The organism is Rectinema subterraneum (assembly GCA_009768935.1).
Classification (GTDB): Bacteria; Spirochaetota; Spirochaetia; order Treponematales; family Rectinemataceae; genus Rectinema; species Rectinema subterraneum.
The window spans coordinates 1-47,082 of the sequence record WESA01000019.1; the positions used below are offsets into that span (position 1 = coordinate 1).

Annotated in this window: 46 protein-coding genes and 2 tRNA genes; 38 read left to right on the forward strand and 10 right to left on the reverse strand. The window is 53.2% G+C overall.

The window, feature by feature from the left end; genetic code table 11:
• Positions 1–83: 83 nt before the first annotated feature.
• Complete coding sequence (locus GAP13_RS06345; RefSeq protein ID WP_158907326.1) at positions 84–1,544, reverse strand: TrkH family potassium uptake protein; 1,461 nt, start codon at positions 1,542–1,544, stop codon at positions 84–86.
• A 1-nt stretch (position 1,545) separates the two neighbouring features.
• Positions 1,546–2,946, reverse strand: coding sequence for a Trk system potassium transporter TrkA (gene trkA / locus GAP13_RS06350; RefSeq protein ID WP_158907328.1), 1,401 nt, complete (start codon positions 2,944–2,946; stop codon positions 1,546–1,548).
• A gap of 89 nt (positions 2,947–3,035) precedes the next feature.
• Between trkA and GAP13_RS06355 the strand changes: the two genes are divergently transcribed.
• From GAP13_RS06355 to GAP13_RS06365, 3 genes are all read left to right on the forward strand, one after another.
• The gene (locus GAP13_RS06355; protein WP_158907330.1) at positions 3,036–4,361 is read left to right on the forward strand and encodes a TrkH family potassium uptake protein; all 1,326 of its coding nucleotides are present in this window, start codon (positions 3,036–3,038) and stop codon (positions 4,359–4,361) included.
• Between the two features lie 31 nt (positions 4,362–4,392).
• Entirely contained in the window at positions 4,393–5,160 is a 768-nt protein-coding gene (locus GAP13_RS06360) for a potassium channel family protein (protein WP_158907332.1), read from the forward strand.
• Between the two features lie 155 nt (positions 5,161–5,315).
• The gene (locus GAP13_RS06365; RefSeq protein ID WP_158907334.1) at positions 5,316–6,494 is read left to right on the forward strand and encodes an aminotransferase class I/II-fold pyridoxal phosphate-dependent enzyme; all 1,179 of its coding nucleotides are present in this window, start codon (positions 5,316–5,318) and stop codon (positions 6,492–6,494) included.
• A 58-nt stretch (positions 6,495–6,552) separates the two neighbouring features.
• Here GAP13_RS06365 and radC read toward each other — a convergent pair whose 3' ends face one another.
• Positions 6,553–7,254 carry a RadC family protein gene (gene radC, locus GAP13_RS06370; protein ID WP_158907336.1) on the reverse strand — a complete coding sequence of 234 codons (702 nt, stop codon included), beginning with the start codon at positions 7,252–7,254 and terminating at the stop codon, positions 6,553–6,555.
• A 149-nt stretch (positions 7,255–7,403) separates the two neighbouring features.
• On the opposite strand from radC, the gene rbr reads away from it, so the two are divergent.
• The 4 genes from rbr to GAP13_RS06390 all read left to right on the forward strand — a co-directional run bounded on the left by rbr (position 7,404) and on the right by GAP13_RS06390 (position 9,034).
• A complete protein-coding gene (gene rbr, locus GAP13_RS06375) occupies positions 7,404–7,979 on the forward strand; it encodes a rubrerythrin (RefSeq protein ID WP_158907338.1) in 576 nt (191 codons plus the stop codon).
• Between the two features lie 49 nt (positions 7,980–8,028).
• A complete protein-coding gene (locus GAP13_RS06380; protein WP_158907340.1) occupies positions 8,029–8,403 on the forward strand; it encodes a desulfoferrodoxin in 375 nt (124 codons plus the stop codon).
• A gap of 29 nt (positions 8,404–8,432) precedes the next feature.
• Positions 8,433–8,594 carry a rubredoxin gene (rd, locus tag GAP13_RS06385; protein ID WP_158907342.1) on the forward strand — a complete coding sequence of 54 codons (162 nt, stop codon included), beginning with the start codon at positions 8,433–8,435 and terminating at the stop codon, positions 8,592–8,594.
• Between the two features lie 149 nt (positions 8,595–8,743).
• Positions 8,744–9,034: a hypothetical protein gene (locus GAP13_RS06390; protein WP_158907344.1), complete on the forward strand. Its 291-nt coding sequence runs from the start codon at positions 8,744–8,746 to the stop codon at positions 9,032–9,034.
• A 7-nt stretch (positions 9,035–9,041) separates the two neighbouring features.
• On the opposite strand, the gene GAP13_RS06395 is transcribed toward GAP13_RS06390, so the two are convergent.
• Positions 9,042–10,286 carry a class I SAM-dependent rRNA methyltransferase gene (locus GAP13_RS06395; protein WP_158907346.1) on the reverse strand — a complete coding sequence of 415 codons (1,245 nt, stop codon included), beginning with the start codon at positions 10,284–10,286 and terminating at the stop codon, positions 9,042–9,044.
• A 194-nt stretch (positions 10,287–10,480) separates the two neighbouring features.
• Between GAP13_RS06395 and GAP13_RS06400 the strand changes: the two genes are divergently transcribed.
• The 9 genes from GAP13_RS06400 to GAP13_RS06440 all read left to right on the forward strand — a co-directional run bounded on the left by GAP13_RS06400 (position 10,481) and on the right by GAP13_RS06440 (position 19,027).
• On the forward strand, positions 10,481–10,873 hold the full coding sequence (locus GAP13_RS06400) for a DUF134 domain-containing protein (protein ID WP_222126165.1): 393 nt from the start codon (positions 10,481–10,483) through the stop codon (positions 10,871–10,873).
• Positions 10,874–11,050: 177 nt separating this feature from the next.
• The gene (locus tag GAP13_RS06405) at positions 11,051–11,347 is read left to right on the forward strand and encodes a DUF362 domain-containing protein (protein ID WP_158907350.1); all 297 of its coding nucleotides are present in this window, start codon (positions 11,051–11,053) and stop codon (positions 11,345–11,347) included.
• Between the two features lie 3 nt (positions 11,348–11,350).
• Complete coding sequence (locus GAP13_RS06410; RefSeq protein WP_158907352.1) at positions 11,351–12,289, forward strand: radical SAM protein; 939 nt, start codon at positions 11,351–11,353, stop codon at positions 12,287–12,289.
• 22 nt (positions 12,290–12,311) lie between these two features.
• Positions 12,312–13,190, forward strand: a complete 879-nt coding sequence (locus GAP13_RS06415; RefSeq protein WP_158907354.1) for a nucleotide-binding protein — start codon at positions 12,312–12,314, stop codon at positions 13,188–13,190.
• Positions 13,187–14,074 carry an ATP-binding protein gene (locus GAP13_RS06420; RefSeq protein WP_158907356.1) on the forward strand — a complete coding sequence of 296 codons (888 nt, stop codon included), beginning with the start codon at positions 13,187–13,189 and terminating at the stop codon, positions 14,072–14,074. Before GAP13_RS06415 ends, GAP13_RS06420 begins: the two co-directional genes overlap by 4 nt.
• Positions 14,075–14,082: 8 nt before the next feature.
• Positions 14,083–14,451: a NifB/NifX family molybdenum-iron cluster-binding protein gene (locus GAP13_RS06425; protein ID WP_158907358.1), complete on the forward strand. Its 369-nt coding sequence runs from the start codon at positions 14,083–14,085 to the stop codon at positions 14,449–14,451.
• Positions 14,452–14,511: 60 nt separating this feature from the next.
• Complete coding sequence (gene radA / locus GAP13_RS06430) at positions 14,512–15,918, forward strand: DNA repair protein RadA (protein ID WP_158907360.1); 1,407 nt, start codon at positions 14,512–14,514, stop codon at positions 15,916–15,918.
• Positions 15,915–18,080 carry a 4-alpha-glucanotransferase gene (locus GAP13_RS06435; protein ID WP_158907362.1) on the forward strand — a complete coding sequence of 722 codons (2,166 nt, stop codon included), beginning with the start codon at positions 15,915–15,917 and terminating at the stop codon, positions 18,078–18,080. The genes radA and GAP13_RS06435 overlap by 4 nt, the downstream gene beginning before the upstream one ends.
• Entirely contained in the window at positions 18,077–19,027 is a 951-nt protein-coding gene (locus GAP13_RS06440) for a nucleoside recognition domain-containing protein (protein ID WP_158907364.1), read from the forward strand. Before GAP13_RS06435 ends, GAP13_RS06440 begins: the two co-directional genes overlap by 4 nt.
• Before the next feature lie 65 nt (positions 19,028–19,092).
• On the opposite strand, the gene GAP13_RS06445 is transcribed toward GAP13_RS06440, so the two are convergent.
• The 4 genes from GAP13_RS06445 to GAP13_RS06460 all read right to left on the reverse strand — a co-directional run bounded on the left by GAP13_RS06445 (position 19,093) and on the right by GAP13_RS06460 (position 21,432).
• Positions 19,093–19,488: a type II toxin-antitoxin system VapC family toxin gene (locus GAP13_RS06445; RefSeq protein WP_158907366.1), complete on the reverse strand. Its 396-nt coding sequence runs from the start codon at positions 19,486–19,488 to the stop codon at positions 19,093–19,095.
• Complete coding sequence (locus tag GAP13_RS06450; protein WP_158907368.1) at positions 19,485–19,724, reverse strand: type II toxin-antitoxin system Phd/YefM family antitoxin; 240 nt, start codon at positions 19,722–19,724, stop codon at positions 19,485–19,487. The genes GAP13_RS06445 and GAP13_RS06450 overlap by 4 nt, the downstream gene beginning before the upstream one ends.
• A gap of 95 nt (positions 19,725–19,819) precedes the next feature.
• A complete protein-coding gene (locus GAP13_RS06455; protein ID WP_158907370.1) occupies positions 19,820–20,842 on the reverse strand; it encodes a cytochrome c biogenesis protein CcdA in 1,023 nt (340 codons plus the stop codon).
• On the reverse strand, positions 20,839–21,432 hold the full coding sequence (locus tag GAP13_RS06460) for a TlpA family protein disulfide reductase (protein WP_158907372.1): 594 nt from the start codon (positions 21,430–21,432) through the stop codon (positions 20,839–20,841). Before GAP13_RS06460 ends, GAP13_RS06455 begins: the two co-directional genes overlap by 4 nt.
• A gap of 306 nt (positions 21,433–21,738) precedes the next feature.
• Here GAP13_RS06460 and GAP13_RS06465 point away from each other — a divergent pair, with 306 nt between their 5' ends.
• From GAP13_RS06465 to GAP13_RS06490, 6 genes are all read left to right on the forward strand, one after another.
• Positions 21,739–22,329: an ATP-dependent Clp protease proteolytic subunit gene (locus GAP13_RS06465; RefSeq protein ID WP_158907374.1), complete on the forward strand. Its 591-nt coding sequence runs from the start codon at positions 21,739–21,741 to the stop codon at positions 22,327–22,329.
• An 85-nt stretch (positions 22,330–22,414) separates the two neighbouring features.
• Positions 22,415–23,539, forward strand: a complete 1,125-nt coding sequence (locus GAP13_RS06470) for an endonuclease/exonuclease/phosphatase family protein (RefSeq protein WP_158907376.1) — start codon at positions 22,415–22,417, stop codon at positions 23,537–23,539.
• A 97-nt stretch (positions 23,540–23,636) separates the two neighbouring features.
• Positions 23,637–24,971 carry a GntP family permease gene (locus GAP13_RS06475; RefSeq protein WP_158907378.1) on the forward strand — a complete coding sequence of 445 codons (1,335 nt, stop codon included), beginning with the start codon at positions 23,637–23,639 and terminating at the stop codon, positions 24,969–24,971.
• Positions 24,972–24,988: 17 nt separating this feature from the next.
• Entirely contained in the window at positions 24,989–25,672 is a 684-nt protein-coding gene (locus tag GAP13_RS06480; protein ID WP_158907380.1) for a tetratricopeptide repeat protein, read from the forward strand.
• Complete coding sequence (locus tag GAP13_RS06485) at positions 25,669–27,102, forward strand: glycerate kinase type-2 family protein (RefSeq protein WP_222126166.1); 1,434 nt, start codon at positions 25,669–25,671, stop codon at positions 27,100–27,102. The genes GAP13_RS06480 and GAP13_RS06485 overlap by 4 nt, the downstream gene beginning before the upstream one ends.
• 19 nt (positions 27,103–27,121) lie before the next feature.
• The gene (locus tag GAP13_RS06490; RefSeq protein WP_158907382.1) at positions 27,122–27,907 is read left to right on the forward strand and encodes an NYN domain-containing protein; all 786 of its coding nucleotides are present in this window, start codon (positions 27,122–27,124) and stop codon (positions 27,905–27,907) included.
• On the opposite strand, the gene GAP13_RS06495 is transcribed toward GAP13_RS06490, so the two are convergent.
• The gene (locus tag GAP13_RS06495; protein WP_158907384.1) at positions 27,904–28,722 is read right to left on the reverse strand and encodes a hypothetical protein; all 819 of its coding nucleotides are present in this window, start codon (positions 28,720–28,722) and stop codon (positions 27,904–27,906) included. The genes GAP13_RS06490 and GAP13_RS06495 overlap by 4 nt on opposite strands.
• Before the next feature lie 89 nt (positions 28,723–28,811).
• Between GAP13_RS06495 and GAP13_RS06500 the strand changes: the two genes are divergently transcribed.
• Entirely contained in the window at positions 28,812–29,621 is an 810-nt protein-coding gene (locus tag GAP13_RS06500) for a M15 family metallopeptidase (protein ID WP_241864303.1), read from the forward strand.
• 9 nt (positions 29,622–29,630) lie between these two features.
• Here GAP13_RS06500 and GAP13_RS06505 read toward each other — a convergent pair whose 3' ends face one another.
• Positions 29,631–30,473, reverse strand: coding sequence for a Cof-type HAD-IIB family hydrolase (locus tag GAP13_RS06505; protein WP_158907386.1), 843 nt, complete (start codon positions 30,471–30,473; stop codon positions 29,631–29,633).
• Between the two features lie 220 nt (positions 30,474–30,693).
• Between GAP13_RS06505 and murJ the strand changes: the two genes are divergently transcribed.
• The 15 genes from murJ to GAP13_RS06580 all read left to right on the forward strand — a co-directional run.
• Positions 30,694–32,364, forward strand: coding sequence for a murein biosynthesis integral membrane protein MurJ (gene murJ, locus GAP13_RS06510; RefSeq protein WP_158907388.1), 1,671 nt, complete (start codon positions 30,694–30,696; stop codon positions 32,362–32,364).
• Between the two features lie 52 nt (positions 32,365–32,416).
• A tRNA-Thr gene (locus GAP13_RS06515) sits at positions 32,417–32,489 on the forward strand.
• Positions 32,490–32,552: 63 nt separating this feature from the next.
• On the forward strand, positions 32,553–32,729 hold the full coding sequence (rpmG, locus tag GAP13_RS06520; RefSeq protein ID WP_158907390.1) for a 50S ribosomal protein L33: 177 nt from the start codon (positions 32,553–32,555) through the stop codon (positions 32,727–32,729).
• 7 nt (positions 32,730–32,736) lie between these two features.
• Positions 32,737–32,809, forward strand: a tRNA-Trp gene (locus GAP13_RS06525).
• 70 nt (positions 32,810–32,879) lie between these two features.
• Complete coding sequence (secE, locus tag GAP13_RS06530; protein WP_158907392.1) at positions 32,880–33,062, forward strand: preprotein translocase subunit SecE; 183 nt, start codon at positions 32,880–32,882, stop codon at positions 33,060–33,062.
• A 12-nt stretch (positions 33,063–33,074) separates the two neighbouring features.
• On the forward strand, positions 33,075–33,632 hold the full coding sequence (nusG, locus tag GAP13_RS06535; protein WP_158907394.1) for a transcription termination/antitermination protein NusG: 558 nt from the start codon (positions 33,075–33,077) through the stop codon (positions 33,630–33,632).
• A 170-nt stretch (positions 33,633–33,802) separates the two neighbouring features.
• Positions 33,803–34,234, forward strand: coding sequence for a 50S ribosomal protein L11 (gene rplK, locus GAP13_RS06540; protein ID WP_158907396.1), 432 nt, complete (start codon positions 33,803–33,805; stop codon positions 34,232–34,234).
• A 1-nt stretch (position 34,235) separates the two neighbouring features.
• On the forward strand, positions 34,236–34,922 hold the full coding sequence (gene rplA, locus GAP13_RS06545) for a 50S ribosomal protein L1 (protein WP_158907398.1): 687 nt from the start codon (positions 34,236–34,238) through the stop codon (positions 34,920–34,922).
• Between the two features lie 4 nt (positions 34,923–34,926).
• Positions 34,927–35,475 (forward strand): 50S ribosomal protein L10, encoded by a 549-nt coding sequence (gene rplJ / locus GAP13_RS06550; RefSeq protein WP_158907400.1) that lies wholly within the window; start codon positions 34,927–34,929, stop codon positions 35,473–35,475.
• Positions 35,476–35,639: 164 nt separating this feature from the next.
• The gene (rplL, locus tag GAP13_RS06555; protein WP_222126167.1) at positions 35,640–36,029 is read left to right on the forward strand and encodes a 50S ribosomal protein L7/L12; all 390 of its coding nucleotides are present in this window, start codon (positions 35,640–35,642) and stop codon (positions 36,027–36,029) included.
• Positions 36,030–36,228: 199 nt separating this feature from the next.
• Complete coding sequence (gene rpoB / locus GAP13_RS06560) at positions 36,229–39,723, forward strand: DNA-directed RNA polymerase subunit beta (protein ID WP_158907402.1); 3,495 nt, start codon at positions 36,229–36,231, stop codon at positions 39,721–39,723.
• Between the two features lie 87 nt (positions 39,724–39,810).
• Positions 39,811–44,160: a DNA-directed RNA polymerase subunit beta' gene (rpoC, locus tag GAP13_RS06565; RefSeq protein WP_158907404.1), complete on the forward strand. Its 4,350-nt coding sequence runs from the start codon at positions 39,811–39,813 to the stop codon at positions 44,158–44,160.
• 194 nt (positions 44,161–44,354) lie between these two features.
• Entirely contained in the window at positions 44,355–44,729 is a 375-nt protein-coding gene (gene rpsL / locus GAP13_RS06570) for a 30S ribosomal protein S12 (protein WP_158907406.1), read from the forward strand.
• A gap of 12 nt (positions 44,730–44,741) precedes the next feature.
• Positions 44,742–45,212 carry a 30S ribosomal protein S7 gene (gene rpsG, locus GAP13_RS06575; protein WP_158907408.1) on the forward strand — a complete coding sequence of 157 codons (471 nt, stop codon included), beginning with the start codon at positions 44,742–44,744 and terminating at the stop codon, positions 45,210–45,212.
• Positions 45,213–45,384: 172 nt separating this feature from the next.
• Positions 45,385–47,082: GTP-binding protein (locus tag GAP13_RS06580; protein ID WP_158907410.1), on the forward strand; the 1,698-nt coding region annotated here is incomplete at its 3' end.

The window sequence follows — 47,082 nt, forward strand, 5'->3', positions numbered from 1 at the left end:
CAATCAGCTTCGCGCCAGTCAGCAATCAGCCCCGCGCAGGGCTTCAGTGCACTGGCTCGTCGCGCTGGTGTTCGCGCGCCATCTCAAAACGATCGCCAGAACTTCCTCGAGAACAGAATGAGCACCGTGTACACTTCAAGCCTTCCCACCAGCATCGCGAACGCAAGCCACAACTTTGCCCACCACGGAAAGAACGCATAGTTGAACGCAGGTCCAACTTTGCCCAGCCCAGGCCCAATGTTTCCCAGATTTGCGATGACCGCGGTCACGCTTGTCAAAATATCCACACCTGAAAAACTGATCACAATAACAGAAATAAAAAAGAACGCAAAATACAGAAACACCAGCGCTGCAATATCATAAATCACATTTTTGCGAAGCGCCTTGTTCCCCAAAAATATCGCATACACTCCCCGCGGATTCGCGACATAGCGCATTTCGGTTACTGCCATCTTGAACAGCACGACAATACGGATCACTTTGATACCGCCGCCAGTTGATCCCGCGCACCCGCCTATGAACATCAAAAAGAAAAGAATGGTCTGAGAAACTTCCGGCCATTGTCCAAAGTTCGCAGTCGCGAATCCCGTCGTTGTGAGAATCGATGAAACCTGAAATGAAGAAAATCGCAGAGATTCTCCGAAATTCCGGTACATTCCGGATACAAGCAGATCCACACCAATAATAACCGATGAAATAGCAAAAATCGCAAAATATACTCTGAATTCAGTATCTTTCAGAATACTCCTTAAATTCCCGCTAAGCAGACGATAATGCAATGTGAAGTTCATTCCGGCCAGAAACATGAAAATCGTGATCACTGCATGCACAAAGCCCGAATTGTAATAGGCCACACTTGCGTTTTTCGGACTGAAACCGCCTGTGGCCATCGTCGCAAAGGCATGGCATATCGCATCAAAGAGTGTCATTCCGCCGATAACCAGCAAGAGCACTTCCAGCCCGGTCAGCCCGAGATAAATCAGCCAGAGCACTTTTGCTGTGCTTGAGATATGCGGCGCGATACGATCGATAGACGGCCCTGGCGCTTCCGCTTCAATTACCCGAATCGCGCTGAAGCCGAGCGTGGGCAGAATGGCGACAAGCAGTACGACAATGCCCATTCCTCCCAGCCAATGCGTGGTGGCACGCCAGAGCAGGAGCGCGCGCGGAAGGACCTCGATGTTGGTCAGAATGCTCGCTCCCGTCGTGGTAAATCCCGACATTGTTTCAAAAAATGCGTCGATGTAGGAAGGAATGTACCCGGACAGTACAAAAGGCAGGGCGCCGATTGCCGACGCGAATACCCAGCTCAGGGTGACAAATAAAAACCCGTCGCGCTTTGTAAGAAAAGGTTTAGAATCCTTGCGGCAAATGAAGAGCATGAAAAGAAAAAAAGCCAGCCCCACCCCGGCAGGAATAAAGAACGAGACGATCACACGCACCTGATTCTTTTCTGTGATGGAAAAAAAACCGCATGCCAATATGAAAAGCGAAACAATCATGAGAATAGCGGAAAGCATCCGGAGAATTGATTTGAGGTGCATATTACGCTCCGAAAATACTTTCGAGCCTGCCAATCTGCTCTTTTTTGACAATAAGCCCTACCAGGTCATTTTCCTGGATGCGGGTATCTCCTGTCGGCACAATCGTTTTGCTTTCATGAATAATAAACGTCACGAGGAATCCCTTTGGCAGATTCAAGTTGCGTATTTCGAAGCCAAGACGCTCAAACGATTTTGAAATTTGAATTTCGATGAGCTCATATTCATTGCGGGGGAAGCTGTATAGTCTGCGTATTTTCGCCTTTCGGACTCTGTCCAGAATTGTGCCTGATACTACGGTTTTTTCGTTGATCACGATATTGATATTGAGCGGGTCGAGAATATTGCTGTAGAGATCATTCGTGACAAGGGCAAGCGTGCGGCGGGCTCCTGCCTCCTGGGCAAGGAGAGCGGTCAGAATGTTGATGCTTTGATGCGAGGTGAGGCAGAGCACAATGTCTGCGCTGCCGATATTTTCTTCATCTATAAGACGCTCTTCGCTCATCTGGTGATTTATGGGCTCGATATCGGGGAAGGTTGTGGAAAGCGCTTTCAATGCTTCGCGATTGCCGTCGATTACCTTGATCCTCGGATTCCCCAGCAATGAAAGCGCGCCCCTATCCCTTGAACGCCGCGTATGAGCAACAATCTGCTCAATACCGAGCTCCTGAAGAAGAAGCGATGTCAGCGCTTCCGCTCCAAAAATCACCAAGGAACTGAATTTTCTCAATGTGCTCTTGCAGGGGCCAAAAAGCCGGTCGAGCCAGCTGGGCTCACCCAGAATATATGCGGAATCATCTTCTTCAAACACAAAGTCGCCTGCAGGGACAATGAGCTCCCCTTTTCTCATGACAGCAGGCACCATAAATTCAGGGCCAATAAGCGACCGCACGTCTGAAAGCGGTTTGCCGATGATTCGGGCCTGCGAGCTGCAATGGATTCGCCTCAACTGAATGCCCGCTTCCTTTACGTCGATGATTTCAGGCGACATGCCGCGGAAAATAATACGCGCAATGGCTTCCGCGGTTTCCGCCTCCGGGTTGATGATGTAGTCGACGCCCAAAATTCGCTTTCCGGTATTTTTGAAGGACGCGAAATAGGGATTGCGCGTTCTGGCTATTGTTTTGACATTCTTGAAGGCTTCAGCGACGATGCCGCAGGAAACAATATTGGTTTCATCGCTGCCAGTGCAGGCAATGAACCAATCGGCATCGGCTACGCCTGCTGACATGAGCGTATCGAGACGTTCCCCATCGCCTTCTTCGACAATGCAATCGAGGTCGTTCGATATGGCTTTTGCGACATTCGGATTCTTTTCAATGATGACGACATCGCGGTTCTCGGTGATCAACTCGTGGGCTATCAATGAACCAAGCAGGCCTGCGCCAAGAATTGCTATTTTCATCGCTAGAAGTATAGGAGAGGAACCGCATACTGGCAATGGCCGATTGAGCAGCGCAGGTATTTTGTCTACTATAGTACCAGGAGACCAGCGTGAGTATTCGCATCCAGATCGGGAAAGAAAAATCGCTCCTCATTCTTTATTTTACTGGACTTATTGCTGCTGGCACCATTCTGTTCTCCATGCCCTTCGCGACGAAGACCGGGAGCATGCGTTTTGTTGATGCTCTTTTTACCGCGACGAGCGCCGTGTGCGTGACTGGTTTGACCACAGTCGATACACTTTCCTTGACGCGCGTTGGGCAGTTTGTGCTGATTTTGCTGATTCAGCTGGGCGGGCTGGGGATTATCGCGTTCTCCACCCTGTACCTGTTCTCTCCGCGCAAAAGAATTTCCGTTATTACGCGGGGTTTTACGGGCGATTATACTGTACCTTCGGTCGAATTCCGCACGAGAAAGATCATTACGCAAATTATAGGCTGGACAGCAGGATTCGAGCTGCTGGGAACGCTGATTATATGGCCTGTACTCTCCAGGAGCGGCTATACGCTGTTCGATTCGCTGTTTCACGCGATATCGGCTTTTTGTAATGCCGGTTTTTCGACCCTGAGATCCGGAATGGAGAATTTCCGCGATGAAGCTTTGATGAATGTAGTAACAATGATTTTGATCATCTGCGGCGGATTGGGTTTCATTGTTCTGCAAGATATCGCGAGGCTGATACAGAAAAAAAAGCTGCATCTGACGTATCATTCTTCGATTGTGCTCCGCACGAGTGTGGGCCTTATCATTATAGGAGCGATCCTGTTCTTCATTCTCGAGAACAATCACGCGTTCAAGGGAATGAGCGGCGCATCGAAGATAATGGCTTCTTTCTTTCAGTCTGTTACATCGAGAACAGCAGGCTTCGATACAGTGCCGCAGGCCAAATTGACGAGCGCGGCCCAGTTCGTCACCATCATACTCATGTTCATCGGCGCTTCTCCGGGATCGACTGGCGGCGGCATCAAGACAACAACATTTTATCTCATGCTGCTTGTTGCCCTCAGATTTCGCGAAGGAGGGGGCGTTCTTGTGGATCGAAATAGAGCTGTAATGCCGTATTCGATTTTCAAAGCAGCAGCGGTTGTTGTAAGGGCGGTAATTATTGTGCTGGCAGTGACTGTAGTGTTGTTGATTGCCGAGCAAGTGCACGGGAATCCGCTCGGGATCGAAACAGCTATATTCGAGAGTGTTTCCGCCTTTGGTACAGTCGGACTTTCAATTGGCATTACGCCGCATCTGTCGGCTGTTTCGAAGCTTGCTCTGGTAAGCGCAATGTTCATGGGCAGGGTTGGCCTCTTCGCGATGGCAATTCCGAGCTCGAAATATTCAACAGAACGGTATGCCAGGTCTCCGCGGGCGGATATTTTATTATAGAGTATTCTAATATTGGGAAGGATGGTGCGTTATGCGGCAATTTGCATTTGTCGGACTTGGGTCTTTCGCAATGTCAATGCTGGAGCGCATTGCTGAAATTACTGATCAGATAATTGCGGTGGACGATGACCAGGCAAGGATCGAACACGTCAAGGAGATGGTTTCGACTGCATATACAATGAATTTGCTCGATGGGGAAGCTTTCGAACGAGTGTTTCATGACCCTGTCGATGTGGCCATTGTCGATGTCGAATCCAATGGCGCCGCGGTTTTGCTTGTGACGTTCCGTTTGAAAAAGCTCGGTGTGCCTGAAATTATCGTTAAATCCAATTCCGAGGAATATGAAGAGCTTTTGCGCCTCGTGGGAGCTACGCGGGTTGTGAATTCCGACAGAGAAGCCGCCACCAGGATTACTCCGCTGGTGCTTTCTTCGTCCCTGACCAATTTCATGCCGATAAGCGGTGACCTCGTGCTTGCGGAAGTGATCGCGCCGGATTTTGTTCTTGGCAAGACCGTAATAGAGACAGACTTGCGGCGCAAGCACCATGTCAATGTTGTGGCGGTCAAGCATTCTTTGCAGAGAAATGTCAACGAAGAAGCTGAAGGCGTTTTCAACGATCTCGATATCGCATATCGCTTTCAGGCAGGGGATGTGCTTCTTGTGACTGGGAAGGAAAGTGATGTCTTCGTCTTTTCCGGCGTCCAGAAAACAGCAGAGCACGAGAAGAAAAAGGTCAACTTCAGCGTATTGCTAAAGAGCATGTTCAGCCGCAAAAAACAAGACGACACAAAAAAATAGCGCTTTCCCCTGACAAGTTGATTCCTTTTTGTCAAACCATTACAATCAAAGTAGCGGCACAGGTCTTGATATACAGCCTGTGCGCTCCGGCGGCGCTTATGCTTCCGGCGAACCGCGTTGCAGACTGAATCTGCGCGCAACAGGGAGGTCCACCTATGGACATTTTTCAAAAATGTTTCGATTTCGACCTGGACAAACAGGCCATGGAAAAGGGGCTTTACCCCTATTTCCAGCCGCTCGACGGGCTTGAAGGAACCGAGGCTGTTTTCCATGGCCGCCGCCTTATCATGATCGGCTCCAACAACTATCTTGGCCTTACGATGCATCCCAAGGTCAGGGAAGCTGCGCGTAAGGCTCTTGAAGAATTCGGCCCATCGTGCACGGGCAGTCGCTTTCTGAACGGCACGCTCAAGCTGCATGAGGAGCTTGAAGCGAGGCTCGCAGCCTTTGTCGGCAAGGATGCGGCGCTAGTATTCTCTACTGGCATGCAGACGAACCTAGGAGCGATATCCGCCCTTATCGGACGCAATGATGTGGTTATTACCGATAAGGATGACCATGCATCGATCGTCGATGGCTGCAGACTTGGCATAGGGGAGATGAAGCGCTATGTTCACGGCGACCTCGACCAGCTCGAGCGCATTCTCCAGAAAATTCCGCCGGAATCCGGCGCAATGGTCGTTGTCGATGGTGTGTTCTCCATGGGCGGCGATATCGTGGACCTGCCGAAACTTGTCGATGTTTGCCATCGCTACGGTGCGCGGCTCTATGTCGATGATGCGCATTCGCTTGGGGTGCTCGGTGGTGGACGCGGAACCGCATGGCATTTTGGGCTTACTGACAAGGTTGATCTTATAATGGGAACGTTCTCGAAGAGCTTTGCTTCGCTCGGTGGCTTTGTTGCAGGAGACAAGGATGTCATCAACTACATCAAGCATACCGCGCGTTCCTTCATTTTCTCGGCATCGTTGCCGGCGCCGAATGCGATGGCTGCCTTTGCTGCGCTCGAAGTCATGGAGACCGAGCCTGAGCATGTCCAGCGGCTCTGGGAGAACGCGCACTTCATGATGAAAGGCTTTCGCGAGCTTGGTTTCAATATCGGCAACACGCAGACGCCGATTATCCCCGTCATCATCGGCGAGGACGAGACCTGCTTCCGCTTCTGGAAAGAGCTCTTCGACGGCGGCGTCTACACCAACCCTGTCATAAGCCCAGCGGTGCCGGAAGGCATGGCGCTTTTGCGCACGTCGTACATGGCGACGCATACCAAGGAACAACTTCAGCGCGCGCTCGATATCTTCGAAAAAGCCGGGAAGAAGTTCGGCATTATTTGAGCCTTGTCGCGGTATTGTTATTAAGCGGCGCGCTGTCGCAATCCGGCAGTGCGCCTTTTTATTTTGTCGGCGCAATCAGTCCATGTTCCACAAAGCTGAAATATCCTGTTTCCGAGAACACAAGATGATCCAGCACCGGAATGCCCAAAATGTCTCCCGATTGCCGCAGGCGCTTGGTGATGTCCAAATCCTCCTCTGAAGGTTCGAGATTCCCGCTGGGATGATTATGCGCAACAATGACCGCGCAGGCCCTGTCGGTTATAGGATCAGCGAAGACCTCGCGTGGGTGGACAACTGTCTTGTTGATCAATCCCTTGGTAATTTCCCGCACCGCATTGACTTCGTGGCCGCCATTTAACGATATGACAATAAAATGCTCTTGCCGCAGATCTGCGAAATGGATGAGGAGCGGATATGCGTCCTTGGGCATGGTAATCCGCGTGCCGCGTGTCGAGAAGATGCGACGGCCCAGTTCGATTGCTGCCGCAACGGCACAGCTTTTTGCTTCTCCCATGCCGGCAATCACCATCAATTTATTGATATCGAAGGAATGCGTACTCTGAGTGATCTGATCGAGCACTTCCCTCGCAAGCCTTCGGACCGGTTTGCCAGGTATTCCTGTACCAAGAATCGCGACCACAAGATCAAGATTCGATATGGAACCACTGCCGAAGCGCACCATTCGCTCGCGGATATCCAACGGCGAGGTGCTGCTTTCGATGCTCAGCGCTGCTTTTTCATAAGCCTGCCATTCTTCCATACTGCTGTCTCCTACAGTAAAGACGCGCGCGCAAGATTTTCTGATTCAATCCTTGGCGGTGTATTTGCGTTCGGGCATCGAGTGGCATATAATACAACAAGACAGCTTGGTGTATTAGAATTTTATCAGACGAACCACAGGAGGAAACTATGAAAAGTCTGAAGGGCACAAAAACTGAAGTGAATCTTCTTACTGCATTTGCCGGCGAATCGCAGGCGCGCAACCGCTATACGTATTTTGCATCAAAAGCAAAGGAAGAAGGATTCATCCAGATCCAACTGATCTTCGAGGAAACCGCGAATCAGGAAAAGGAACATGCCAAGCGCCTTTTCAAGTTCCTGGAAGGCGGAACCGCAAAGGTCACCGCTGAATTTCCTGCAGGAGTCATCGGTACCACGCGCGAAAACCTGGCCGAAGCGGCTAGCGGCGAGAACTACGAATGGAAGGAAATGTATCCCGGCTTTGCAAAAGTAGCGCGCGAAGAAGGGTTCGATGCTATCGCGGCTGTTTTCGAAGCAATTGCGGTAGCCGAAAAACAGCATGCAAAGCGGTACGAAGCCCTCATGGCCAATATCGATGCCGGCAGAGTTTTCAAGCGCGACAAGAAAGTAGTGTGGCGCTGCCTCAACTGCGGGTATCTCTTTGAAGGGACAGAGCCGCCCAAGGTATGCCCGGCTTGCGCGCATCCACAAGCGTATTTCGAGCTTTTGGGCGAGAATTGGTAAGAAGAAAGCCGGCGGACTGCCGGCTTCGCAAACTGAATGGAGGTTAGAAATGACACAGAAAAAGCAGATTTACAAATGCATGAAATGTGGCAATATCGTTGAAGTGCTGCATGAAGGCGAAGGCGAACTCGTATGCTGCGGCGAACCGATGAAGCTCTTTGTTGAAAACACAACCGATGCCGCAAAAGAAAAACATGTCCCGGTTCTGGAGAAGACGAAGGACGGGTGGTGGGTCAAGGTCGGCTCGGTGCCGCATCCGATGGAAGAAAAGCATTACATTGAATGGATCGAGCTGCTTGCTGATGGCAATTCGTATCGCGCGTTCCTTGCTCCAGGGCAGGAACCCAAAGCCTTCTTCCCTGTAAAGGCTGAAAAGGTACAGGCAAGAGAGTACTGCAATCTTCACGGGTTGTGGAAAGCATAGAAACGAAGCAGAATTGAAAGGAGCGCTCCATGAAGAAGTACGTATGTGATGTATGCGGCTACATTTATGATCCTGCTGAAGGTGACCCCGACGGTAAGATTCCAGCAGGCACCCCGTTCGACCAGCTGCCTGATGACTGGGTCTGCCCGATGTGCGGTGCGAGCAAGGACTCATTCTCGCCGATGGATTGAATTAGCCGCCTGAACAGGACTTTTCGCATCAAAAAGAGCGCAGCGCCGCGGCGTGTCTGCGCTCTTTTTTGTCTGCATGAGCGCGGTTGCGAAGGCGCCCCCTGACCATTTGCCGTTTTCTTTGTTATCTTTAGAACTACGGAGTGAGTATGATTTCCCGCGAAGATTTTGTTTTCTGCATCGGATACGATGGCGACACCGCAATAGTTGACGCCAAGGCAAAGAAGGAATTCGGCCGCCTTTCGACTATGGAATTGGCCGAAAAGGGGCTGTACCGCGCTGCATTTGCTTCGGCTCTCTATTCGGAAAAACCAGAAGAGATGCAGAGCTTTATCGAATTTTTCAATAAAAAAGCCGGCACTCAATATACAGAGGCAGGCCAGCTTTCGAGGCTCTTCGGGGTTTATCTCGAATCGGTCTCGAAGGTGAAGGCGCTGTAGGCCGCGTTCACACTACCTGCACAATCCTGCATTTCAGATAGCGCGACTCGTCATAACCGCTCAGGATGGGGTGATCGAGATCCTGTGTTCGCTCTTCGAGGATGTGCAAACGCCGGTTCGAATCAAAGGCTGCGTCTGCGAGAACGGCATCGAACATCTCCGGAGAGAACCAATGCGAGCAGGAGAAGGTAACAAGTACGCCGCCCCGCTCCAGAAGGTGCATCGCGCGCAAGTTGAGCTCTTTGTAGCCGCGGCGAGCGCTTTCGAGGGCTGCGCGGTTTTTTGCAAAGGCAGGCGGATCAAGGATAATGAGGTCGAAGCGCTGCCCCATTTTTTCAAGGTCGCGCAGATAATCGAAGGCGTTGGCCTCCACAATCGTAATTCGATCGGAAACGCTGTTGAGCGCGGCATTTTTCCTGAGCAGGGCAAGTGCGTCACGCGAGCTGTCCACCGCAAGCACCGAAGCCGCCCCTGCTTTGGCTGCGAGTACAGAAAAGCCCCCCTGGTTGCAGAACATATCGAGCACGCGCGCGCCGATAGCCTTGTTTGGGCTATCCGCCCACTGTGCGCGTGAGACATACTTTGCTGCTGCCGCGCGGTTGGCCCGCTGGTCAAGGAACCAGCCTGTTTTCTGCCCACCCAGAAGATCGATTTCGAACAGCGCACCATTTTCTTCAATAACAATGCGCTCGGGAACGGAACCCCACAGAACCCCGACCGATTCAGGCAAGCCTTCCAGCGCGCGCACAGGCGCATCGGATCGCTCAGCAATGCCATCAGGATTAAAAACAGAGCGGAGGGCTTTCAGAATTTCTGCCTTGCGCATTTCAACGCCAAGGCTCAGAAATTGTACAGAAAGCCAGAGGCCTTCAGTACCCGTGGCACCCACGAATCCGTCTACAATAAGCCCCGGCACCGAATCCGCTTCACCATAGACAAGCCGCAAGCTCAGGCGCCTTTCGATTGCAGGCTCACCAAAACAAAATTTGCGCCATTTCCAGGCCGCTTCGAACGCGCGCACAAAAAACTCTTCATCAGCTTTCTTTGCGGTCCGTGAATACACGCGCGCACGAATTTTTGAATTCGGATTGAAAAACGCGTAGCCCACGTGGAGCCCTCGCGCGTCGCGCACTTCGACCTCGCCGCCGGGCTCCGGCTCGCCCTCAACGCGTGCGATTTCGTTGTCATAGATCCATGGGTGCCCCCGGCGGATGCGGATATCTTCTTTGGATTTGAGAATAATTGTGGCCATGGAGATACAGTAACGGTTCCGGGCCGAGGGGGGCAAGGAGGGGAACGAAAGGAAGGTGAGCAAGGAAAGGAAGGCGCAGAAGGTAAAGAAAGTAAAGAAGGCGCGGCTCCTACTAGACAAGCGATGCTTTAGTATTTCAATCTGATAGTACGTTTTGAAAACCATCCCCGGAGAGGTCCATTATGCCAAGGCCCATGAAATACAGGATAATCAACGGACGCCCCATTACAAACATATTCAAGCCCGCAGGGATCCCTCAGCGCGAGCTGGAGGAAGTCATTTTGACACTTGATGAACTGGAAGCGCTCCGGCTTGCGGACCTGGAGAGGAAGTATCAGGAAGACGCAGCGAAACTCATGGGCGTTTCGCGGCAGACCTTCGGCAACATTATCGCATCAGCGCGCAAAAAGGTGGCCGATGTGCTTGTCAACGGCAAGGCGCTTCGCATTGAAGGCGGATTCGTGGATATTTCCGGTGGATCTTTTGTCTGTCTCGATTGCCGGCAGGAATGGAACATGCCTTCCGGAAGCGAAACGCCGCATAATTGCCCTCACTGCGGAAGCAGCAATATCAGGTCGCGCACCTAGTGCCCAGATAAACTGTTATTCAATACTCAATTTGAGGAGTCCCCGCAGCCATAACGCCCTCTTTGGCATTTGACAGGACCATTGTATAGTGATATTATTGGCATATGCTAATAACTAAGCTCTCTGCTGCTGTCGTTGGAAATGCATTTCTGCTGGATTCAGTAGAAGGAGGTGAGAATGCCATGGGTTGATGCTTCGAAATGTTCGGGTTGTGGCATTTGTGTGCCAAAATGCCCTGTCGACGCAATTGCCATGAATTCAGAGAATGTTGCAGTGATCGATAATGCCAAATGTACCTATTGTGGCATTTGCTTCGATGTTTGTCCCCGCCAGGCCATACGGCCGAATTCGGAAAATCCTGCGATGCGCGGGCAAGGCATGGGGCGAGGCCTAGGTCGAAGCATGGGCGGCGGTGGTTTGGGCAGAGGGCAAGGGCATGGGAGAGGTCTTGGCGGCGGAAGAGGCGGGAGGTAGCCCATGTATGCGTACGGCCCGGTTCCATCGCGCAGGTTAGGCCGATCAGTCGGTGTAAGTCCGATTCCCGAAAAAACATGCAGCTACTCGTGCGTGTATTGCCAGCTGGGCCGCACAAAAACCCTGACAACAAAGCGGCATAGTTTCTTCCCAAAAGAAGCTGTGTTTGCCGATATCGAAAAAGTGGTGCGCGCGAATGAAGGCAAGATCGATTATATAACCTTTGTCGGAGATGGCGAGCCTACTTTGAGTCTTGACCTCGGAGCTCTAATTCACGAATGCAAACAGAACTTTCCTTATAAAGTGGCAGTGATCACGAATGGCTCGCTCTTGTGGATGGAAGATGTGCGGCAGGATCTGCGCGAAGCCGATGTGGTCAATATCACCATGGCAACGAGCGATCCGGACACCTTCAAGGGTATGCACCGGCCGCACGGTAGTCTTCGGTTTGAACAGGTCTGGCAAGGCATCCAACAGTTTGCCGCAGAGTTCAAAGGGCAGATCTGGGCTGAAATCATGCTCGTCGATATGGTCAATACGGATACCGAAGCCATGAAAAGCTTGAAGACCCTCATCGACAGTGTCCATCCGGAGCGAACCTATGTGATGGCTCCCACAAGGCCTCCTGCCGAGCCATGGGTACACATGCCGCGACCGGAAACTATACTCGAGGCCCTTGCGCTGTTCGGCGGAGAAAATGTGACGCAGCTTGAAGAAGGCAGTTTTGGGCTAGATGAATTTCATAGCGCTGTAGAAGCTATCTCTGAAATCTGCAGGCGCCACCCTCTGAGGATTGCCCAAGCACGAACGATCGAAGCATACTTCGCACAGCGAACGCTCGACCGGCTAATCGCGAGCGGAAAATTCAAAATTATCAGCTATCAAAACCGCAAATATGTGCTTCCGTCCGAATTTGTCTTTGGGAAGCAGGAACAATCATAGAGCGAGCGAAAGGAACCTAATCTTGACAGTCACTATCATGAGCGGCAAGGGCGGCGTTGGCAAGACAACGGTGGCCGTCTCGTTTGCGACACAACTCGCCAGGCGTGGTGAGAAAGTGCTTCTTGCTGACCTCGATGTCGAAGAGCCGAATGCGGGCCTTTTCCTGCAAAAACAGCGTAAGGATTCGGTCGATGCAGTTGTGTACAGGCCGAAATGGAGGGAGGACCTCTGCATTTTTTGCGGTAAATGCCAAGGCTTCTGCAAATTCAACGCAATCGCAGCACTCCCGAAGTACATTATTGTATTTCCGGAACTGTGCCACAGCTGTTATGCGTGCTCGGACCTTTGCCCTGCCTCCGCGCTTTCCATGGTACCGGCAAAAATCGGCCAGATTCAACAATATTCCGTCAACGAGAATCTTGTTTTTATTGAAGGACGCCTCGATATCGGCCAGGAAATCGCCTCAACCCTCGTGAGACAGACCCGCGACAAGGCCTTGCGAGAAGCGCAGACCGCAGGCATTCAATGGCTTGTTTTCGACGCAGCGCCTGGAACCGCCTGTGCCTCTCGCGAAGCAATGATCAAATCCGACGCGGTCATTCTCGTGACAGAGCCAACCCCGTTCGGCCTGCATGATATGAGCCTTGCATACCAGCTTGCAAAAGCGAGCCGCAAACCCTGCGCCCTTGTGATCAATAAAGACAGCCCCGGGTATGCAGGCATCGAGAAATTTGCGAATGAGGAGAAGGTGCCCATCATCGCTCGGATACCTTACAACTCTAGACTTGCGCAGTCGTATTCTGAAGGCAACATTCCGGTAGGCGCATTCCCGGCGCTCGAACACGCGCTCTCCAGGATTGCATCATGGCTTTTAAAGGTCAGAGCAGGAGGCCAGCCATGATACGTATCGCGATACTCTCCGGAAAAGGCGGGACAGGGAAGACTTCCGTTGCGGCTTCGTTCGGTTATCTTGCCGGCAAACGCGCGGTGCTCTGCGACTGTGATGTGGACGCATCGAATCTTGCTCTTGTAGCAGGCGCACAGAATATTCAGAGCCGGGAATATTCGGGCGGAATGGTTGCTGTCATTGATCCGGAAGCCTGCATTGGCTGTGGTGCCTGTGCGAGAGTGTGTCGTTTTGATGCCATCGAAAAGGCGGGTCCGAAATATCGAATCGAAGCAGCTTCGTGCGAAGGATGCGGCTATTGCCCACGCGTATGTGCTTTCAATGCAATTTCCATGGTCGAGCGCAAAAGCGGCGACATTTTCACTGGCCAAAGCAGATTTGATAGCGCAATTGTCTATGCCGAGCTGTCCATCGGCGCTGAGAATTCAGGTAAGCTTTCGACGCAGGTGCGCCGCCTCGCCGATGAAATCGCGGAAGAAAAGGGCGCCGAAGTGATTATCATCGACGGCCCACCGGGTGTCAGCTGCCCTGCAATCGCCGCTGCGACAGGCACCAATTACATTCTGTTCGTGTCAGAGCCCACGCGTTCCGGTGTCTCCGACCTGGAGCGCGCCATGGAAATGGCCAGAAAGCTGAAAATCCCTGGGGGTGTACTTGTCAATCGTGCTGATATCAATGAAGTGCTGAGCAGAAAAATCGAAGCAATAACGATGCAGACCGGCAATGATTTCTGGGGCGCAATTCCTCTCTCCTCTGATTTTGTGCGCGCTGTGCGTAATGGCAAAACAGTGCTAGAAGAAACTGACGACGAGCGCATAACCTCAGCCTTAACACAGACATGGCGCTCGATATTGGAACGATTTCAGAAATGGCAATAACGGCAATTATGACTAAAACAACTATGGGGGGCAAATTGAAGATCATATTCAGCGCAAGCGAAAACAAAGGCAAGGATTCGTTCCTCGATGACCGCTTTGGCAGAGCCGCGGGTTTTGTGGTATACGAAGAAGAAACAGACCAATGGTCATGGATCGACAACGCGAGCAATGTCAACGCGGCAGGCGGAGCAGGCGTTCAGGCTGGCCAGGCGGTGGTGAATTCAGGCGCAACGGTCTATATCGGCGCCCAGCTCGGCCCCAAAGCCATGGCTGTTCTTGCAAGAAGCACGATGAAGCTCTTTGCAGGCGTCCCCGGCAAGACCGCCCGGGAAAATTATGAGCTATTCAAGGCCGGGAAACTCGAAAAAATAGAATAGCAACCTAGTAAGCGTCATGCTATTGAACCTGCCCGCCCCCTCGTATACCATACACTGAGCATGAAAAAGCCATCGATCATTTTTCGCTGTTCGGCGTGCGGCCATGAGGAGCCGAAATGGCTCGGGCGCTGTCCGGAATGCGGGCAGTGGAACACAATGCTTGAAGCAAAAACTGCAGGCCGCTTCGAAAAAGACAGTTCTGCATTTTCTCTGCCGCTTGAGTCGGTGAATCCTGCGCTTGGCACGAGAGTATCTTCGGGAATTTCCGAGCTCGATCGGGTACTGGGCGGCGGATTCATGCGCGGCTCGGCCATTCTTATAGGCGGCGAGCCGGGCATCGGCAAGAGCACGCTGCTTCTGGAAGCAAGCGCAAAGCTCGGCGCAAAGGGCAAGGCGCTCTACATTTCGGGCGAGGAATCGGCGGCGCAGATTCGCCTGCGAGCCGAGCGCATAGGGGCGCTTTCGAAACAGATCGAGATTTTCTGTGGGAATGACCTGCACGCGTGTCTGTCGGTTATGGATTCGGTGCATCCTTTGCTCACGGTGGTCGATTCGATCCAGACCATCCATTCGCCGGAGGCGGGGGCGGTTCCTGGCACGCCGAACCAGATCAAATTCTGCACGCAGGAGCTTGTGGAGTGGGCGAAGAGCCATGATTCGATAGTAGTGCTTGTAGCCCATGTCACGAAGGACGGGATGATTGCCGGTCCGAAAGCAGCCGAGCATCTTGTCGATGCCGTGATCAGTTTCGAGCAGGCCGAGAATGCCCTGCGGGTGCTGCGGACGAGCAAGAATCGCTTCGGCTCTTCGGATGAGCTCGGGTTTTTTCTCATGGGCGGGGAGGGACTCGCTGAATTGCCCGATCCATCAGGCATTTTCATGGTGCGAAGGGAAGGCCATCTGCCGGCGGGCATTGCGGTGGCGATTGTGCATGAAGGCTCTCGGATTTTGCTCGCCGAAGTGCAGGCGCTCACGATTCCATCGAAATCGGGCATCATGCGGGTCTATTCGGACCGGATCGACCCGCTGCGCGTATCGCGCATCGCGGCGGTGCTTGAAAAGCAGACGCGGCTCGATTTTTCGAGCCAGGAAATCTATGTGAACGTGGCGGGGGGCTTGCGGCTTACCGAGCCAGCGGTCGATTTGCCGCTTGCCTGTGCGCTGTATTCCGCGCGGACAGGGCAAGCGCTTCCTCTAGGCTCGGCGATTGCGGGAGAGCTTTCGCTTGCAGGGGAAGTCCGGCCAGTCCGCTCGATGGACAGGCGCGCGAAGTCAGCAAGCCAGCTCGGGTTTGAGCGGATTATCGGCCCTGGCGTGCTGCTTCCCGGCGAAGGGCTCTCAAAAGGTACGCTTTCTGATCAGGCAGCACGCGCTGCCCAGCATGCTTCTCAATCTTTCCGCTGGACGCGTGCTTCTTCTCTCAAGGATACGCTCCGCCTGCTCTGGAACCAGGAGAATCGAACATGAAATGCATACATAATAACGAACGAATCAGCGGGCTTGTCGTGCCGCTTCTCTCGCTCAGGAAAAACAAGAGCGCCGCGTGCGGCGTATTTTCGGATTTGACGGAACTCGCCAAGCTTGCGAAGCAGTGGGGCCTTTCACTCATTCAGCTTTTGCCGCTCAACGATACAGGGAACGGCACCTCTCCATATTCAGCATTGAGCGCGTTTGCTTTGCACCCGATCTATATCTCGCTTCCAGAAGTTCCCAAAACAATGGAATCGCTGGGGGCCCCGCTCGCTCAATCTGCAATCGATATACTCAAAAAGGCCGAGAACAAGCTTGCGCGCGCCCATGCCGGAAACAAACGAGTTGCCTTCGAAGCAGTGCTTTCGGATAAGCTTGCTGCGCTTCGCTCGGTCTGGAATGAGAGCCAGGAATATTGCCGCCCCCTCGCCGAACTCTTTGCAGCGCAAGAAACCTGGGCCAAGTCCTATGCCTGCTTCATGGCCCTCAAAGAAAAATATGGCCTTGCCCCCTGGTGGGAATGGCCCGAATATCGCGATGTCACGCCTACCGATATCGAAACCCTCTGGGACAGCAGCGAAACCGGCGAAGAAGCCCGTTTCCGTCTCTGGTTGCAGATCCTTGCGCGCGAACAACTCAAGGATGCTGCGCATTCTGTTGCCGGGATGAGCATCGACATCATGGGCGACATCCCCATACTACTCGCAAAAGATTCTGCCGACGTCTGGTGCGATCGCGACATCTTTATCCTCAATTCCCAGGCTGGGGCGCCGCCCGATATGTATTCGCCGCGCGGGCAGAACTGGGGTTTTCCGCTCTACAACTGGGACGCTCTCAAGGCCGGGGATTATGCGTTCTGGCGTCAGCGGCTTGCCTATGCCGACCAATTCTATACAAGCTATCGTATCGACCATGTGCTGGGCTTTTTTCGCATCTGGGCGATCAGCGCATTCGAAAGCGAAGCGTTTCTAGGCGAGTTTGAACCTTCTGAGCGCTTGGCGCGGTCAGAGCTTTCTGCCCTTGGTTTTTCTGACGAGCGGATTACCTGGCTGTCAAAGCCGCATATTCCTGAATGGAAAATCCAGAACATGGAAGCCCGTTGCATCGATGCATTCAATCGCGCAGAGGGCGCTCCGCACGTTTCTCAAGCGGGAGATACCAAAGCCAGCGCGGATCGCAGGATATCCCTGGTGCAGCGTCTTGACCACCTGCGCCAGGTTTGTTTTTCGCGCATCAAGAATGAGCCACTTTTTCTGTTCAGCGCCCAAATCCGCGGCAGCGCCGATATCAACTCAAAAGTGGCCGCCCTCAAAGGAGATTTTCCGCAGGCAGCCAGCGCCCTGTCAGACTACGCGCAGAGCATGTGCGAATGGTGGACCGACCGAGCTCTCTACGAAGTCGAGCCCGATCGTTTTGTATTCACCTGGGAATACCACAACACAACGAGCTGGAAGAGCTTGAGCATGCAGGAACAAGAAGCGCTTGAACAAAAGGCTGCCGAGCTTGCTTCGAAGTCCCTCGCCGAGTGGGAAGCGCGAGGGCGCGAACTTCTTTCGATGCTTGTTGCTTCGACTGGCATGCAGCCCTTTGCCGAGGATCTCGGCGCAGTTCCCCCCTGTGTGCCGAAAGTGCTCAAAGAGCTCAAGATTCCTGGCTTGCGCGTTCTGCGCTGGGAGCGCGAATGGGATAAGCCCGGCCAGCCTTACATTCAGCTCGAAACCTATGAGTCTTTGTCGGTCGCCTGTACTTCCGTGCACGATTCTTCGAGCATGCGCCAGTGGTGGGAAGAAGAGGCTGACCGCGCACAGCTCTGGGCGATGTTCAAAAAAATGGCGGAAAAGGATGCGCTGCTCAGTTCTCTGCTTGCGAATTGCTCGCAAGAGGCGCCAGAAGCACTTGAGCCATCGGCTGCTGCGGTGCTTGTCCGGGCCCTTGTCCTCTCTGCCTCGAATGTTGTGGTGTATCCCCTTCAGGATATTCTCGCCTGTCATCCTGAATGGCGAGAGCCCGATGCCAGGGATGAGCGCATCAATGTGCCAGGCACAACGCTCCCATCTAATTGGAGTTATCGCGTCCGCGAAAACTTGAGGACGCTGGCAAGTGACAAGGATTTTGCCGCGTTTGTGTCGAGAATCGCTGTTCGGGGAGCCTCGAAGTGAATTTTTTAAAAGACGAGCTGCGCCGCATCGCGGGCAAATCCCTCAAGCGCACCATCGACACTTCATGGTTTCTTATAAAAATCATGGTGCCAGTGAGCCTTCTAGTCACCTTGCTCGGCTGGAGTGGGCTTCTTGCAAAAATAGCTGTGGTTTTGCGCCCGCTTATGCGCCTTCTGGGTCTGCCAGGCGAAGCAGCCCTTGTGTACATCTCTGGCGCCCTCCTCAACAATTATTCCTCAATCGCTGTCATGAGTTCCATGAATCTGAGCCTGAGGGATGCAACCATCCTCGCGGTCATGTGCCTCATCTCGCACAACCTGCTCGTCGAGACGGCCGTTATGAAATCCATCGGCTCTTCGGCGCTGAAGATGGCTCTCTTGAGGATTGGCACTGCGATGGTTGGCGGTTTTCTGCTCAACCTCATTCTTCCGGCTTCATTTGCCCAGATACAGCTGTTCAGCGCTTCGGCAACTGCTAATAGCGCATTCTGGCCAACGATGGCTTCATGGGCGCTCTCGACGCTCAAGCTCACTGCAAGGATTATCGTGTACATTTTGGCGCTCATGTTCGCCCAAACCCTGCTCGAACAATTCAACCTTATGGAGTGGCTCTCGAAGTGGCTCGGCTGGCTTATGCGCTTGTTCGGCCTCGAACCCTCGATGGGCTTTATGTGGATTGTCATCAATATCGTGGGCTATGCGTATGGCGCGGGCATCATCAAAGCTGCGCGCGACGAAGGCCGCATGACCCTGCAGGAAGGTGACCTTTTCAACCACCATGCGGCGATTTCCCATTCGCTCCTCGAGGATACCGTGCTGTATGCGGCGATTTCGATACCGGTGCTATGGCTTATTGTACCAAGGCTTGCGCTGGCTGTTGTTGTTGTATGGGGTGAGCGGCTCAGGCGCTACTTATTCAGGCGCTCGTTGAAGGCCGGGGTGGTATAAGAGATAAAGAGAGCGAATTGCAGGCAAAAAAATTGCAGCGATGCACGGAACGAACCATGGCGCACTCAGTGCAATATTTTCAGGCCATATTTTGTGTATGCATCGGCTTTTCCATCCGATGACAAAAAGAAATAATCCGAAGTGATGGCTTGCCAGACAAGGATGCGGTCAAAGGGGTCTCTGTGCTCTATTGGCAGCCTGTAGAATGAGATGAGTTCGTCGTTTGTAAAAGTGCGGCATCTGAGGAAGCTGTTTTCTATTTCGCGATAGAGATCTTCAGGGCTTATTCCCTCGAAAACAAGCTTCCCAAGGTTATATTTGATCGAGATTTCCCAGAGGCTTGCTTGGCTGTAGAAGATTTCGTTGTCTTCCGCAAGAATGATATCCATAAGTCTTTTTTCTATTCTATACGTATCGAGGAATGCCCAGAGCAAGTAGTGGGTGTCGAGCAATATGTTCATGAGTTCAATAATTCCTCATCGGAGATGGTCCAATCCTCACTGATCCGAATTTTTGCCTTGCCTTCAAGGGTCCCCAATTTTCTTTCTTTCATTTTTTTGTACTGTTCAATAGGCACGATAACCGCTATGGTTTCTTTCTTTTTCCCGAAGGTAATTCCTATTTCGGAGCCCGCCTCGACTTCCTTGAGGACAGAGGAAAATTGAGCTCTGATTTCGGCGACTTGGAAGGTTTTCATAATGGTAGTATATCGAATTAGTACATAATGGTCAAGTTGTACATTTATCATGCCCGCGCGAGCCCCGCCGCCCACAGCGCAGCAAAAATCTCAGGCTAGATTCCCGTAAACGTGAGCCAGCCACCGATAATCCGCACCAGGCCAATCGCTCCTGCTATTTCGAGGATTGCGAGCACGAAAAACAGCGCAGAAAGAAGCCAGGGAAGGGTCGGGCGCCGCGTAGAGCCGGAGTTCGCTGTTGTTTGAGGCGAAGCAGGCTGTGTCTGGTCCGGTGCTATGGCCTCTTCTTGCAAGTGCGTGCGGCGGCGATTCAGGATTACCCTGAATGAGAGCGCCGCGAATAACAGCCAGACAGCAGCGCCAATCAATCTCGAAAAGAAAGGAGAAGAGGCATCAAAGCTCAAAAGCACTATTCCAGCCTGGGCAGCCAAAGCAGAAATGCGCGAAACCGAGCCCAGCACCATCACGATACCGAATGCCACAAGCAACAGGCCCGAGACAATGCGAACGCCATTGCCATGTTTTTTCAGAAAGCCCAGAAGCGGCGAAAGGCGTTCAAAAAAGAGTGCGCTCGCGATAAACGGGATTGCGAATCCTGCGGAGTAGGCAACCAGAAGGAGGGCTGCGGCTGCAATGTTTGCATTTCGCGCGGCCATCAACAAAATCGATGCAAGAATAGGCCCGATGCACGGCGACCAGCCTGCAGCGAACGCTAATCCCATCAGGAAAGAATTAACCTGACCCCGACCTTTACCTGCAAATTTCTGGATGAGCCGGGCATCATTGTTCAAAATCCGGATAAAATCGAACATGATGTTGAACCCGAGCACAATGACAATGATTCCAGCAATTTGCCCGAACAGTCTCGAAGCCCCGGCGCCTGCAAAGCTCATGCCACCCGAGAAAATGATGCCCAGCAGTGTAAATGCGAGCGTAAATCCGGCGGAGAACATGAGGCTTGCAGTGAGTAGCTTTGCCCGTTTTTGCTGGCCCGAAAGCTCTTTTATCGTAAGTCCTGATAAAAGAGAAAGATATGCAGGAAGCAGCGGGAGCACACAAGGAGAAATAAAGGAGACAAGTCCTGCGGCAAAGGCAGCGATCAGGTCGGGTTGATTCATTTGCGCGCAAGCTCCTTCATGATGCGCACAAACTCGGGATTGTCGTATTCAAAAGCACCGATAATGCCCGCGATGAATTTCCCATTCTTGTCGAGAATATAGGTTGTGGGGATGCCGCGGGATGCATACAGCGCGGCAAGGCTGTTTTTCGGGTCGACATAGACAGGGTAGGTGATCTTGTTCTGTTCCAGAAACGTTTTGACACTGGCAGGAGGCTCGCCAAGATCAATTGCCATGATTTCGAATTTTTCGCCTTTCATGGTTTCGTGAAGCTTCTGAATGGTGGGGATTTCCTGCTTGCACGGTGGGCACCAGGTTGCCCAGAAATTGAGGAGAGTGATATTGCCTTTGGTGGAAAGGCGGCTTTTCAGGCTCCCGTTGATTGCAGCAACACTGAAATTGGGCTGTTCGAAGGGCTGGTCGAACACATAAAAACCGAGGGCCTCGAGGCCGGAAGCATACCATGGCCGCGTTTCGGCAGCTGCGGCAGGCTGTGCGGAGGATAGCACAATAATCAACGAAAGCAGAATGAATGATGATGATTGAAAGATCAATCTGGAACTGAGCGGGCGATTCTGGCTGTGTGCCATAGTGTCTCCTGTTCTTGGCTGCGCTATGTACGCGCCTTTTTTAAGTCAATCAGTTGCGCGGGGCGTGTATAGACACAAGCGATCGGCGCAACGCAACATATAAAGTTTAATATATAATAAACAATTGAGCAACTGAGTTACAGGGTTTGAAGGAAAGAAGGGACAAGGAAAGATCGAAATTTTACGTAAAATTTTTTGTTACGTTAAGTTTTTGGCGGCGCCTTCGTCGTGCCGTTGCCGCTTTGCTCCGAAATCATTACTATTCAATCGGATCTTTTTAAATTGATGCAAGGAGTCCTTAAAAAAATGAAACTCGCAGAGCCGCAGACTACCGAAACCGAAGCCAAACGGCCCGAAGAACCTTTGAGCGAACGTTTTCTCAAAACCCGCACTGTCCTTCTTGTCGGCGAGGTCGACAAAGATCTTTCCGAAAAAGTGGTTCGACAGCTCTTGCTGCTCGACAGTATGTCCGAAGAACCAATCACGCTGCTTATCGATTCCCCGGGCGGCGATGTCTATGCCGGATTCTCGATTTTCGATGTGATCCGCTTTATCAAAGCGCCGGTGCGCATTGTCGGGATCGGTCTTGTTGCTTCAGCCGCAGCGCTGATTTTACTTGCAGTGCCCAAGGAGCGGCGTTTTGGCCTGCCCAATTCGTCGTATCTGATTCATCAGCCTCTTTCGGGGATGAATGGGGTTGCTACCGAAATCGAAATTCATGCGCGTGAGCTCGAAAAAACGCGCGCGCGAATCAACGAGATCATCGCCGAAGCAACCGGGCAGCAGCTCGAAAAAATCACCAAAGACACTGACAGGGATTTCTGGATGAATGCGCCCGAAGCGATGCAGTATGGGCTTATCGGCAAGGTGATCGCCTCCAGAAACGAACTTATATAGAACGAAAAAGCGAGCGCCCGCCCCTTCAAATTTGAAGCGCGGAGCATGCCGGATGCGTCTTCCTTATGGAGAATAAGGAGGAAGTGTGCGTCCGGCATTTCTTTTTTTCGCAGCAATTGCCATGCTTGTCATCAGTTGCCGCTGTTCGCTCGGCTCTGTCGATCAGGCGCAAGAAATTCGCATTGTTTCGTACAATGTCCACAATCTCTTCGATGCCGAGGAAAGCGGCAACGAGTACCCCGAATTCAAGCCATCGAAAGGGAAATGGACAAAAGAGCTGTATGCAAAACGCCTGGCGAGTGTCATCGAAGCGGTTCGATCGCTTGGCAAGGGCAAAGACTCAGGCTCCGCGCAGGCCCGGGATCCTGATATTCTCTGCGTCCAGGAAATCGAGAATGAAAAAGTGCTTGCAGACCTTGCAGAGCATTTCCGCAAAGGGGCTTATCGATATTGGGCGATAAGCGGACCGAAGGACAGCATCATCCATACAGGGGTTCTTTCACGCTTTCCTGTGACAGCAATGCACACCCATTCGGTAATGGATGCGTGGGGATTTGGTCCTTTGCGGGACATTCTCGAGGTCGAGCTGGATACTAGCGGCGCAACGAGTGACGCAGACCGCATTTTGCTCCTCATCTGCCACTGGAAATCCAAACGGGAAGGCGAGCAGGAAACCGAATCCGCGCGGCGCGCCGCCGCAGCTTTGTTGGCCCAACGAATTCGCGAAATCGAATCGGAAAAACCAGATTTGCCAATTATTGTGTGTGGCGATTTCAACGAGTCGCCGGATGAATATCTCAGGATAAGCAGGCGCTATCCCACTGCCCTGATGCCGCTTGAATCTGGCTCTCCACCAGCAGCAGCCGAAGGCGAGCCACTCTGGGTTTCCCAAAGTTTTTTGCAGCCCGGTGGTTCATCACCCGATGATGCATCAAGAGTAGCGCTCTACAGCCCGTGGGCAGAAAAACCCGATGGGTTCAGCATTGCCTATCGCGATAAGCGTGAGCAGTTCGATGGATTTCTTCTGAATGCAGCCTTACAGGATGGGTTCGGGCTCGAGTATGAAGGTTTTTGTACTTCTGAATCGCCTGTTCTTTTCGATGCATCCGGCAAACCTTTCGAATGGAATGGCAGTTCCGGCTATTCTGATCATTTGCCTGTCTGCCTTGTTCTTCAGAAAAATGCCGGGCAAGCCCGGGTACGCTACTAAATGTATCGATGCAATATAGTCAATATAACTTGATGAAGCGTAATTAATAATTGCATCCCGAAATAACGTGTGCTAATCTTGCTTCCAGGAGGCATATATGGTTTCAGGTGTTGTTGCGTTATTGCTTTTGTTGCTAGCGGTAATTCTCATCATCATCCTGACGGGCAGGTACAAAATGAACGCCTTCCTCGTACTGATAGGCGTTTCTTTTGTCTTCGGACTGCTCATCGGTCTGAAGCCGCTGGATGTCATCGCGGGCATTAAAAATGGGTTCGGCGGCACGCTGACGAACATCGGCATTGTCATTGTGGCGGGCACCATTATGGGCACAATTCTCGAAAAAACAGGCGCAGCGCTTTCCATGACACAAGCTATTCTCAAGCTGGTCGGCAAATCCCGTGCTCCGCTCGCGATGAATGTCGCAGGCTACATTGTTTCGATTCCAGTGTTCTGCGATTCGGGATATGTCATTCTGAATCCTCTCAACAAGGCGCTTGCAAAGGAATCGGGCATTTCGATGGCTGTCATGGCGGTCGCTCTTTCCACGGGCTTGTACGCGACCCATACGATGGTTCCGCCGACTCCCGGCCCGATTGCAGCAGCGAGCGCACTGGGTGCGGATCTCGGGAAAGTGATTCTGCTCGGCCTCATTGCTGCAATCCCGGCATCACTGGCAGGGCTTCTCTGGGCAACCAAATTTGCGAAGAGGTATGAAATCGAGCCGGAGATTCACGAGACCTATTCGGAAATTGTAAAAAAATTCGGCAAATTGCCAGGAACTTTCCTATCGTTTCTTCCAATTGTACTGCCCATTGCGCTCATTCTTCTGAAAAGTGTGGCAGAATTCCCCTCGAAGCCTTTTGGCAATGGCGGTTTCCGTATCTTCCTTTCGTTCATTGGCGATCCCGTCACTGCGTTGATAATCGGTGTGCTTGTTTCATTGCTTCTCGTACAGAAAGGCGAACTGAAGAATGCTATTTCTGGCTGGATGGGTGAAGGCATCAAGGAATCAGCAATAATTCTTGTTATCACCGGCGCGGGCGGCGCATTTGGCCAGATTATCAAGGCCAGCCCCATCACTGAATTCATCAAGACAAACATGGCGGGCATGCAGCTCGGAATCTTCCTGCCATTTATCATTTCAGCTGCTCTCAAGACAGCTCAAGGCTCATCAACCGTCGCGATTGTAACCACTGCCGGCATTATGGCGCCTTTGCTGCAGACACTCGGCCTCGATCCGGCACTCACCACGATCGCCATTGGCGCTGGTTCAATGGTGGTCTCCCATGCAAACGACTCCTATTTCTGGGTTGTATCACAATTCTCTGGAATGCCAGTAAATATCGCATACAAGGCATATACTTCCGCGACCGCAATAGAAGGCGCAGTCGCCTTCATTGCCATTCTCATATTGTCCTTGTTCGTGCATTGATGTAGTCTTTGAGGTCGATGAACAAGCTGTATGCAACATTGTGCGAGCGATTCGGCCTCAATGCCTACATTGCAGGCGACTATGCCAAAGCTGAACGTTGGTTTCGAAAACTTGAGCAATCGGAGCCGAACTCGATTCGCGTACTTCGCAATCTTGGGGTAATTCTCCTAGCCCAGGGCAGGTCCGAAGAAGCCGAACGCTATTTATTAAAAGAAGAAAAGCTGTACGGCTCTTCGTTCTATCGACATTCAGCGCTTGCCGATCTTGCATATGCGACCGGAAAAAGAAAAGAAGCGGAACGACGCTATCGCAAAGCGCTTCAGGAGCCAGAATGTGCCGAAGGAGGCAAGGCTTTCCATATGAGGCTCCTTATGGAAAAGCGGCTCGCGATATGCGAAGATGAAAAAAGATTTGCGGCCACCAGAAAAGCCATGGAGCTTTTCAAACAGGCAGAAGATCTGAGAGAAGCTGGTGCTCATGAGGATGCAGTCGCCATGTTTTTAAAATCGTTCGAATTGGATGAGACAAACTGGCCGGCGCTGAACAATGCAGCTTCAATCCTTTTCAATAAGCAGAGCAAGCCCGAAGAAGCAAAGCCGCTGTTCGAAAAAGCATTCGAACTTTCGCACAGCATCCAGGTAGCCCGCAATCTCGAGCTTTGTCAGCAATCGCTCAATAGAACAAAAAAGAGGAACTCATGATGAATACAAAAACCATGCTGAACCTGCGCCAAGATGCCGAAGCGATCTTTCGGGCTGCAGTGGAGCGAGTGCGCCCCGAGCGCCTTTTTTCGTATAGCCTGTCGCTCGATGGCTCGAAGCTTGTTGTAGGCGATGGCCAGGCCGTGCGCGGATACGATCTCGACAAGTACGAGCGAATAGTGCTGGCTGCTTTCGGCAAGGCATCGATTCCAATGGCTGCAAGCCTTGCTGCACTTCTGGGTGAGCGGGTTTCACAGGGGCTTGTTATCACGAAAGCTCCCGAAGGAGGCCAGCCTCTGGCGTTCGATCCCGAAACGCGCACGCTTTTCACCGAGCGCTCCATCCATATAATCGAAGCAGGACATCCAGTACCGGACCAGCGCTCCATGCTCGCAGGCAAGGAGATGCTTGCGCTTGCCTCGCAGGTGCGAGAATGGGAAAAGCGAGGCAGCCATACGCTCGTATGCGTGCTCATATCCGGAGGTGGAAGCGCTTTGCTCAGCAGCCCTGCCGAAGGTTTGACGCTTGAGGACAAGGCCGCAGTGACACGCCTCTTGCTCGCATGCGGTGCGACCATCCATGAAATCAATGCTGTGCGGAAGCATCTTTCGGCGATAAAGGGCGGGCTTCTGGCGCGTGCGCTATTTCCAGCCGAAACACTCGCTCTCGTGCTGTCGGATGTGATGGGCGATGATCTGGATGCCATCGCTTCCGGTCCGACTGTGCCGGATACCAGTACCTGGCAGGATGTAAAGGCTATTTTCGATCGGTATGGACTCTTCGACGCATTGCCTGAATCGGTGGTTCACATAATTGAGGAAGGCTGCGAAGGCGAGCGCCCCGATACTCCAAAACCGGGGGACCCAATCTTCAGAGCTTGTTCAACGATACTGGTAGGCACCAATTTTCATGCAATTATCGAGGCGGAGCGCAAGAGCAAGGATCTCGGGTATCACACGCTGGTCATAGGCACGCGTCTTTCCGGCGAAGCACGCGAAATCGCTAAGGTGTTTTCGGGCGCTGTCCAGGATATCCTGCTCCACAAAATTCCAGTCGCCACGCCTGCCTGCATCATTGCGGGAGGCGAAACGACCGTGACAATTCGCGGCCACGGAAAGGGCGGGAGGAATCAAGAGATGGCGCTCTCTTTTCTTGAAGAGCTTGCGCACTATCCATCAGCATTGCGTGGTCAGCTCGATCGAATTGCATTTCTCTCCGCGGGAACCGATGGAAACGATGGCCCCACCGATGCGGCCGGCGCATTTGCTGATGCCGCGGTTATCGAACGCGCAAAGGCGCACGCCTTGAATCCTGCTCACTATCTCGCGGAGAACGACTCGTACACATTCTTTGACAAGGCAGGAGCATTATTCAAGACCGGCCCGACCGGCACGAATGTGTGCGACATACAGATTCTCATTGTAAAATAGAAAATTACTCAGGAGAAACATGATGAAATCAGACTCGCAGCTAAAGCTTGCGGTCCTTATCGATGCGGATAATACGCAGCCAGCCATTATCGACGGGCTTCTGGCCGAAATTGCCAAATACGGAATAGCCAGCGTAAAAAGAATTTATGGCGACTGGACAAACCCGAATCTCCGGGGATGGAAAGAGCGGCTCCTCGAGTATGCCATTCAGCCTGTCCAGCAGTTTGCCTACACAACCGGCAAGAATTCCACGGACAGTGCGATGATCATCGATGCGATGGATCTGCTCTATACCGAAAATCTGGACGGCTTCTGCATTGTATCGAGCGACTCGGATTTTACCCGCCTTGCCGCGCGTCTTCGTGAAGATGGCAAACTGGTGCTCGGCTTTGGCCAGCGCAAAACTCCAAAGCCCTTTGTCGCAGCATGCGACAAATTCATTTACACCGAAATCTTGCAGGAAAATGTGGGTGAAACTGATGAGGAGCGGGAAAGCCATCCCGACAAGGATGCTGCAAGCAAACGTGCCGCCGCCCAACCCGACATAAAAGATGACAAGAAGCTCAAAGCGCTCCTTCTGAGCGCCGCCGAAGAAGCTGCCGATGAATTCGGATGGGCATACCTTGGAGAGGTTGGCACCTATATCGCCAATCGGCTGCCGGAATTCGACCCTCGAAACTATGGATTCCGCAAACTCGGAGAGCTCATCAAGGCGACAAATTTATTCGAAATAGATGAGCGTACGAACCCCATGGTGCCCGGCAAGCAGGTGTATTTGCGAATAAAGCATAGGGGGCGGAGCTAAAACCCCAAAATTGTGGTGCGGTTTTTTCTGCCGATTTCGGCGAGCATCGCATAGGTCGCGCCCGGATCCGAAACGCCCGGGTTCGGGACACGCGATGCCTTTTGTGTATTCTGAGCCTCTTTTGGGTCGACCATCATCGCTCTGCGAGCATTTGCATACTCGATAGCGAACTGGTTCATCGAAAAATGCCGAAAAAGCCACACGCGCTCGCGCAATTCGAAAGGCGCCCCAAGGCATAATGCGCGCAACTCTTCAGCCCAGGGTCGGAAAATACCTTTGGGCCTGAGCTCGCCAATACCCGATACCCACAACGGACACTCAAGGATTTCTAGCAAATCGAAGGCAAAGCGCGCCATTTCTCTTTGGCTGTCAACCAGCAGGTCAGCAAGCTCATCGCTGCGCGACCCGGCGGCGCGCACCAGTAGGCGAAGTTCCGCAGTTTTCGGCGTGTGAATTGGCGTCTTGTTGATGATAAGCGTTGAAGACCTGAAATCGATTCCCAGATTTTCCCGGAACCACGATACCGCGAGTTTCCCTGATTGGCCAACAAGATAACGGTGGTTTTTGGCCTTCTGCTCCTGAATGCCGGGATTGTCCGCAACGATGATAAAGCGTGGCTCGGACTTGGCAGTGATATCTTCCAGCGCGAGATTGTAGACGACAGGGGTTTCCAGATCTGCCTCGTAGTAGCCACGGGCATTGTATACTGTTCGCTGGGCTTCGAGGATCCACTGCGCATTCTCTGATATCGACGAAATATAAAGCCGGATTTTTTCGCGCACATCGCAAAAGCGCGCGAATTGCGTGTCGGTCATGTAATATCCTTTGGCTCGCCCTTGCATATTACGGCTGCTTTAGCGCAGGCGCGGTTCAAAAAACGTTCGAAGCATGCTATTCTGCCATTATGAGAGTTTTTTCTTTGATTGCAACAACTCTTGCGGCGGCGTTTGCCTTTGTATCGAGCTCGGCGTGTGCCGCGCAGAAAAACGATACTCTTTCCAGGTTGCCTGCCGATATACGCGCTGAAGCTCAGGCGGCGCTGTCGGCAGTGCGTCTTGGCGATGAAGACCGCAGTCGCATCGCGGCCGCAATCAATCAGGCTCCTTCGGAATTTGCGAGCCTTTTTCATGAAGTGCGCGCAGTCATGAATGCAGACCCGAATCTTTTGCGCCGCGTGGACAAGACGGTTGCGCTGCCTGCTTCTTTCATTCCCGGCGACCTTGTGTCGCTCGATGGCGCCTTTCCGTATGCGGTTTCGAAAAAAGGCATGATGCTTCGTAAGCCTGCGCGCGAAGCGCTGGCGCGCATGGCAGAAGCCGCCCGAAAAGACGGTATCACGCTCGTTGTCTCGTCTGCGTACCGCTCATATGAGTACCAGAAAACAGTATTCGAGCGCAATGTCAAAGAAATGGGCAAGATCGAAGCGGAGCGGGTATCTGCTCCTCCCGGCATGTCCCAGCACCAGCTTGGCACCGCCATAGATTTTGGCTCGATAACCGATGCATTTGCGGAGACTGCTGCCAGCAAGTGGCTTGCAGCGCATGCTTCCACATTTGGCTTTTCGCTTTCCTTCCCGAAAAATATGGAAGAGGTGACCGGCTACCGTTGGGAGAGCTGGCACTACCGCTATATCTCGCCCGCTGCGGCGCAGATGCAGGATAGGTTCTTCCTCGGCGTGCAGCAGTATCTCATCGAGTTTCTTTCGGGGGTCTGACCCCCTTTTTTAAATTTTTAAAAAAGGGGTCAGACCCCATTCCAGAATGTCAGCGACCGCGTCTTCTTCATTTGTTCGAGCCGAAACGAAGCGGGCGATCGCGCGGATCTCGTCGGCCGCATTCGCCGGAGCGCATCCCCAGCCTGCTTTGAAAATCATATCGTAATCGTTCCGAGCATCGCCTATTGCAAGCACTGACTCCATATCAAGCCCGAGCCGCGCAGTGAGGCGCTCGAGCGCCGCTCCTTTGGTTGCACCCTTAGGCAATATTTCGAGAAAATAGGGTTTTGATGTCACAATCTCTGCCCGATCGCCGATGCGATTTACAAGACCCTGGTAAAGAGCCTCGATTTGTTCAGGCTCACCGCACACCAGAATTTTGGTTTGATCCTCGCTCAGGATTGTGTCAAAATCGCGGATGACCTCGAGCGGCTGGCCTGTGAATTCCTGATCCATAATCGCCCATTTGTTCATTCTGTTACAATAAATTTTGCCGCCGATATAGAGCTGCCATAAATATCCTTTGCGCTCAAGGTCCGAAGCCACTTCCTTGCAGAAGGCTGCAGAGAGTTTGAGGTCTTCTATCAACCTGCCCGAGCTGGCGCGTATGAGCTGCGCTCCGTTTGAGCCGATGAGATAATCGCCTCTGCGGTGAATAAAAAGCTCTTCTGCGTAACGGCGCATGGAGTGGTAATTTCTCCCCGACGCGAGCACAATATGAATTCCCAGATTCTCAGCCCGCTGCAATGCCTGCTTGTTTTGTTCCGAAATAGTGAGATCAGCGCGTAGCAGCGTGTCATCGAGGTCGAGCGCGATGAGCTTGATCGGCGCTGCTGGTTTGTTTCTGTTCATATGCACCAGTTATACAAGGAAGAGGCGCCTCGGTTAAATAGGGCGAAGGGCCAGCGCCGACGGTCCGCAGCAATCAAATGCACCCAAGCAAAACACGGCAAGCTGCCGGCGCCCGAAGCCTGCACTCATCAATAAGGCGTTTCGGTTAAATAGGGTAAGCTGCCGGCGCGCCGATAGCCGCTACTTCACCTTTGCGCGCTCTTGAAGTAGGCTAGCGGCAATGGCCCCGCAAGAAAATCACGAAAACAGCGCAGCCCGCGCATCGACGCCGGAAACAGCAGCATCGACGCCAGCACCGACGCTGGAATCAGATGCCGCATCGGCGAAAATGGTGCGAAGCGCCGGCATGCTTTCGGTGCTGACCATGATTTCGCGAGTTCTTGGCCTTATCCGCGAGATGACGAAGGCGCGCTTTCTCGGCACCGGGATATATTCCGACGCATTTACTGTTTCCTTTATTATACCGAATTTCACGCGGCGCCTTTTTGCGGAAGGCTCGATTACCGTCGCGTTCATTCCGACCTACAAAGGCTATCTCCATGCGCAAAACGACGAGGAGACGCGTACCTTTCTCTCCGCGAGCCTGACGGTTCTGACTATCTGTGTCACCGCAGCTGTGGCACTGGGAATTGCCCTTGCCCCATGGATTGTCAAGCTTTTTGGTTCCGAACCGGTTGAAACGGCGCTGCTCACCAGGATCATGTTTCCATTCCTGGCTCTTGTTTCTTTTGCTGCTCTTCTGCAGGGAATCCTGAATTCGCATGAGATTTTCAATCCTTCGGGGCTTGCGCCGATTCTGTTCAATATTTGCTTTATCGTGGTTCCCTGGCTTGTCGGGAGCAGACTCGGAAATCCTGCGCGTGCAATGGCTGTGGGTGTTGTGATTGGTGGGCTTGCACAGGCGCTCGTGCAGCTGCCAGCGGTGCTCAGGCTGGGAATACGTTTCGGATTCATGAATCCAGCGCGAGCGTTCCTGAACCCGGGCATGCGCAAGGTGTTTGCGCTCATTGCGCCGACGATTCTCGGCATGGCGGCATATCAGGTGAATGACCTGGTAAGCACAGCATTTGCGTCGCGGGCAGGCACAGGGGTTGCCTCAAGCCTCCAGTATTCGCTGCGGCTCCAGGAATTGATTCTCGGCATTTTTGCAGTTTCGGCGGGGACGGTGCTCTTGCCGCGCCTTGCGGATGCAGTTCGGGAACATGCCTGGCGCGACTATTCCAGCACGCTGGGGCGGACAATGCGTTCTCTTCTTCTGCTCACAGTGCCGGTTGCAGTGTTTTCCATGGCTTTTCCGGAGCGCATCGTTACCTTGCTTTTCAAGAGCGGAGATTTTACCGATGTGTCGGTTCGCCTCACCGCAAGCGCTTTTTTCTGGCACCAGACGGGGCTTGTATTTATAGCGATGAACAGGCTGATTGCGCCAGCGTTCTATGCGCGCAGTGATACAAAGACGCCGACATGGGCGGGCATCGCGAGCTTTGGCGTGAATGTGGTGCTGGTTCTGGCGCTCGCGTTTCGGTTCCAGGGGCCGGGCATTGCGTTCGCGCTTTCGTTTTCCAGCGCGATGAATACCGGACTTCTTGTGTGGGCCCTCATAAAGGGAAATATCGAGGGTGTGCGGCATGAGCTCTGGGACGCCCTGAAGTATGCGATCAGGATGGCAATTTTTTCGGCCGTTGCGGTTGTGCCGGCTTTGTTTGTCGACAGGGCGGTGTACGCGAAGGTTGCGGACGCCCACTCACGGCTTATCTCAGCCGGCGTCCCGCTGGTTGCGGGGACGGTTGTGTTTGCGGCGGTCGGCATTGCGCTCCTTGTGTTGACAAAAGATTCAGTAGCTGCTTCAATAACCAATGCATTCTCTCGAAAAACCCGCGGGAGAGGTAGATAGCGATATTGACATATCCCTCATCGAGTGATATATTCGCCAAGCTCTATTTTGCGCCCCTGTAGCTCAGTTGGCAGAGCATATCCATGGTAAGGATAAGGTCAACGGTTCGATTCCGTTCGGGGGCTCGAATTCATTTTTGATTATCCCGGCGTGCACGATTGTGGATCGCCGCGAAAGGATTGGGAGCCATGGCATCCAAGAAAAAGCAGAATGTAGAGATTATTGCCCTTCAGTGCACCGAGTGCAAGCGTCGCAATTATACAACCAAGAAGAACCGCAAGACGACGCAGGACAAGCTCGAGCTCATGAAATACTGCAAGTGGGACCGCAAACACACGCTGCACAGGGAAACAAAAGTAAAATAAACTGTTTAGGCCAGTAGCTCTAATGGTAGAGCGCCGGTCTCCAAAACCGGATGTTGTGGGTTCGAGTCCTACCTGGCCTGGGTTTGAGAATGAACGCAATACGCTGTGCATGCGTACAGCGAAAAAGCGAAAGGGGTCCAAGGAGCCGCCATGAAGAAAATCATACAGTTTTTTAAAGACAGCTATGCGGAACTTGCAAAAGTGGTGTGGCCGTCCAAAGAGGATGTAATCGCCTCGACAAAGATTGTAGTTATTTCAACAGTCGCGGTGGCCCTGGTGCTCGGCCTCATCGATTTCCTCCTTGTGTTGGGAATTGAGGTCGTTTTCCGATAAGGCAGAAAAGGGATGGCAAAAGCCTGGTATATTCTTCATGTTTACTCTGGCTACGAGAATAAAATAGAAAAGACAATCCGCATGCTCATCGACTCCGGTGAGCTTTCTCGCGATATAGTCACGGATGTGAAAGTCCCTGCCGAGGAAGTGGCCGAAATAAAAGACGGGAAAAAGCGCACGGTTTCCCGCAAGATTCTGCCTGGCTATATTCTGGTGGAGATGGATCTTCCTGAGAATGGCTGGAAAGCGACCTGCGCAATTATTCGGAATATTACAGGGGTAACCGGTTTTGTCGGTTCCGCTTCCAACGTGAAGCCTGTGCCCATCACCATGGAAGAAGTGAAGCGCATTCTTCAGCGCACGGGAGAGCTCAAAGGCGAGCGGCAAGTCCACTTCCGTCAGACCTTCACTGTGGGCGAGCAAGTCAAGATTATCGAAGGACCATTTGAGTCCTTCTCCGGCGTTATCGATGAGGTGAACGCCGAGAAAAGCAAGATTAAAGTGAGCGTTCAGATCTTCGGCAGATCCACGCCGGTCGAAGTCGACATGGCGCAGGTCGAGAAGATGTAAGCAGGTGCCCCGCCGAGGGGTCCAGTGATCTTTGTACAGCGGCAGGCCGGCGTTTAAGCCGGCATGCTTCTCAGATAAGGGGTTTATCCTCCGAAGATGGGAGTCTCTGCGCGACAGGGACGCTACCCCGGCTCGTTGGAAGTCGGGTATACCACAATAGGAGAACGGCTATGGCCAAAAAGAAAATTACTGCAATCGTCAAATTGCAGTGCCCCGCCGGCAAAGCGACGCCAGCTCCTCCCGTAGGACCCGCCTTGGGTCCTCATGGCGTTTCTGCGCCCATGTTCTGCCAGCAGTTTAATGACCGCACGAAGAACATGGAGCCAGGTCTTGTCATCCCGGCAATTATTACAATTTATCAGGATAAGAGCTTTACATTTATCCTGAAAACGCCTCCTGCCAGTGTGCTCATCAAGAAAGCCTGCGGCATCGAGAAGGGATCAGCGCTTCCTCAAAAAGACAAAGTGGCAAAGCTTTCGAAGGCGAAGCTCGAAGAGATCGCGAAGCTGAAGCTTCCGGATCTCAACGCAAACGATCTTGAAGCCGCGAAACGCATCATCGCAGGTACCGCCCGGGCTATGGGCGTTGAAGTGGAGTGGTGAGATGAAACACGGCAAAAAATACAACGAAGTCGCGAAGAAAGTTGATCCTTCGCAGGCATATGAACTGGGGGCCGCGTGCGCTCTGGTCAAGGAGCTCAAAACCGCCAAGTTTGACGAAACTGTCGAAGTGCATATCAGGCTCAACCTCAAGAAGAGCCAGTCAGTGCGCGACACAGTGGTTCTTCCACACCAGTTCCGCGGCGAAAAACGAATCCTCGTCTTCTGCCGCCCCGAGCGCGTAAAAGAAGCCCTCGAAGCCGGCGCTACCTATGCGGGCGATGCCGAACTCATCGAGAAGATCAAGGGCGGTTGGCTCGATTTCGATATCGCAGTCGCAACCCCCGACATGATGAAAGATGTCGGCAAGCTCGGTATGATCCTTGGCCGCCGCGGCCTCATGCCGAATCCCAAAACCGGCACGGTCACCAACGACCTCCCTGCGTCGCTCAACGAGCTGCGCAAAGGCCGCACCGAATACCGCACTGACAAGTCAGGCATCATCCACCTGCCGGTTGGCAAGGTTTCCATGGAGCCAGAAAAGATCGCCGAGAATCTGAACACGCTTGTCGAAGAAATTAGCCGCAAGCGTCCTGCTGATGCCAAAGGCGATTTCATCGCTTCCATATACTTGACGCCGACTATGGGGCCGAGTGTCAAAGTCGTACTCAACAAGTCGGAAAAGAGGTAAGACTATGGCCATAAAAGCATCAAAACTTCAGCCCAGGAAAATCGAAGCCATAGGCATGCTCAAAGAGATGATCTCCAGTTCGAACGATTTCATCTTCACCGAGTACCGCGGCCTCACTGTGGAACAGATCACAAGCCTTCGGCGCCAGCTTCGCGAAAAAGGCGTTGAGCTCCATGTGGTAAAGAACAATTTTGCTCGGCTTGCATTTGAGGAATTGGGATTTTCGCAGGATGTGGCGCCTGTGCTTACCGGTCCTACCGCTGTCGCATTTGTAAAAACCGATTCCAACGAAGTGGCGAAAGTCCTGCTCGATTTTGCCAAAGAGACGCCCGCGCTCGTCATTAAGGGCGCAATGGTCGGTCGCCAGTTCATGGATTCTCATCAGGTCGAGGCTCTCAGCAAGCTTCCTGGCAGGAATCAGCTCATCGCGATGCTCATGTCAGCGATGCAGGGCCCGGCACAGAACCTCGTGTATGTCATCAACGCGATACCGACGAAGCTGGTTCGCGTGCTCAAGGCTATCGAGGAGAAAAAGGCGCAGGAGAACGCATAACTTGCGTGTGCGTCGTACGCTGGCAAGATGCACGCACCCGTCCAGCGCCGCCGCATCGTTTTAAAAATTGATTCCGTCAGGCTTCGGACGCTGCCGTTCCTGTCGGAATTCGATAAAAAGTCCGTTCGTTGTGGCGGGCTATTATGAAACAAGGAGAAGATAATATGGCAGCATTGACAAAAGAGCAAATCATCGATGCGATCGCTTCGATGACCGTCCTCGAGGTTTCCGAGCTTGTAAAGGCGATGGAAGAGAAATTTGGCGTCACCGCAGCCGCCCCTGTGGCCGTTGCCGCCGCTCCCGCTGCTGGCGCAGCAGCCGCCCCTGTCGAGGAAAAGACCGAGTTTACCGTCGTCCTCAAGGGCAACGTGCCTGCCGACAAGAAAATCGCCATTATCAAGGAAGTCCGCGCTATTACCGGGCTTGGTCTTAAAGAGGCGAAGGATCTCGTCGAAGCTGGTGACAAGCCGCTCAAGGAGAATGTCTCCAAAGAAGAAGCCGAAAAAGTCAAGAAGCAGATTGAAGCTGCTGGCGGCCAGGTCGAGGTGAAGTAATCGCACTGAAAATCGAGAATGCGATGAATCCGGCGGGGACCCTCAGGTCCCCCCGTTTTCAGGATGCATTCCCGGGCGCCATGGATGTGCCGCACAGGGGATGCCTCCTGATGACGGAAATGAGAAGGCGTTGCAGCGGAGAGGCAGCAGCGCATGGACCTTTGACCCGCGCGCACGGGCGCGCATGGAGGGGTGACGGATGGCGTATACCGAACAGAAGATCAAGCGCATATACATCGGGAAGGATTATCGGGATGTCATGGACATTCCCGATCTGATCGATATTCAGGTTTCTTCCTATGAGCGCTTTCTCCAGCGGGATAAGCTCAGAAAAGGGGAGCCGCTCGATTTGATCGGTCTTGAAGAGGTGTTCAGGGGCACCTTCCCGATCGAAAGCCCTTCCGGCGATCTCGTAATCGAATACGAGCATTATTCGCTGGATGAGAAAGCGATCAAGTACTCGGAGCTCGAGTGCAAACAGAAAGGCCTCACATACTCGGTTCCTCTCAAGGCAGTCATCAACCTCGTGTTCAAGAAGACAGGAGAAATTCGCCAGAAGGAAATTTATTTGGGCGATATTCCTCTCATGACCGACCGCGGCACGTTTATCATCAACGGTGCAGAACGCGTCATTGTCTCGCAGATCCACCGTTCGCCCGGCGTTGTGTTCAGCCACGAGAAAGGCGTATTTTCTGCGCGCATCATTCCGTATCGCGGTAGCTGGCTTGAGTTCGAAATCGACCAGAAGCACGACCTCATCCATGCAAAGATCGACCGCAAACGCAAAATTCTCGGCACGCTCTTTCTGCGCGCCATTGGCATCCAGACGCGTGAAGACATCATTGCCGCCTTCTACACGACCAAGCAAGTTGAGCTTTCGGAGAACCAGACCGAAAAAGACGCGCTCGTCGGCAAAATCCTTGCCAAGGCAGTGTACATTGAGCTGGATGGCGAGAAAAAGCGCCTGTTTCGTGCTGGCGACAAAATACACCTCCATGAAATCGATGAGCTCATCAATCTCGGCATTGGCTCTGTGGAAGTGATCGATTTCGACGACGAAAAGTCATTGCACAACGAGATGATCCTCAATTGCTTCGAACGCGAGGATGTCAAGCTTGTCAAAGAAACGCCGGATCAGGACGAGCCTACCAAAGAAGACGCGATTTCTGCGGTCTATTCCGTACTGCGCCCCGGCGAGCCCATATCTCTGGAGAATGCCGAGCGCGATCTGCACAATATGTTCTTCACTGCTCGCCAGTACGACCTCGGCTCGGTCGGCCGCTATAAACTCAACAAGAAATTCGATTTCGACTTCAAGACACTGACGCTCACCAAAGACGACATCGTCGCGACAATGAAGCACCTTATCAATGTGTACTACGGTGAAGCGAACGTGGACGATATCGACCATCTTGGCAACCGCCGCGTAAGAGCAGTAGGCGAGCTCATGTCCAATGTCATGAAGGTTGCATTCAGTCGCATGGAGCGCACCGCGAAAGATCGCATGACCGGCAAAGACCTCGAGACCGCCAAGCCGCAAGACCTTATTACCATCAAGCCGATCGTAGCAGCGATCAAGGAATTCTTCGGCACATCCCAGCTTTCGCAGTTCATGGACCAGGTCAATCCGCTCGCCGAGCTCACCCATAAGCGCAGACTCAATGCCCTCGGTCCGGGCGGCCTCAACCGCGATCGCGCAGGTTTCGAAGTGCGCGATGTTCACTACACCCACTATGGGCGCATGTGCCCCATCGAGACACCGGAAGGACCGAATATCGGCCTCATCGTGTCCCTCGCGACCTACACAACAGTCAATGACTATGGATTCCTCGAGACTCCGTACCGCAAAGTCGTCAAGGGCAAGGTTACCGACGAAATCGAATACCTCTCCGCAATCGATGAGGACAAGTACTACATTGCCCAGGCATCTGCGCGCATCGATACGGCAGGCAAATTCCTCGATCAATCTATTTCATGCCGCCACCAGGGCGATTACACTATGCGCCGGCCAGACGAAATCCAGTATATGGATGTCTCGCCCAAGCAGATCATTTCAGTTTCGGCGGCTCTTATTCCCTTCCTCGAGCATGATGACGCCAACCGAGCCCTTATGGGTTCGAACATGCAGCGCCAGGCTGTGCCGCTTGTGTTCACCGAACCCCCGCGTATCGGAACGGGCATGGAATGGAAGACCGCGTATGATTCCGGCGTGCTCATGAAAGCCAAGCGCACCGGCACAGTGGAATTTGTCGATGCAAACCGAATTGTAATTCGCCCTGACAAGATGGAATCGCCCGACGATACCGATGTGTACCAGCTCATCAAGTATCAGCGCACCAACCAGGACACCTGCTTCAATCATCGCCCGATCGTCAAGCGCGGTGAACATGTGCTGAAGGGGCAGGTCATTGCAGACGGTCCGGCGACAAGCCAGGGCGAGCTTGCCCTTGGCCGCAACATCCTTGCAGGATTTGTGCCTTGGAACGGCTACAACTACGAAGACGCGATCCTTATCTCCGAGCGCGTGGTCAAAGAAGACCTCTTTACGTCGATCCACATCAAGGAATTCATCCTCGAAGTGCGCGACACCAAGCTCGGCCCCGAGCGGATCACTCGCGACATTCCGAACACCAGCGAAAAAATGCTCGACAACCTCGATGGCGAAGGCGTGGTGCGCATCGGCGCCAAAGTGAAGAGCGGCGATATTCTCGTCGGCAAGGTTACGCCCAAGAGCGATACCGACACAACTCCCGAATTCAAGCTTCTCAACTCGATATTCGGCGAAAAAGCCAAGGATGTCCGCGATTCATCCCTGCGCGTGCCGCATGGCATCGAGGGTACGGTCATCGATGTCCAGCGCATGTCCCGCGCCAACAATGACGATCTCGCGCCCGGCGTCGAAGAAACCGTCAAAGTGCTTGTCGCCGTCAAGCGCAAGCTTAAAGAAGGCGATAAGATGGCAGGCCGCCACGGCAACAAAGGTGTTGTCGCCCGCGTGCTTCCCGTCGAGGACATGCCCTATCTCGAAGACGGCACGCCGCTCGATATCTGCCTCAACCCGCTGGGCGTTCCTTCGCGGATGAATATCGGGCAGATTATGGAGACCGAACTGGGGTGGGCAGCCAGTACCCTGGATGAATGGTACGCATGCCACGTCTTCCAGTCGCCTTCGCAGGAGCAGATCGAAGAGAAGCTCCAGCAGGCGGGGCTCCCTGTTTCTTCGAAAGTCATGGCGCGCGACGGCAAGACAGGCGAATATTTCAAGAACCCGATTACGGTCGGCGTTGTGTACTTCCTCAAGCTGCACCACCTTGTCGACGACAAGATGCACGCGCGCTCGACCGGCCCGTACTCGCTCGTCACCCAGCAGCCGCTCGGCGGAAAGGCCCAATTCGGTGGCCAGCGCCTTGGCGAAATGGAAGTATGGGCGCTCGAAGCCTATGGCGCGGCGAATACCCTGCAGGAGCTCCTCACCATCAAGTCGGACGACATGACCGGCCGCTCCAAAATCTACGAGGCGATTGTTAAAGGCGAGCCGCACACTGCAGCCGGCATCCCCGAGGCCTTCAACGTCATGGTGCAGGAACTGCGCGGCCTTGCGCTCGACATCAAGGTGTACGATTCGAAAGGGAAACAGATACCGCTCACAGAGCGCGATGAAGATATTATCAAGAAGCAGAGTGGCGCATTCTGAGCGAACGAATGTGCCATGTAATTACGCTCCGCAGTATGCGCTGCGGGGCGCGCGGCATAGAACATGCCGATCGCCCGAGGGGGTAGCATGAGAGATATCCAGGATTTTGACAACATTTCCATCCATCTCGCCAGCCCGGAAATGATCCGTGCCTGGTCATATGGAGAGGTCAAGAAGCCTGAGACAATCAATTACAGGACACTAAGGCCGGAGCGCGATGGCCTTTTTTGTGAACGCATTTTCGGCACAACCAAGGAATGGGAGTGCTATTGCGGCAAGTTTAAGTCCATCCGGTACAAGGGCGTCATCTGCGACCGCTGCGGCGTCGAAGTGACCAATTCCAAGGTGCGCCGCGAGCGCATGGGACATATCGAGCTGGCAAGCCCGGTTTCGCATATCTGGTTCTACCGTTCAGTGCCGAGCCGGATGGGGCTATTGCTGAACCTGCCCATGGCCACTCTCAAGTCCGTGCTGTATTACGAAAAATACATTGTCATCGATCCAGGCGAGACCGAACTCAAGAAAATGCAGCTTCTCACCGACGAAGAGTACCGTGAGGCGATGGACCGCTACGGCGGCGCATTTACCGCAGGCATGGGCGCGGAGGCTATCCGCTCTCTTCTCGAGCAGATCGACCTTGACAAACTTTCTCAGGAACTCAGGCAGAAAATGATCGAGCGCGGAGCGAAAGCAGACAAGCGCCTTCTTAAGCGCATAGAAATTGTCGAGGCTTTCCGCTCGTCCGGTAACCGCCCCGAGTGGATGATTCTGACCGTCATTCCTGTCATTCCGCCAGAACTGCGCCCCATGGTCCAGCTCGACGGCGGACGCTTCGCGACCAGCGATCTCAACGATCTCTATCGGCGCGTCATCAACCGCAACAACCGCCTCAAGAAACTACTGCAGCTCAATGCCCCCGACATCATCATCTACAACGAAAAACGAATGCTGCAGGAAGCAGTGGATGCGCTCTTTGACAATACTCGCCGCCGCCGTGCGGTCAAAGGCGCCGGCAACCGCCCGCTCAAGTCCCTCGCTGATATGCTCAAGGGCAAGCAGGGCCGCTTCCGCCAGAACCTGCTCGGCAAGCGCGTCGACTACTCGGGCCGTTCCGTCATTGTCGTAGGACCCGAGCTCAAGATGTGGCAGTGCGGGCTGCCGACCAAAATGGCCCTCGAGCTCTTCAAGCCCTTCATCATGAAAAAGCTTGTCGAGAAGGATGTCGTCTACAACATCAAGAAAGCCAAGATGCTCGTTGAGTCCGAAACGCCAGAAGTCTTTGCAGTGCTCGACGAAGTCGTCAAGGAACACCCCGTGCTCCTGAACCGCGCGCCGACCCTGCACCGTCTCGGTATTCAGGCTTTCGAGCCGATCCTCGTCGAAGGAAAGGCCATCAAGCTGCACCCGCTCGTCTGCAAGGCATACAACGCAGACTTCGACGGCGACCAGATGGCAGTCCACGTGCCGCTTACCCATGCAGCGCAGGCCGAGTGCTGGACTCTCATGCTTTCGAGCCGCAACCTCCTCGACCCTGCGAGCGGAAAGACTATCGTCTATCCCTCCCAGGACATGGTTCTTGGCATCAACTTCCTAAGCCGCCACAGGCCTGGCACCAAAGGCGAAGGCAAGCGCTATTCCTCACCGGAGGAGCTCCTGCTCGCATGCGAATATGGCGCGTGCGACTATCAGGCATTGGTCTATGTGCAAACCCCCAAAGAGCCTGTCTGGGACAGCTATGCCAAACCTGCAACGCTCAATGGCAGCAAGCTTATCAAAACGAGCGCAGGCCGCATCCTCCTCAACGAGGCGCTTCCGAAAGAAATTCCCTATATCAATTATGCCTTGACGGATAAGGACATCCGCTCGCTCATCGAGTATGTGTACCGCACGAACGGTCCGTTCATCACGGTCAATATGCTCGATACGATCAAAGAGATGGGCTTCAAGTATGCCACATTCTTCGGCGCGACCATCGGTATGGACGATATCGTCATTCCCAAAGAAAAAACCGAAATGATCGAAAAGGCCAACAAGGAAGTCGAGGCAATCCAGCAGCAGTACCTTGCCGGCCACATCACTCAGGACGAGCGGTATAACCGCGTAGTAGAAGTCTGGTCTAAGACAAACGAAGAGTTGACCGCTGTCATGATGAAGACCCTCGAGAAGGACCGCGACGGCTTCAACAATATTTATATGATGGCGCACTCAGGTGCGCGCGGAAGCAAAAACCAGATACGCCAGCTCGCAGGTATGCGCGGCCTTATGGCCAAGCCCTCCGGCGATATTATCGAACTGCCCATCCGCTCGAATTTCCGTGAAGGCTTGTCGGTCATCGAGTTTTTCATCTCGACAAACGGCGCACGCAAAGGTCTCGCCGACACCGCGCTCAAGACTGCGGACGCCGGCTACCTGACACGAAGGCTTGTCGATATCGCGCAGGATGTCGTTGTCAATGATGACGACTGCGGAACAATCAATGGCGCCATTCACACCGCAATTAAGGACGGCGACGAGATCATCGAGTCGCTCAAAGAGCGCATCATAGGCCGGTTCACGCTCGACCCGATTCGCCACCCGATTACCGGCGAGATCATCGTCGGCTCCAATGAAGAAATAACCGAAGAAATCGCAGAGCAGATCGAGGCTGCAGGAATCGAAGAAGTATCGGTCAGAACAGTACTTACCTGCGAAGCCAAGCATGGCGTCTGCCGCAAGTGCTACGGCCGCAACCTCGCAACCGGCAAGACCGTCGATATTGGCGAGGCTGTCGGCATTATAGCCGCCCAGTCGATCGGCCAGCCTGGTACTCAGCTTACCATGCGTACCTTCCACATCGGCGGTGCGGCGACCAAAGCAGCTGAAGAAAACCGCATTTCGCTGCGCTATCCCGCATATGTCGTGGACATTGAAGGCACCTATGTCAAAACAGACCTTGGCCACTTCCTCTTCACGCGCCGCGGCTACATCTATGTGAATAGAGTATTTGGCGCATTCGAATTATCCAAGGGTGATGTGGTGCTCGTCGAGGACGGACAGCGCGTCATGAAGGACGACCCGGTCATCCGGAAAGCCGATGGCGCGGAAATCAAGTCGCCCAGCATTTCCTATGCAAAAGTGCTCGAAGGCAAACTTCTTCTTATTGCGCAGGAACAGAAAGTCGAAATACGCAACGGTTCAGAGGTCGTTGTTACGAAAGGCCAGATTCTCCTTGCAAACGAAACGATCGCAACCTTCGACCCGTTCAACGACCCGATCATCTCCGAACACGACGGTATCGCGCGATATGAAGACATTGTGCCAGGCTCGACCCTCAAGGAAGAAATCAACGCCGAGACCGGCAATGTCGAAAAAATCATCACCGATGTCGGCAGTGAACGCGACACCAAAGAGCCCAGAATCCTCATCACCGACGAGGCGGGCAACGACATCGAAACCTACTATTTGCCGGAAGGCGCGTATGTCAATGTCGAGGATGGAGAACCAGTAAAAGCGGGCAAGATTCTTGCGAAGATTCTCAAAGAGAGCGCCAAGGCCATGGACATCACGGGCGGTTTGCCGCGCGTCGGCGAACTCTTCGAAGCGCGCAAACCCAAGACACCCGCCGTTCTTGCGATGGTTTCCGGTACCGTTTCCTTCGGTGGTTCGCTCAAAGGCAAGCGCGTTATCAATATCCGCGATTCCTTCGGCAAGGTGTACAAGCATCTCGTTCCGAAAAACCGCCGGCTCCTCGTGCGCAACGGCGACAAGGTTGCCGCCGGCGAATTGCTCTGCGACGGCAGCAAAAACCCGCACGACATTCTTGCTATCCTTGGTGAACAGGCCTGTCAGCGTTACCTCATGGATGAAGTCCAGCAAGTGTACCGCGCCCAGGGCATTACCATAAACGACAAGCATATCGGCGTCATCATCCGCCAGATGATGAAAAAGGTCGAAATCGTCAACCCGGGAGACACCGTGTTCATCTACGGGCAGCAGATCGACAAGCATAAATTCCATGACGAAAACCGCCGTGTCGAAGAAGAAGGTGGCCAGCCGGCAGTTGCCAGGCCGATCCTCCTCGGCATCACAAGAGCTTCGCTCAAAATCGATTCCTTCTTTGCAGCAGCCTCCTTCCAGGAGACGACGAGAGTGCTCACCGATGCAGCGATCAAGGGCGAAATCGATCAGCTCAGAGGCCTCAAAGAGAACGTCATTATCGGTCATCTTATCCCAGCGGGGACCGGCATGAAGCAATACCGACAAGTTCGCCTCTTCGATGCGGTGAACGACGACCTCAACTCGCTTGTCGAAGAAGTGCTTGAAAAACGCAAGCAGGAGCGTGAATTGGCGCCGCCCGCGATTCTCCAGGATCGCACAACCAATGATGTGAGCTTTGATGAGCCTTCGGTGTTTGACAACGATGAAGGGTTCAGCGAGGATGTAGAGCCGTCCGAATAGTGAATCGTGAAGGGCCGCGCATAGCGCGCAACCGAAGTGTGCGGCCCTTGACATATATTGCGCGAGAAAGGTATTCTACACCGCTGCGAAAATAGCCACCGCATTTTTCGCAGTCCGGAATATATATTTTATAGATGAAAAGCCGCGCGTGATGCTGACACGCGCGAGCATTAAAAAGGGAGTCTGGAGCTTATATGCCGACTATTAACCAGCTTATCCGATTTGGAAGAAAGCAGAACCAGTGGAAAACCAAATCGCCAGCGCTCATGGGCTGCCCGCAGCGCCGTGGCGTATGTACGCGTGTCATGACCGTGACGCCGAAGAAGCCGAATTCCGCGCTTCGTAAGGTTGCACGTGTGCGTCTCACCAATGGCATCGAAGTGACTGCCTACATTCCGGGTATCGGACACAACCTTCAGGAGCACTCCGCAGTGCTCGTCCGCGGTGGCCGTGTAAAAGACCTTCCTGGTGTACGCTATCACATCATCCGCGGCACAAAGGACGCGCTCGGTGTCGAAGATCGCAAACAGGGCCGCTCCAAGTACGGCGCCAAAAAGCCAAAGGCTTGAGAGAGGTAATACATGGGCAGAAAAAAGAAATCTATCGATCGGGGCCATGCTCCCGACGTCAAATACAATTCAACGACTGTTTCGCGCTTTATTTGCCGCATGATGTGGCAGGGCAAGAAGTCTATCTGCACAAGCATCATGTACGATGCGCTCGAGCTGCTGCAGCAGAAATCCGGCCAGCCAGCCCTCGATGCATTCAACAAAGCGCTTGAGAATGTCAAGCCGTCTATCGAAGTCAAGTCCCGGCGCGTGGGTGGCGCTACCTATCAGGTACCTATCGAGATTCGCGAATCTCGCCGCGAAGCGCTCGCAATGCGCTGGCTTATCAATGCCGCCAGAGCGCGCACCGGCAAGGCGATGGCGGAATGCCTCGCAGATGAGCTTTTCGATGCATTCAACAACACCGGCACCGCGATCAAGAAAAAAGACGACATGCACAAGATGGCTGAAGCCAACAAGGCTTTTGCTCATTACCGGTGGTAATGAGCAAAAGCCAGGCTATAGGGCCGGCGTAGCCGGACCGTTTGGCCAATAAAGCATTTGCGCATTACAGGTGGTAATGCAGGCGCTTTGCGCTTCGCATTGAATGCCGACAGAAAGCCAGCCGCGAGGCTGGCTTTTTCTTTTCGTGCAGCAGAAGTATACTGATCCTGCAATGAATATGCAGGCCGCGCCCATTTCGATCCGCAATATCGGCATTCTCGCCCACATCGATGCCGGAAAGACATCGATAACCGAGCGTGTGCTGCATGTAGCCGGTGTTCGAGAAAAAGCCGGAAATGTGGACGAGGGAACGACCGCGACCGACTACCTTACTATCGAGCGTCAGCATGGTATTACAATAAAAACCGCCGCTGTCCGTTTCATCCATAAAGGTGTTCGCTTTCACCTTCTGGACACTCCGGGGCATGTCGATTTCAGCGCTGAAGTCGACCGCGTGCTGCGCGTTCTCGATGGAGCAGTCATTGTGCTGTGTGCAGTTTCTGGCGTACAGGTCAGGACAGGATTTATTGCGAGCGGCTGCAGAGCTCACAAGATTCCGCGCATGTATTTCATCAATAAAATGGATCGGCGCGGCGCGGATTTTTTTGCTGCAATGCAGGAAATTGCAGGAGAACTAGGCGAATCCGTCCTTCCTTTGCAGGTTCCTACATTCGAAGGGCATCAATGGAACGGAATAGCTGATCTTGTGAACCTAAGATGGTTCCCTGCAATGCTCGATATGTCTGAGAATATCGCCCAAGCAGGAGAAAGCCCAGCTTCTCTTGATAGTATCGGACTGCCAATCGATCAAGCGCCGATTTCTGAAAAATCGCAGCGACAGATCGAGCAGTATCGAGAAAAAATCCTTGATCGCGCAAGCATGTACGATGACAGACTGACAGAAATGATTGTCAACGGGCAACAGATATCTCCAGCCCATATCAGAGACGCGCTTCGCCCGGCCATCCAGCGCCAGGATATCATGCCAGCGCTCTGCGGTTCGTCATTTTCTGACATCTCTACCGCCTTGCTGCTCGATGCGGTGATCGATTATTTCCCTGATCCTCTGGAGCGAGGATGTCCGCCAGCGAAAGACCTCAAGAATGGAAGCGAACTGAACCTTCCTGCAGCGCCTGATGCACCATTTTCAGCATATATTTTCAAGTCCGTTTTGAGTCAGAATCTGGAACCGCTCGGCTGGCTGCGCATTTGGTCAGGCACGATTCGCGAAGGCATGAAAGTCATGGCCATGCCAGCCAGGAAACATGTGCAGATTCAGCGGCTCTATGGGGTAAACGGAGCGGATGTCGAGCATATCGAATCAGCTGCAGCCGGCGAAATCGTCGGAGCCAGGCTTTCTTTCATGGAAGCGGGCGGAACACTCTGCGCGGCCAATCTGCAGATTGTCTATGAATCATTCAAGAATCCGGAACCTCTCGTGTTCATGGTCATCGAACCCTCCTTGCAGGCAGAGCTTCCTCAGCTGCGAGAAGCGTTAAAGCATTTCAGCATGGAAGATGTTTCGCTTTCGGTGAGCGAAGAAAAAGATACGGGACGCATTACCATCGCGGGGCAGGGCGAACTGCATCTCGATATCATCCGCGAACGGCTTAAAAAAGAATATGGATTGCGTGTCCGCGCCGGGAATCCTCAGGTTCCGAAAATTGAGCGCCTGAAAAAGGCGGCTCGGCTTGCTGACCAGTTTGTCGGCGATTTTGGTGGCGAGCGCCTTGCGGTAGGGCTTGGCGTATTTCTCGAGAATGAGAAAGACAATAACGCGAATTCCTTGCACGTGGCGAGCGGCATACGATTGTCGGCAAATTATGAAACATGCATTCTTCGCGCGATGGAGACTGTGCTGGCGGTCGGC

Coding starts and splice junctions, on each gene's coding strand:
- GAP13_RS06345 (WP_158907326.1), bottom strand. CDS start 1,544: ATGCACCTCAAATCAATTCTCCGGATGCTTTCCGCTATTCTCATGATT.
- trkA (WP_158907328.1), bottom strand. CDS start 2,946: ATGAAAATAGCAATTCTTGGCGCAGGCCTGCTTGGTTCATTGATAGCC.
- GAP13_RS06360 (WP_158907332.1), top strand. CDS start 4,393: ATGCGGCAATTTGCATTTGTCGGACTTGGGTCTTTCGCAATGTCAATG.
- GAP13_RS06365 (WP_158907334.1), top strand. CDS start 5,316: ATGGACATTTTTCAAAAATGTTTCGATTTCGACCTGGACAAACAGGCC.
- radC (WP_158907336.1), bottom strand. CDS start 7,254: ATGGAAGAATGGCAGGCTTATGAAAAAGCAGCGCTGAGCATCGAAAGC.
- rbr (WP_158907338.1), top strand. CDS start 7,404: ATGAAAAGTCTGAAGGGCACAAAAACTGAAGTGAATCTTCTTACTGCA.
- GAP13_RS06380 (WP_158907340.1), top strand. CDS start 8,029: ATGACACAGAAAAAGCAGATTTACAAATGCATGAAATGTGGCAATATC.
- rd (WP_158907342.1), top strand. CDS start 8,433: ATGAAGAAGTACGTATGTGATGTATGCGGCTACATTTATGATCCTGCT.
- GAP13_RS06390 (WP_158907344.1), top strand. CDS start 8,744: ATGATTTCCCGCGAAGATTTTGTTTTCTGCATCGGATACGATGGCGAC.
- GAP13_RS06395 (WP_158907346.1), bottom strand. CDS start 10,286: ATGGCCACAATTATTCTCAAATCCAAAGAAGATATCCGCATCCGCCGG.
- GAP13_RS06400 (WP_222126165.1), top strand. CDS start 10,481: ATGAAATACAGGATAATCAACGGACGCCCCATTACAAACATATTCAAG.
- GAP13_RS06405 (WP_158907350.1), top strand. CDS start 11,051: ATGCCATGGGTTGATGCTTCGAAATGTTCGGGTTGTGGCATTTGTGTG.
- GAP13_RS06410 (WP_158907352.1), top strand. CDS start 11,351: ATGTATGCGTACGGCCCGGTTCCATCGCGCAGGTTAGGCCGATCAGTC.
- GAP13_RS06420 (WP_158907356.1), top strand. CDS start 13,187: ATGATACGTATCGCGATACTCTCCGGAAAAGGCGGGACAGGGAAGACT.
- GAP13_RS06425 (WP_158907358.1), top strand. CDS start 14,083: ATGACTAAAACAACTATGGGGGGCAAATTGAAGATCATATTCAGCGCA.
- radA (WP_158907360.1), top strand. CDS start 14,512: ATGAAAAAGCCATCGATCATTTTTCGCTGTTCGGCGTGCGGCCATGAG.
- GAP13_RS06435 (WP_158907362.1), top strand. CDS start 15,915: ATGAAATGCATACATAATAACGAACGAATCAGCGGGCTTGTCGTGCCG.
- GAP13_RS06445 (WP_158907366.1), bottom strand. CDS start 19,488: ATGAACATATTGCTCGACACCCACTACTTGCTCTGGGCATTCCTCGAT.
- GAP13_RS06450 (WP_158907368.1), bottom strand. CDS start 19,724: ATGAAAACCTTCCAAGTCGCCGAAATCAGAGCTCAATTTTCCTCTGTC.
- GAP13_RS06455 (WP_158907370.1), bottom strand. CDS start 20,842: ATGAATCAACCCGACCTGATCGCTGCCTTTGCCGCAGGACTTGTCTCC.
- GAP13_RS06460 (WP_158907372.1), bottom strand. CDS start 21,432: ATGGCACACAGCCAGAATCGCCCGCTCAGTTCCAGATTGATCTTTCAA.
- GAP13_RS06465 (WP_158907374.1), top strand. CDS start 21,739: ATGAAACTCGCAGAGCCGCAGACTACCGAAACCGAAGCCAAACGGCCC.
- GAP13_RS06475 (WP_158907378.1), top strand. CDS start 23,637: ATGGTTTCAGGTGTTGTTGCGTTATTGCTTTTGTTGCTAGCGGTAATT.
- GAP13_RS06480 (WP_158907380.1), top strand. CDS start 24,989: ATGAACAAGCTGTATGCAACATTGTGCGAGCGATTCGGCCTCAATGCC.
- GAP13_RS06485 (WP_222126166.1), top strand. CDS start 25,669: ATGATGAATACAAAAACCATGCTGAACCTGCGCCAAGATGCCGAAGCG.
- GAP13_RS06490 (WP_158907382.1), top strand. CDS start 27,122: ATGATGAAATCAGACTCGCAGCTAAAGCTTGCGGTCCTTATCGATGCG.
- GAP13_RS06495 (WP_158907384.1), bottom strand. CDS start 28,722: ATGACCGACACGCAATTCGCGCGCTTTTGCGATGTGCGCGAAAAAATC.
- GAP13_RS06500 (WP_241864303.1), top strand. CDS start 28,812: ATGAGAGTTTTTTCTTTGATTGCAACAACTCTTGCGGCGGCGTTTGCC.
- GAP13_RS06505 (WP_158907386.1), bottom strand. CDS start 30,473: ATGAACAGAAACAAACCAGCAGCGCCGATCAAGCTCATCGCGCTCGAC.
- murJ (WP_158907388.1), top strand. CDS start 30,694: ATGGCCCCGCAAGAAAATCACGAAAACAGCGCAGCCCGCGCATCGACG.
- rpmG (WP_158907390.1), top strand. CDS start 32,553: ATGGCATCCAAGAAAAAGCAGAATGTAGAGATTATTGCCCTTCAGTGC.
- secE (WP_158907392.1), top strand. CDS start 32,880: ATGAAGAAAATCATACAGTTTTTTAAAGACAGCTATGCGGAACTTGCA.
- nusG (WP_158907394.1), top strand. CDS start 33,075: ATGGCAAAAGCCTGGTATATTCTTCATGTTTACTCTGGCTACGAGAAT.
- rplK (WP_158907396.1), top strand. CDS start 33,803: ATGGCCAAAAAGAAAATTACTGCAATCGTCAAATTGCAGTGCCCCGCC.
- rplA (WP_158907398.1), top strand. CDS start 34,236: ATGAAACACGGCAAAAAATACAACGAAGTCGCGAAGAAAGTTGATCCT.
- rplJ (WP_158907400.1), top strand. CDS start 34,927: ATGGCCATAAAAGCATCAAAACTTCAGCCCAGGAAAATCGAAGCCATA.
- rplL (WP_222126167.1), top strand. CDS start 35,640: ATGGCAGCATTGACAAAAGAGCAAATCATCGATGCGATCGCTTCGATG.
- rpoB (WP_158907402.1), top strand. CDS start 36,229: ATGGCGTATACCGAACAGAAGATCAAGCGCATATACATCGGGAAGGAT.
- rpoC (WP_158907404.1), top strand. CDS start 39,811: ATGAGAGATATCCAGGATTTTGACAACATTTCCATCCATCTCGCCAGC.
- rpsL (WP_158907406.1), top strand. CDS start 44,355: ATGCCGACTATTAACCAGCTTATCCGATTTGGAAGAAAGCAGAACCAG.
- rpsG (WP_158907408.1), top strand. CDS start 44,742: ATGGGCAGAAAAAAGAAATCTATCGATCGGGGCCATGCTCCCGACGTC.